Source organism: Limnobacter sp. CACIAM 66H1, from assembly GCF_001601825.1.
Lineage (GTDB): Bacteria > Pseudomonadota > Gammaproteobacteria > Burkholderiales > Burkholderiaceae_B > Limnobacter.
This window is the reverse complement of record NZ_LUJK01000001.1, coordinates 57,088-114,758: the sequence shown is the minus strand read 5'-3', so window position 1 is coordinate 114,758 and position 57,671 is coordinate 57,088. Positions and strand designations below refer to the sequence as shown.

Below are 57,671 nucleotides of genomic sequence, written 5' to 3'. Positions count from 1 at the left end.
GAAAACCCGCCAAAGGCGACGCATGAATCACCGGAATCGGGACCCAGCGCGAACTGTGGCTTGACTCCACGAGAAGTGGACGTGGTGCGCCTGCTGGTCGAAGGCCACACCATTGAACAGGTGGCAACCAGCTTGGGAATCAGTGGCAAAACAGTCAGTAACAACCTGTCACAGATTCGTCAAAAGCTGGGGGTTCAAACAGATTTCGAGTTGGCTTTCTGGGCGTGGAGCCAGGGTTTTGGAAGAAAACCTCCCGGTTTCGGCGAGTAAAGATACTCACGTTTTCCTCATTCGTATTTTCCCGTATTTTGCCCAAAAACAAGCCGCTTTGCCTTGCAACCTGTGGCGTTCTCGGGGATATTCAACCCACAACCAAAATACGACAACACTTTCTCAGGAGGATTTACGCATGATGCTACGCAAAGCGAAAACGGCCATTCTGGCCGCAGCGATTACCAGCCTTGCCCTTGCCGCCACACCCGCCAAAGCCGAATTCATCAACATTCTGACCGGCGGTACGTCTGGTATTTATTACCCGATTGGTGTTGCCCTGTCCAAGGTGTATGGCGACAACATTAAAGGGGCACGTACCCAGGTGCAAGCCACCAAGGCCTCTGTTGAAAACCTCAACCTGTTGCAGCAAGGCCGTGGTGAATTGGGTATTTCACTGGGCGACTCCGTAAAACTGGCTTGGGAAGGTGACGCAGATGCTGGTTTCAAGGCACCGCTGAACAAGCTGCGCGGCATTGCGGCCATTTATCCCAACTATGTGCAAATCGTGGCCTCCAAGTCCTCGGGCATCACCTCTCTGGACCAGCTCAAAGGCAAAGGCCTGTCGGTGGGTGCTGCCAAATCAGGCACGGAATTGAATGCCCGCGCCATCTTGGGCGCTGCTGGCATGACCTACAAAGACCTTGGCAAAACTGAATACCTGCCTTACGCAGAATCGGTTGAATTGATGAAAAACCGACAACTGGACGCCACCCTGCAGTCGGCTGGCCTGGGTGTTGCCTCGCTGAAAGACCTGTCTGCCTCCATGGAAGTGAACATGGTTGCAGTGCCTCCTGAAGTGGTTAAAAAGCTGGGCGCGCCTTACGTGCCCGGTACCATTCCAGCAGGTACTTATCAGGGTCAAACCAAAGATGTTCCCACTGCAGCGATTGTGAACTTCTTGATCACGCATTCTGAAGTGTCTGACGAAACGGCCTATCAAATGACCAAACTTCTGTGGGAGAACCTGGCAGCCCTGCGGTCCGCCCACAAAGCGGCAGAAGCCATCAAGTTTGAAAACGCCCTGCAAGGCATGCCAGTACCACTGCACCCAGGTGCAGAGAAGTATTACCGCGAAAAAGGTTTGATCAAGTAAACCTGCAAAGCGTTTAGCAAGTAGCGCCTGCCACACCCCGCCGGGGTGTGGCTTTCAACCTCAGTTACCTTGTGGGCCCGTTCAGGGCTTTTCGTCTATGTCCAATACACCCGATTCAGCCCCAGCCATCGAAGCCAGTTCCGGTTTTCACGATCCAACCTCAGCAGGGTTCACTCGATCATTTGAAGGTCGCCTGCTGTTCTGGATCGCTGTATTTTTCTCGATCTTTCAAATTGCGACAGCCGCCCATTTGATTGATTTTCCAAGCCAGGTGCAACGTGCATTCCACGTGGGCTTTTTGCTCTTGCTCGCTTTCCCCTTGATTGCACTTCAGAAAAGTGCGCCCTACAAAATAATCGCATGGGTTCTCGCACTGTCTGCGTTCTTGATAGCGTGCTACCAATTGATTGAATACGAGCCTTTACTGCTCCGTGCTGGCGACCCAACTGAGTTGGATATCTACCTAGGCATCGTTGCATTGGTCACAGTTTTCGTGGCCACCTGGCAACTGATGGGCCCAGCCCTGCCGATTATCTGCGGTACATTTTTCGCCTACTGCCTGTTTGGCCAATTCCTGCCAGCCCCATTTGATCACCGAGGTTATGATTTCCACCAGGTCATCGAGCACATGGCCTACGGCACAGAAGGTATTTATGGCATTCCAACCTATGTGTCAGCGTCTTATATTTTCCTGTTTATTTTGTTTGGTGCCTTTCTTGAAAAGGCTGGCATGATCAAACTTTTCACTGATTTTGCGCTGGGCCTTGTTGGCCATGCGCAGGGCGGTGCCGCCAAAGTGGCGGTGGTGTCCTCCGCTCTCATGGGTACAATTTCCGGTTCAGGCGTAGCCAACGTGGTTACAACGGGTCAATTTACAATTCCCCTGATGAAACGCTTCGGCTACAAAGCCGCGTTTGCTGGCGGTGTGGAAGCAACCGCATCCATGGGTGGGCAATTAATGCCGCCGGTTATGGGTGCTGTGGCGTTCATCATGGCTGAAACGCTGGGTGTTCCGTATTCTGAAATTGTGAAAGCCGCCATCATCCCGGCTATTTTGTACTTCTTCGGCGCGTTCTGGATGGTGCACCTGGAAGCTGGCAAACGTGGCTTGAAAGGCATGGAGAAGAGGGACTTGCCCAATCCCTGGAAAGCCGTCAAGGACCAATGGTACCTGGTGCTTCCATTGATTGCCTTGGTTTGGCTTTTGGTGGGTGGCTACACACCCTTATTCGCAGGCACAGTAGGCTTGGCATTCACTGTGGTGCTCATCTTGGGCGCATCCATTGCAATTGGTTTGCCTAACATGGCGATCCGCGTGCTGTTTTGGATGGGCTTGGGCGTGGTGTGTGCAGCATTTCTACAATTTGGCATCTGGGTGATTGCAAGCGCCATTCTGGCCTTGATTGCAATTAACGCATTTCGAAAAGGCGGACGGGAAACGTTGGGAGTTTGCCGTGACTCACTGGCCGACGGCGCAAAATCCGCCTTGCCTGTGGGTGTAGCTTGTGCCATGGTGGGTGTGATCATCGGTACCATGACTCTGACTGGCGCAGCCAACACTTTCGGCCAGTTTGTAGTCAGCGTCGGCGAGAACAGTTTGTTCCTGTCACTGGTGCTGACCATGCTCACCTGCATTGTGTTGGGCATGGGCATTCCAACCATTCCCAACTACATCATCACCTCCAGTATTGCTGGCCCGGCACTGGAGCAACTGGGTGTACCTTTGATCGTCAGCCACATGTTTGTGTTCTATTTCGGAATTCTGGCCGACCTGACGCCACCAGTCGCTTTGGCCTGTTTTGCAGCAGCCCCGATTGCCAAGGAACGCGGCCTGACCATCTCGATGGAGGCGGTTAAAATCGCGGCAGCAGGATTTGTTATTCCTTTTATGGCGGTTTACACCCCCTCACTGATGCTGCAAGATGGCGGCCCGCTGGCCAGTGAAATTGGCTACATTCCGGCTGTTATCTACATCGTGATAAAAACGGTGCTGGCGATCAGCCTTTGGGGTGCTGCGGTGATTGGTTATCTGGGTGCGAAATTACCCGTGTGGTTGCGTGTGCTGGCCATGGCGACATCATTCACGCTCATTGCAGCGTTGCCCATCACCGATGAAATCGGCTTTGCCCTGTCATTGGTGTTTGGCTTCATGGCCTGGCGCAATGCCAAAACTTTAAAAGGCAAATTGCAAACCGCATGAGCCTGTGTGTGGTCATCGCCGGGAAATCAGCAGCCTGCCTCGCAGGTTTGCTGTTTTCCCTGAGCTGGACTCACTCGGTGGAAAAAACCGAGTGGGTTGAACACTGGCAGCTGAAAGATGAACAACTGGTATTGAAAGAAACATTTGTCAAAGGCAGCGGTGCTGGAATTGACCCCGCACCCAACGCAGTGCTTGAGAACGGCTGGTATCGCTGGGTACCTGAATCGCCGTTGACTGTACCTGCCATTTCACTGGCCAATTCGGAATTGACGCCCGACAACTGGATGCTTTGTGTGTTGAATTCAGTGACTCATGAAACAGGCGAGTGCATTGACTTTGCGAAGTTCGAAGATCGAGGCGTTGAGTTGTTTACCATCCAGGCGGGCAGGTAACCGATTGCGTAGCGTACTCAGGCGCATACCTGTTGACTAGCCTGCTCATGTGCATACCTGTTTGCCTGGCTTGCTCAGGTGCATACCCGTTTGTCAAGCTTGCTCAGCAGCATACCCGTTGACTAGCTTGCTCAGTTGCATACCCTCTCGCGCCGGAGACTAGCGGTGCGCGGTATGCAATGTGGTCGGGTGAGGCTTGGGTGCGGTAACGGCTGGCCGGCTTTGCAAGGCTTCCCGGCGGCTTCACAGCGCGGGGCGACCTGAAAGGTCGATGCGAAGACGCTTAAGCGTTTCGCATGCCCCAAGCCAGAAGCATCAAGCCGGAATCAGAAGCCTTGCTTAGGCCAATCGGTACTGCACCCAAGCCTCACCAATCACCAATCAACAATCAACAATCACCAACCGCCAGCCTCAGCCCCCACCCCGCAGTGTATGCATCTGAAACTGCCTCGAGAAATGCGCCCTCGCATCGGCAGGCACACCATCAGAAAACGCCAGTGTTACCTCCATGCGTTTTAAACGCACCAAGGCAATCACACGATCGGGCATATCCTTCCACGCGATTCGCGCGGTACCGCCCTGCACTTCAAAATCTGCGTGATCCGCTTGCTCTGAAGTCATTGGAAACAATTCGGCAATCATGTGCACCCAGCGACGCAATTCGCGCTCGGTGCAGGACATGTCCAATGCTTTGTCGGTGTTGAAAATCGCCATGCGCAACTAACCGCCCGCAATGGGTGGCCAAATGGCCAACACATCATCGGGTGTTAATACTTTACTGGCTCGATCGGCAGGGTCCACATACACACCATTCACTAGCACCAGGTGGGTAAGTTTCTCCGGAAGATGAAACTGGTCAATAATTTGCTGCACGGTACTGCCATCTTTAATCTGAAGACGAACCGCGTTGTCCACACGGTTCGTCGGCAAATAGTCGGTCAGTGTTGCAAAGAGCTTGAAGGTAATTTCCATGTACTTTGTGACTGAGCGCAAGCCAGGTAGGCTTCCATTAATCGGGTTGGATCTTCGAGCAAATGATCTTTCCATTCGCCCAAATGGATTTTGCCCTGAATCAGACCCCGCATAACGCCAACATGGTTCGTTAGCCCCAAACTGGTTGCACCAATCAGCACATCGCCAAGAAATTCCAAACGCAGGTAGGTGAATTCGTCCTTGTTTTGCAATTCAACGCTTTGCCCACCTTCAGCGCCCCACCACTGCCCAAAAGAGGCAGCAATCAAGCCCAGCGTGTCCAGCACGTTCATGGCCAGACTGCCTTGTGTGGTAGTGCCTTGCCCCATCATGTTTTGCGCAGCAATTCGGGCATCATCGGCGGCAGCAGGTTGAATCATGTTCACGGTTTTCTCACCGGTGGAGAAATCGCGCACCTGGGCTACATCGCCTGCGGCATACACATCTTTGATGTTGGTTTGCATGTGATCGTCCACCAACAAACCCTGATCCATTTGCAAGCCGCTGCCTTCCAGAAAGTCCAGATTGGGCTTCACGCCAGTGGCAGAAATCACCAGATCAACTTCAAGCGTTTCACCGTTGGACAACTTCACCCGCAAGGGCGCACCGTCTTTGGCAGCCACTGCGGTGCCAAACCCGATGGCAGAACCGATCTTTGCAATCAAGCTCTGCTGCTCGGCCTGGCTGCCCACTTCAATGGCCTCCACTCGGGTGGAACAATGCACGTCCACACCTTTCTTGATGCACCAGTCACGAATCATGGAACCTGCACCTTCGGTCATCATGCGGGGCACCATGCGATTGCCCATTTCAACCACAGTCAGCTTGACACCGCGCAGGGCCAGCGCTTCCATGATGATGCAACCGATAAAACCCGCACCCATTTGCAACACGCGCGATCCGGGCTTGGCCAGCTCGATAATCTGCCGTGCATTCTCAAGTGTCCAGCAAGGGTGTACGCCGGGCAAATTCACACCGGGAATGGGTGGTGAAATTGGGCGTGCGCCAGTTGCAATCAGCAACTTGTCGTATTCCAGTACATCGCCATTGTCCAGGTGAACTTTCTTGCCTGCCGTGTCCAGCTTGGTGGCGCGGGCGCGTATTTCCTGAATATCCTGCTTCTTGAAATGGTCGGGGTCTTTGCGAAGGTAAGTGCCCTTCTCGCCCACTTTGCCAATCAGCAAGTAAGGAATAGCCATGCGGGAGTATGGTGGTTCCGGTTCGGCACCCACCATCACGATCGAATCGCGAGGCCGCTGCTTGCGAATTTGCTCGGCAGCGACCACCCCCGCAGGCCCGTTACCCAAGATAACGTGCCGTGTTGGAGTGGTTACAGTCATAGCCCCAAGCGCTCCAGTGTTGCAGCCGTTGGGCGACCCTCGGTGTCCCAGCCACGCAGCTCGAAGTACTCAGGCAGCATTTTGTCGATGCCGTTGACCAAGCCTTTGGCGGGCCCCACTTTCGCGGCGTCTTTCTTCAAACGTGCGGGGAGATCGTCATCGGCTTTGGTGAAACCGGCTTCCAGGTTGAACTGGCGCTCCATGTTCCAGATGCGCTCACCCATGGTTTCAAGATTGGCCATGTCGAACTCGTCCCCACAGGCAGCAGCCACCTGAGGCTGCACGTCAGCCAGTGTCCAGGCAAAGCTGGTGAACACGCAAATACCGGCTGAGTCAAACACAGCGGTAGCATCCTGAAACGCCTTGACCAAAGCGGGCTTGCCGTCGGTGGTCAATGGGTCGGTTTTAACCGGAATACCCAGCACTTCCGATGCTACGGTGTAACCACGCAAGTGGCAGGCACCGCGGTTGGAAGTGGCATACGCCAAACCCATACCCTGAATACCGCGAGAGTCGTAGGCCGGGAATTCCTGACCCTTTACGCTCATCGACAATTCGGGGTGGCCATATTTGGCAGTCAGGCGCTTGGAGCCCTGGCCAATTTCCACGCCGAAACCAACGCCGTTGCAGGTGTCTTCACTCAATTTCACCAGCGCCTCGGCTGAACCAAACGGGGCCTTGCAACCCAGTTGCGCTTCGGTCAACACACCCATTTCATACAATTCCATCACGGCTGACACTGTGGCACCCAAAGAAATTGGATCAATGCCGTGTTCGTTGCACAGGAAGTTCACGTAAGTGAGCGCTTCCAGGTCGTTCACGCCGTTTGATGATCCCAAGGCCCATGCAGCTTCGTATTCCAGACCGCCGGACGCACCATGGTACTGCGGCTTGTTTTCCACGGTGAAGTGGGTTTCATCAATTTTGGAGATGCGACCGCAAGCAATCGTGCAACCAAAACAGGCCTGGTTGGTCACCAGGTTGGCCTTGCCGTCTGTTTTGCGGGGTTCATGCATTTTTTCGCCGGAAATATCCTTGGCGCCATCGAACTGAACATCGCGGTGGTTGTTGGTGGGCATGGCACCCATTTCATTGATCACGTTCATCAACACCTGGGTGCCATAGGTGGGCAGGCCAGTACCAGTCACGGCATTCTCGGCGAGAATCTTTTTCTTCTCGTAGGTGACCTTCATGAACTCCTTGGGGTTGGAAATGTTGCCAACGCCTTTGGTACCACGCACTGCAATCGCTTTGACGTTTTTGGAACCCATGACGGCACCCACGCCTGAGCGACCAGCTGCACGGTGCAAGTCGTTCACAATGGCGGCGTACAACACCTGGTTTTCACCAGCCTTGCCGATTGAACACACACGCATCAGCGGGTCTTGGTGCTTTGTTTTGATGGCAGGCTCGGTGTCCCACACGCTCTTGCCCCACAGGTCTGAAGCGTCCATCAACTTGGCATTTTCGTTTTCGATCAGCAGGTACACCGGCTTGGGTGACTTGCCTTCCATGATCACCATATCCCAGCCAGCGCTCTTCAATTCATTGCCAAAGTAGCCGCCTGAGTTCGAGCAGGCGATTGCACCTGTCAATGGGCCTTTGGTAATCACTGAATAGCGGCCGCCAGTGGAGGCCATGGTGCCTGTCAGCGGGCCAGTTGCATAAATAATCTTGTTCTCAGGTGAAAGTGGATCCACTTTCGCATTCACTTCTTCCACGAAGTACTTGGTAGCCAAACCACGCTGGCCAAGGTAGCTTTTCGCCCAATCCATTCTCAAGTCTTCGGTCGTGCAGGTGCCTGCAGTCAGGTTCACGCGCAGTACTTTACCGGTCCATGCCATTTGTATTACTCCCTTCTCTCTGTTCTATTCAATGGTCAACGAGTTACGCGTGAGCCTGGTTGCTCAGCTTCTCGGCCCACTGCTTCATCTTGTCCAAACCAGTCCAGTTGGCATCCACATAAGTGATTGCGCCAGTTGGGCAGGCAGTTGCACAAGCGGGGTCTCCGCCGCACAGGTCGCACTTTTGTACCTTGCCAGTTTCCTGAACGTAATTGACCGTACCAAACGGACACGCAATGGTGCACACCTTGCAACCCACGCAGGTGTCCTCAGACACCACTTTCACACCGTTGGTTTTGTCCATGGTGATTGCTTCTACCGGGCAAGCGTGCATACACCAGGCCTCATCGCACTGTGTACAGGTGTAGGGCACTTTTTTGCCGGTGTGATGGAAATCGAATACCTTGATTCGCGACAGTGAGGTGTTGAACACCTGGTAATTTTCATAGCTACATGCCATTTCACACTGAAGGCAGCCTGTACATTTGTCAGGCGTGATGTGAAGAGATTTTTGCATCCCGTTGTTCCTCGCTTCTTTGGTTATTTGTTTTAGGCACTACATACTCATCGTGTTATGCAATAAGCCTGCCAACTTAAAAACAGAATTTCGACCGATCCCGGCAACAGTTTCCCGACTTTCGGAGGTCGGGGTTTTCCCGATGCAACACAGCTGTTTCAAAATGGAACAACTGTCCCATGAAAAAAAGCCCCGCAGAATTGCAGGGCCTTCACAGCTTGTCAGGCCTCAACACCGAGTCATGGCCTCATGTACTTCACGCCATAGTTCGCGAAAATCTTCTCCAGCTCACCACTCTCCTTCAGCTCATTCATGGCCACAGTCAGTTTTTCAGCCAATTCCTTGTTGCTTTTCTTGGTGGCCATGCCCACAGCCCAACCTTTGGGTGGCAGAGAATTGTGCGGAACTTTGGATACGAAATAATCTGCCTTCTTGTCTGGATGCTGGTGCAAGGCCCACTCCAGCTCGGCTTTGGTCGCCATGACAGCCACCAGTTCGCCATTGACCATGGCATCCACGGCCTCTTTCGGGGTTTTGAAGTTCACAAGGTTGTCCGCATAAGCGGCACCATCCGCCCCTGCCAACATAATGCTGGGCAGGGCTGCCGCTTCGGCGCCTATCTTGTTACCGGCCTCTGAAAAAGGTTTCAGGCTGTCCAGCGTGGGCAACTTCTTGATGTTACGCGCCACGAAAATATCGTCCCGGGTATAGGGAGAGAAGAACAGCGCCTGATCTTCTTTCTGCATGATGTACGCATCCACTGGCGCGTGCATCAAAACATCTGCCGGCGCTCCGGCCAGGTAGTGGCCACGGGTCACCATATTTCGGATGTCATCCGAAAACTCTTCATCTTCCGTAAATGGACGCACCCGCAAACCCAGGCCCAACTTGGCCGCCAGGGCTTTGGCGATATCCACGTCAATCCCCTTGCCTTCGTGAGAATAGGGTGCCAAATAATTGTAAACGGCGACAGTCAGCACGCCTGAGGCCTGTACTTTGGCCCAATCGCTAAGTTCTTGGGCAGCCGCGCCGAACTGAATTGAAAAGCCCAGCGCAACTGCACCCAACCATTTAATCAACGGGGATTTGCACTTCGAATTGAAAGCATTCATAAGGTCTCCTGATGGTAGTGCCTTGGATGCACTTTTATTCTGAATAGATATTTGATAAGGCAGAGGGGGCGGCATCTCAGTTCGCCGACCCACCCTGTAGAGCCGCGCCAGTGATTACTCGTACTTGCGGGTTTCGACGTAGGCCTTGATCGCCCAAATGGCCTCTTGGCTCAAAATGCCGGCGAAAGCTGGCATGTAAACCCTGTCACCACGCACCTTGCCACCCAGCACCGAGTTGCGGTAATAAGTATCAATTTCCACCTTGCATTGTTCTTTGGCTTTTTTGCCCGCGAAGGAATCGCATTCGGTGTTCATTTTGCGAAGGTCGGGAGAAATGCCTCCACTGACTGCCTCAAGGCCATGACAGCGCGCACAGTTCTGGTTGTATGCAGAGCTACCCACGCGAATTGCTTCCTTGTCGCCGGTGTAGGGATTGGTTTCCAGCATGTCATCGCCCAGCGGCTTGAGGGTGGACACATCCACAACCTGCGGGGTTACGTCACCATGGGCCATCGCCACCGAGGCAGCAATTGAAAAAATGGTTGCCACTAGGGCTTTACGAACTAACATCACAACTCCTGTATTTCTAAGAATGATCAACACGCGATAGTCGTTGCAATCCCCATGCCACCCTATCCGTTCGGATTTGTGAATTAGTTTTACCAATTGTGACATATGGCGAACTCTATGGCTTCAGCGTTCGATCTGTGCTACTTTTCATCAAAAGGTGTTTCATTCTGAAACACATTGAATTGAGTTGGCACAGTGCTTGCATTGAGGAACATGGCAGCTGAATCACCAATAGAAACAAAAATATTCAGCGCTTCAAGTTGCACCCAAAAACATACCTATAAAACGCAGCACCACTAGAAGCAGGAGACATGGATGGCATTCTTATCCGAGCGGGATGGCGGCAGCCTCGCATCCAACGCCCAAGTGATTGAACTGATCGACCCAGGTACAGAGGGACACCTGGAATTTATCCGACGTGCACACCAGCGCTCCACAGCAGCAGGCTTGGACACCACTTCCAAGGTAGACATGGCCCCGCCGCCCAGCAGCGCGCTGAAAGAGTTAATCGAGAAAAACAACCGGTTGAAGTCGTGTGCCCTGCCCTTCATGGAAACCCTGTACGAGCAGGTGGTCAATACACACAGCATGGTGCTGCTGACCGATGCCAGCGGAACCATTATTGAATCGCTCGGCGATGACGACTTTTTGGTCAAAGCACAGAAAGTCGCCCTTGCTCCTGGAGTTACCTGGAGTGAAGAACACAAGGGCACCAATGCGATTGGTACTGCGCTGATTGAAGAGCTGCCCACTGTGGTTCATGGCCAGGACCACTTTCTGGATGTGAATCGGTTCCTGACTTGTTCGGCGGCGCCAATCTTTGATCCGAACGGTGTGGCCATCGGCGTGCTGGATGTAACCGGCGACTACCGCAGCTACCACCGCCACACCATGGGCTTGGTGCGAATGTCGGCGCAGATGATTGAAAACCATCTGTTCAACAGCTCGTTTCAGGACGCGATTATTGTTCAGTTTCACCAGCGCGGAGAGTTTCTGGGATCTGTGGTGGAAGGTGCAGCAGCCTTCTCGCCTGCGGGCAAATTCCTTGCGGCCAACCGTGCAGCCATGGTGCAATTCGGCATGTCCGCCAATGCACTGAAAAGCCATACATTCAGTTCGCTGTTCGGCATGCCTTTGTCGGCGCTGATTGACCACTATCGCACCTGCAATCCGATCCCGTTGATTTTGTGCTTGCACAACGGCAATCAGGTCACTGCGCGAGCCAGTCTGGGCAGCGTGGGGCGTGGTCGCATTTTCGACTCGGTGGGTCTGGTCAAAAACCATGTGGAGCCCAGCGTCAGTCAACAGCCAAACCAGGTATCTCTGAAGTCAAACACCACTTGCCAAAAAAGTCGCCACCTCTCCAGCCTGAAGTATCTGAATACAGGCGACCCCCAAGTGGCAAAAATCATCGAAAAAGTGGGCAAAGTCATCGACAAGGACATTCCCATCCTGATTCTTGGCGAGACCGGCACAGGCAAAGAAATTCTGGCACAGGCCATCCACAACGATTCACCACGCGCGGACAAGCCCTTTGTGGCTGTGAATTGTGCATCAATACCGGAAACCCTGATTGAGTCCGAGCTTTTCGGATACGAGGATGGCGCCTTCACTGGAGCGAAGAAGAAAGGATCACAAGGTCGAATTCTCCAGGCGAATGGCGGAACCCTGTTCCTCGATGAAATCGGAGACATGCCAATTTCGCTGCAAGCCCGATTGTTGAGGGTTTTGCAGGAAAGAGTGGTGACGCCGCTGGGTAGCCAAAAAAGCATTCCAGTGAACTTGCAAGTCATTTGCGCCACACACCGCAATCTGCGCGATCAAATTGCAACAGGACACTTCCGCGAAGACTTGTATTACCGTTTGCATGGTTTGGTGGTACGAATCCCGGCCTTGCGTGAGCGAACCGACTTGCAGAAAATCATTCATCGAATTCTGGAGAATGAATCGCACAATCCACGCATACGAGTATCACCTGAGGTGATGAAGGCATTCACGACTCACGCATGGCCAGGCAATATTCGCCAGCTGACGAATATTTTGCGCACAGCCAGCGTAATGACGGATGAAGCAGAGACCATTGAGTGGGATCACCTGCCCGATGACTTCCTCGACGAATGGCACGCTTTGCGACTGGACAACAAAACCAGACAAGCGGATCAGGCGCCGGCTCAACCCGAAGAAAATCTTCACACCGCACCTGCTAGCGCACCAGTGGCCAGTACGCGCCCTCAATTCAGTGTTCGCAGCAATTTCTCAATGCAAACCAAAATTGCGGCTCCGCCTCGCAACAACGCACCCGCTTTTCCCTCAAAAAGCCGAGCCAGCGCATTTGAAGTGCAGGTTCATCATCGGCCAGGGGCAACACCCAAGGGCAGCGGCCTGGATCAAACCTTCAGCAAATTCAGGGAAGGTCGATTTGACAGCTGGACGCACAGCCAGAAGCTCGCCAATCGTGAAGAACTGGCGGAGACGCTGCCACAGGCGCCACGCTTCAGGGAAGACAGCTACGACACACGGGCCTATGATGCCCGTGCCCAAGGTTATCTGGGCTCACGCCAAGCCACTGCGAGGGCCCCAGTGGACAACCCGATTAACCTGGACGATTTGGAATCGCGAGCAATTCAGGACGCCTTGGAAACCTGCAGAGGCAACGTGAGTGCTGCTGCGAGAATGCTGGGAATTTCCCGGAATACCATTTATAGACGCTTGAATTCGAAGTAGCCAATAATACATAGCACCAAGCTGCACATTGCAACTAAAAACCACCCGATTATCGGGTGGTTTTTTTTGGCACAAAACACCTGAACAGTTGTCACAAAACTGTCATCCACCTGCTCCAGCCACACACAATCCTGTTTCAAAGCGCACCGCCTGGCGCAAAGCAACTGCACTGCCTCATCCTGTCATCAAAAGCCCTACATTTATATTTATTTCCATAAAATCAATAACTTAAATACTGGCATGTCTTTTGCCCTAGTCCCCTCAAGCCAGCGCTACTCTGCGGTGTGTTGGCGAGCTTTAGAAGACAAACAAGCAACAACCTTTAAAAACTAAAACTGGAGGGTTGATCTTATGATCAGCAAAAAATTAGTAGCAGCTTCCATCTTGGCAGCAATGGGGACCTCGGCACACGCGATCGGCTTCAAGGCCGGCGAGTGGGAAATGGACATTTCCGGCTCGGTAAACGCTTACTACAACACGACGAGTTGCGACAATGCCGGTGCAGCAGCTGACGGCGCTTTGGGCGTTTGCGGCGGCACTGCAACTGGACAAGACCGCACTTCAATCCAAAACGGTCTGCTGCCCGGCTTTATTATTTTCTCAGCATCGACCAAACAGGCCGGCTACGACTTGAAGGCCGTGATTTCTATCGATCCAGGCACAACTTTCACTGGCGCGGGTACTGGCACGTCCGGCCAGTTGGTTGGTGACCAACGCCGTGTGTTCTTGCAGTTCGGCAATGAGAGCATGGGTACAATCAAGGCCGGTCGTGACATTGGTCTATTCGGTCAAAACGCAATTTTGAATGATATGTCATTGCTGGCTGTTGGTGGCGGCTCTGGCTTTAATGGTGCCTTGAACACCACATTGGGTTCTATTGGCGCGGGCTACATCTATACTGAGTTCCAGCCTCAGATTACTTACACCACCCCAGCCATCGGCAACCTTAGCTTGTCTGCCGGTGTATTCCAGCCTAAAACCCCACGTGGCGAAGCAGACTCACCTGGATTGCAAGCCTTGGCAACATACAGCTTGGGTGACGCAGGCAAGGTATGGGGCGCTTTGATTAATCAAAGCCGCGACTCATTGCCAGACGATCCCGCTGTCACAGGTAACAATGCCCAGAGCGACATCGCCGGGTATGAAGTTGGCGCGGCGCTGAACTTTGGTAACCTGGGTTTAGTGGGCAATTACTTCACTGGTGAAGGCTTGGGTACCACTTTGATTGGATTTGGTGGCGCGGACCTCCAAGGCCAAGAGCGTGATTCTGACGGCTACTTGGTGCAAGCCACATACAAAGTGGGCAACACCAAATTTGGTATTAACTACGGCGCATCCACTCTGGACGCTACAAGCAATGATGCAGCAATCATGCTGGACGAGACAAGCCAGTTGGTTCTCGGCGTGTATCACAACCTGACACCAAGTCTGACCATCGCTGGTGAATACATCACCCGCGAAGAGCAGTATCGCTTTGCACCCGCTGGTACACCAAAGGGTGAAGAGAACACAATCGCAGTCGGCGCGATCTTGTTCTTCTGATCGTTAACCACCCTCCGTTAACGATTGTCCTAAGGCGCGAACTCAAAAGGTTCGCGCCTTTTTGCTGGGTGTTTCAAACTGCAACAGTTTGAACAACTGAAACATCAACTCCAGCGCACATTTTCCACATTACAAAAATGCCGACAGACGGCCCCCTAAGGCACGGGAATTGCTATTCACACTCTGAGGACGAACAAAACGGCGCAAGCCAAGTTCTTCACCCTAGCCGTGAGCCAAGGTGCATTTCAATAAAGCAAAAGGAGGATTTTTCATGCAGTGGACTACACCATCATTCGTTGACATGCGTTTCGGTTTCGAAATCACCATGTACATCGCCAACCGTTAATTTGACGGTTCGCACAGCCCCGGATAGCCTTTCGGCTGGCGGGGCTTTTTTTACCCCTGAAAAAAAGCAACTATGAAAATCAAAGTTCTGGGTTCCGCAGCAGGCGGAGGGTTCCCACAATGGAACTGTAACTGCAACAACTGCCAAGCTGTCAGGGCCAGAGCGCCTGGATACACTGCGCGCACCCAGTCGTCGATTGCCATATCGGACGGGTCGGCCAACTGGATTCTCGTGAACGCGTCGCCCGATATTCTTGCGCAAATCAAAAATACCCCAGAGTTACAACCCAATAGAGGACCACGCGACACCGGTATTTCTGCCGTCATTTTGATGGACGCGCAATTTGACCACACCACTGGCCTGTTGATGATGCGTGAAGGCAAAATACCCATGCGCCTTTACACCACTCCCGCAGTGTGGGAAGACCTCACCAATGGTTTGCCCTTGGTACCCACTTTGGGATTTTATTGCGGCGTGAAATGGACACCTTTGTGTACCGAATGCGACGACCCCCTCACCATCAGCCCGATGGACAGCATCAAGATCAAATCAATTCCATTGATCAGCAAAGCGCCGCCCTATTCGCCGAACCGATATGCGCAACGCCGTGGCGACAACATTGGCTTGCTGATCGAAGACATCAACACGGGCAAGAAGGTTTTTTATGCGCCGGGCCTCGGAGAAATTACGCCCGATATTCTGCCCTACATGCAACAAGCTGACGTGTTGATGGTGGACGGCACGTTCTGGACCGAAGACGAAATGGTCACACAGGGTTTCTCAACAAAAATGGCAGCCGATATGGGCCACCTGCCGCAAACCGACAAACCAGGCAAGCGTGGTTCAGGCATGATCAGTCAGCTTCGCCAATTCGAGCACCAGCGCAAAATCCTGATTCACATCAACAACACCAACCCGATTTTGTACGAGCATGGCGACGAACGCGCCATTCTGGCCGACAATGGAATTGAAGTGTCTTATGACGGCATGGAGATTCTTGCATGAGCAGCAACAAGGCGTGGAGTAAAAAAGAGTTCGAAGAACGTCTGCGTGCCAAAGGCGACCGCTACCACATACACCACCCTTTCAATGTGGCCATGCGTGAAGGCAAATTAAGCCGTGAACAATTGCGTGGTTGGGTGGCCAACCGCTTTTATTACCAGGTTTGCATTCCGCAAAAAGACGCCGCTGTGATGGCCAACTGCGACGACCGTGAAACCCGCCGCCGTTGGGTACAACGTATTCTTGACCACGATGGTTGGGAGGGCAATGCCGGTGGTATAGAGGCATGGAGCCGCCTGGGCGAAGCGGTGGGCATTGAGAGGGATGTACTGTGGAGCCAGCAACTGGTGTTGCCAGGTGTCCGTTTTGCGGTGGACGCCTACGTGAATTTCGCGCGCCGTGCGCCATGGCAAGAGGCGGTGTGCTCGTCGCTGACCGAGATGTTCGCCCCTGAAATTCACAAACAGCGCCTGAGCAATTGGCCCAAAGATTACAAATGGGTTGCCGCCGAAGGACTGAATTATTTTCGCTCACGAATCAGCCTGGCGCAACGCGACGTCGAACATGGACTGGAAGTGACTTTGAATTATTTCAAGACCCGTGCGCAACAAGAGCGCGCGCTTGAAATTCTTCAATTTAAACTGGATGTGCTGTGGAGCATGTCAGATGCAATAGCACTGGCTTATCCGAACGAGCCAGCAAAAACAAAACGAAAAAAACAATGAACACAGAGACAAACCCAACGCTACCGGAGCGCCCAAAGCTGAACCGCCTGTTTCGCCTGCAATACGAAGAGGCGCAGAAAACCCATGTGTTACTTTACCCAGAGGGCATGGTGAAGCTGAACCAATCCGCCAGTGAAATTTTGCTGCTGTGTGACGGTACGCGCACCGTGAGCGATATTGTCGCTGCGCTTGAAGCGAAATTCAACGCAAGCGGACTGGAAGCGGATGTGCGAAGCATGCTGCAAGAGGCCACTCGACGAAACTGGCTGGAAGCATGACAGGCGTGAGTTCAACCAACACTCGCCCCGCTGGCCCACTTTGGCTATTGGCTGAACTGACTTACCGCTGCCCGCTGCATTGTGTGTTCTGCTACAACCCGGTTGATTACAAGACCAACACGCATGAATTGAGCACTGCCGAGTGGAAAGACACCATGAAGCAGGCCCGTGCGCTGGGTGCAGTTCAATTGGGTTTTTCCGGTGGTGAGCCTTTGCTTCGAGACGACCTCGAAGAGTTGGTGGCCTATGGCCATGAACTGGGCTACTACACCAACTTGATCACCTCAGGCATCGGCCTGAAACCCGCACGGCTTGATGCCCTGAAAGCCGCTGGCCTCGACCACATCCAGGTGAGTTTTCAAGATGCAACCCAGGCCGCAAATGATGCACTGAGTGATACAAAAACATTTGCCAAGAAACTGGAAATTGCAAGCGCTGTGAAAGCGGCCGGTTGGCCCATGGTGTTGAACGTGGTACTCCATCGTTTGAATCTCGACCACATTGATTCAATTATTGAGTTGGCTGTCAAACTGGGCGTTGAATACCTGGAGCTGGCGAATACCCAGTATTACGGCTGGGCATTTAAAAACAAGGCTGCCCTGATTCCGACCCATGAACAGTTAAAACACGCCGAAGAACGCGTAGCCGTGTGGCGCGAGAAGTTGGGCAACCGCATGAAATTGTTGTTCGTGGTGCCCGATTATTTCGAGAAAACCCCCAAGCCCTGCATGAGCGGATGGGGCAATGTATTTCTCAGCATCAGCCCCGACGGCACCGCTTTGCCCTGCCAGGCCGCACGCATGCTGCCCGGCTTTGAATTTCCAAATGTAAAAACCAGCACGGTTGAACACATTTGGTACGAGAGCGATGGATTCACCCGTTACCGTGGCGATGCGTGGATGAAGGACCCCTGCAGAACCTGCCCCGACAAGGCCAAAGATTACGGCGGTTGCAGGTGCCAGGCCTACCTGATCACAGGCGACGCCACCAGCGCCGACCCGGTATGCCACAAATCACCTGATCATGACAAAGTAATCGCCTTCGTTGATGCGGCGCAGCGTCGCGACAATCCCAACGATTACCTGAAGGTTCAGAAGCCTGAACAGCAAGCATTGGCCAATACCACCGAGGTGCCCGTGGTATGGTATCGCAGCGATCACAACAGCTTGCACCTCAGCAAAAACGGCACTTGAACACCACCAACACCGCAATCGACACCACCATCCGCCTGCACGCACAGGGCTTGTGCTTCTCTTGGGGAGAACGGCGGGCACTGAGCAATGTCAGCCTTGATTTGAATTCAGGCGAAATGTTCGGCCTGCTCGGGCCCAATGGTGCCGGTAAAACCACGCTCATCAGCCTGATCGCAGGCCTGATCACTCCCGACCAGGGCGAGCTCTCGGTGCTGGGTTACAGCACCCGCAGGGCCGCCGACCTGGCCCGCAAAAACCTGGGCTTTGTCTTTCAATCGGTATCACTGGACCGCTTCATGACCGTGGAGGAAAACCTGCTGTTTGCAGCGGGCCTGCAAGGTTTGAACAAAACGCAGGCCAAAGCAAACCTGGCACACTTGTACAGCATTTTCCCGATCCAGCCCTGGTTACACCGCACGGTGGGAAGTTTGTCTGGCGGGCAAAAAAGGCTGGTGGATATTGCACGCGCCATGGTGCACAAACCCGGCGTTCTTATTCTCGACGAACCCACCACTGCGCTGGACGTGCCGTCCAAAAACAGCGTGTGGCAAACCTTGAAGACCCTGCAGGCGATTGACGGACTGACTATTTTCATTGCGACGCATTTGATGGACGAAGCCAACAGTTGCGACCGGGTCGGTTTTCTTCACCAAGGTGAATTGAATTGGCTGGGCACACCTGCACAAGCGCTGGATGAATTGCCCGACCAAAGCGTCACCAGCGTGCGCACAGCCACCCTGGCGGACTGGTTTGTCTGGAAAATGAACGGTGGAGCCCACTGAGATGTTGATGCATTTTTACTGGGCTGTAATACGCCGCGAAAGCCAAAAGCTGTTGAAGCAACGAGATCGCCTTGCAGCAGCCATGGTGCGCCCTGTGCTGTGGTTGTGGATCATCGGTGGCGGCATGCAAGCTTTGGCCGGCGGTGACTACACCGCACGTTTGCTACCCGGCATTGTGGGCATGACACTGCTGTTTGGCGGCATGGTGGGTGGCCTGAGCATTGCGCTGGACAAAGACGCCGGCACCATGCGCCTGCTGGTGACCGCCCCTGTCAAAACACACCACATCCTGATTGCAAAAACCCTCGGGGCCGCAATAGGTGCGCTGGTTCAAATGGGCTTGCTGATCACCTTGCTACTCGCGCTTGAAGGCCTGTACACCCTTCTGTTTCCCTTGGGCTTTGATTTACAAGACGTACTGCCATGGGTTGGTCGTACCTTGTGGCCTGAGTTACATGTACTGCTGCCTGGCGCCGCCTTGGCAGCTTTGGCGTGCGCGGCCTTGGGTGTACTGTGTGGCACCTTTGCCAAGAGTATTGACGGCTTTGCCGTCATGATGAACTTCGTGATTTTCCCGGTGTTCTTTTTCAGCGGTGCCTTATACCCCATCGAACCCATGCCGGCCCTGGCACGTTGGGTAGCCTTGCTCAATCCATTTTCTTACTGTGTCGACTTGCTGCGACATGCGTTCAGCAGCCACGCAGAATTTGGCTTGATGTTTGCCACTTTGGTGCTCATTGGCGCAACCGTGATCATGCTCAGTGTGGCCACCTGGAAGTTTTCGCAAAGCGGCGCGGCAGTACCCCTAAACCAGTAAAATACTAATTATACCTAGGATTTATAGAGTAAAACTCTACAGTGCATTAGCACGGTCGTTCGTATTTTTACTTACAATGTCCTCGAAAATTCCATTCTCAAAAACGGACTTACGAGGACGACATGAAACAATCCCCTTTCCAAATCAAAAGCATTGGTGCCGCAATCGCCACCTTGAGCCTTGCAGGCACTGCACAAGCAGCAGGTTTTGCCCTGCTCGAGCAAAACGCAAGTGGTGCCGGTGTGGCCTATGCGGGCAAAGCCGCCATTGGCGAAGACGCCAGCGCAGCTTGGTTCAACCCAGCCAGCATGAGCCGCTTGAAAGAACGTCAAGTGGTGCTGGGTGGGCACTACATCGACTTGAATAGCGAATTCAACAACGAAGGGTCTACTTCTCCTGCTGCAATGCCTGCGAACCCTGGTCGCAATGTGGGTGATTTCGGTTCAGAAGGTTACATCCCTAACTTTCATCTGGTTGTGCCCTTTAATGACAAGATCAATTTCGGTTTTTCTGTGGCCACTCCGTTTGGTTTGAAAACTGATTATCAAGCCGACTGGATTGGTCGCTTTCAGGGCATCACCTCTGACATCAAATCATTGAACATCAACCCGTCGCTGTCCTACAAGTTCAATGAACAGTGGTCTGCAGGCGTCGGCGTGTCAGCTCAAAAACTGGATGCCAAGCTCAGTTCTTCCACTGTATTGGGGCTGAATACTGAGTCGCTGACCACTATTGCTGGCGACGGTTGGGGTTATGGCTTTAACCTGGGTGTGATGGGTCAAGTCACACCAGCAACACGCGTAGGTATCGCCTATCGCTCAGCAATCGAACAGGATCTCGAAGGCAATGTCACATTCAGTGGCCCGGCCGCGGCCACGCAGAATAGTGACTTGAGCAGCAAGATCCGCCTGCCCTCTTCACTGAGCATTTCCAGCGTCACCGAGTTGAATCCCAAGTGGCAACTGTTGGCAGACGCCACATGGACCGAATGGACAACCATTCAGAAACTGCAGTTTGACCGTGTCAATGCAGGTGGAGGCGCTGCGCCCATTCCAGTGCAAGACTACGAATGGAAAAACAGCTGGCGCTTTGCGGTGGGTGGTATTTACAAGTACAGCGACACCATCAACCTGAAAGCCGGTTTGGCTTATGACATTACCCCAGTGCCCGACGAGCGTCGCAAAGTTCGCTTGCCGGATGAAAACCGAATTACTTTTGCCGTGGGATCACAGTACCAGTTCGACAAAGCCACCACCTTCGATGTGGCCTTTCAGTATGTGATGCCCGACAAGGCAAAAATTGACAGCACTGAAGGCGCTGGTGGAGCTCAAAGCCGCATTCTTGGCACAGCCGAGGGCGATGCATTCATCCTCTCAGGCCAAGTGTCCTACAAGTTCTAAAACCTTCAGGCGAAAAAATGCCCGGCTCAAGGCCGGGCTGAAAAGACGCATTCGTTTAGGAGACTCTCAAACCGCCACAACTTTTTCCGGCTCCCAATCAATGCTGGAAAAAGGTCCCAAGGAGCAATTTGATTAAACCGTTTGCGTCAATAAGTTCCCTGCGGAGCAGGCAGAAAACTTGGGGGTGAAAATGACAACACTTCTAAAACGCTCTACTACTTCACTACTCACCAAACCACCCCACACGGGGCGGTTTGATGTACTTCACAAACCGATTACTTCATCAGCTTGAATACCCACACGGAGCCACCTTGTTCAAGGTAGTTCACCTTGCTGGCTACGTCACCGCCCCACAGGGGAACAGCGCCGCCCCAACCAGACACAACAGCCACGTACTGCTGACCGTCTTTGCCTTTCCAGGTCACGGGAGGTGCAACCACGCCGGAGCCAGTCTGGAACTTCCATACTTCCTTACCGGTCTTGGCATCAGCCGCCTTCAGGAAGCCTTCTGGAGTACCCCAGAACACCAGGTTACCGCCAGTGGTCAGAACACCACCCCACAGAGGCGCATTGTTGGTGATTTCCCATTCGATCTTGCCAGTCTTGGGGTTCATCGCACGCAGGGCGCCGATGTAGTCAAAGCCAGGCAATGTCTTGATGGTGAAACCAGCGCCCAGGTAAGCAGCACCTTTCTTGTAAGTGATTGGCTCGTTCCAGATTTCCATGCCCCACTCGTTGGCAGGAACATAGAACAGACCTGTGTCAGGGCTGTAAGCCATGGGTTGCTGGTTCTTGCCACCCAGGAAAGATGGTGCAGAGAATACAACCTCACCCTTCTTGCCATCTTTGGCAGTAGGATCGCCAGGACGGTTGGCTGGATCGAAAATCGGACGACCTGTCTTCATGTCGATGCCCTTGGCCCATGTGATCTTCTTCACGAATGGGAAGGCGTTTTCCAGCTTGCCGGTTGCAGCGTCATTGATGTACATGAAGCCGTTGCGGTCAGCCTTGGCGCCAACACGCTTGCCATTCATGTCGAAGGTCACGAACTCGTTCACACCGTCGTAGTCCCAACCGTCGTTCGGTGTGGACTGGTAGTGCCACTTGATCTGGCCGGTTTTTACATCGATTGCCACTGTGGATGTGGAATACAGGTTGTCGCCGGGGCGCAGGTGGCTGTTCCAGGGAGCTGGGTTACCAGTACCGAAGTAGGCCAAGCCAGTCTTGCTGTCGTATGTACCGCCCAGCCAGGTTGCTGCACCACCGGTTTTCCACATGTCGCCTTTCCAGGTGGCATTCGTGGTACCGGAAATACCAGCTTCCTTCTTGTTACCGTCTTTGTCCCACACGTAACCCATGTGACCTTCAACGGTTGGACGCAGCCATACCATTTCACCGGTCTTGGCATTGCGGGCCTCAACGCGGCCTACCACACCAAATTCACCACCAGATACGCCTGTCAACACCAAACCATTGGCGATGATGGGTGCAGCAGTGTTGGAATAACCAGCGGCGTAGTCGTCAATCTTGTCCTTCCAAACCACCTTACCGGTGTTCTGGTCCAGAGCGATCAACTGGGCATCCAGTGTCGAGAAAATAACCAGGTTGTCATACAAGGCGGCACCGCGGTTCACCACGTCGCAGCAAGGCATAATGCCTTCTGGCAGACGGTGTTCGTACTTCCACAGCTTTTCACCTGTGGCAGCGTCCAGTGCGTAAATGCGTGAATAGGAACCGGTGACAAACATCTTGCCGTTGTGAATCAGCGGCTGGCTTTCCTGACCACGCTGCTTTTCACCGCCGAACGAGAATGACCAGGCTGGAACCAGCTTGCCAATGTTCGATACGTTGATGTCTTTCAATGGGCTGTAACGCTGACCCTCTGTACCAATACCCCAGGACAACACGTCGCCTGTGGATTTGGCATCGTTTTGAATCATTGCGTCTGTCACAGCGGCCGAAGCCACTGCGGGAATCGCCAGTGCGGTTGCTACCATCGCGCTAAGCAGAGTTTTGCGCATTATTTGTTTCTCCTCTCTTCATCCGTTACTTTGAGGTTCTCGCCCCTCGTTTGCAGAGTCGGGGCTACCCAGTGACAACCTAGCGCAAGCTTCATGCCAAGTAGAATAATTCATCTAAATAAATTTTTTATTCAATAAAATCAGTACTTTAAGAAAACACCCTCATTTGAGTGATTTCCTTCACCGCGATCAACAAAAAAAGAGACAGTTTTGTGACATTGCAACAGCGCACCTGTTCAGCAACACACAAACTGTCCCTTTTTGACACACTTGGTACAGCGTTAACCCTGATGATTTTTCTCAGAATCCGCCCAAAGCCTGCTTCTCATATAGAGGATACAAATTGGTCACATTGCGATAAAACTCGGCCGGGTAAGCGGCAAAGTTCCGGAATCGCTCGGGAGCACCTTTCCTCATTACATCATTGATTTCCTCGCCCATATTGGCTGCATCAGTGAGTCGTTTGTCCAGCCAGGTCAGGTAATCCAGCGTTTGGTCAATCGCTTCACTACCCCAACTCACAGGACCATGACTGGGCACCACCACTTTGGGTTTCATGGCTTGCAGTTTTTTGAGGCTTTCAATCCAGGGTTTCAACTGGGCATGCGGCGTGGTCACAATGCGCTTGTAAAACACCAGGCCCCCTGCCCACATCACCCTGCTTTCCGGATCAAACACCACCAAATCCGAATCAGTGTGGCCTTTTAACTCCAGGGTTTCGATGGATTTGTCCCCGAAGGTCTTCAACCTGCCCGGCACAATGGTCTGCACGGGAAATACGCTTTCCGTGCCCTTCATCCAGTCGCCACACAAGCGGTACAAGTTGGTTTCATACAATTCGGCTTCCGCCTTGATGCCCTGGATGGTCAGCTTCGTCGCGGCCAGTGATTCCTGGGGGTAAGCCTGGTTGCCCAGAAAATAATCCGGGTGAAGATTCAGTGCCACCACCTGCTTGACCGGCTTGCTCTTGCTGACTGAATCAATCAAGGCACGCTGCTGCTCGCCATAAATACGCGAGGTTCCGGTGTTGATGACGTACACCCCGGCCTCATCCACATAAAAGCCGGTGTTGATGATGTTGCAGCCATTGGCCTGGGAAAAATCATCATTCGCACCTGCAATGACATACCAGCCTCCCGCCAGTCTGGTGGCTTTCAAGCCGTAATCAAGGGTCGATTTATTGGGTGTTGGTTTGGCAACATTGGGCAGTTCGGCCAACGCAGGGGCAGCAAGAACATTGAACATGGACACGGCAACTATTGCGCGCACAGCTTTGCACAAACTCATTGGGTAACCTTTGCATCAATCCGGTTGCCATTGTTGTCGCGCCCTACCAAACTGATCGGGCCCACCGGTTTTTTGTCAAAATCAAACGAGAACAAAGGGTTCTCCGATACGGGTTCAAATGGGTATAGCTTGGCCAGCACTTGTTTGTTCTTGTCCTGCAGAATCATCTCTTCGATGTAAAAAGCGGGTACACCAGCCACCAAACCTGTGTCCATCGGGTGCGACACCTGCACACGCAGACGTGCGTCATCGCGCAACTGGTTGGCATCAAACATTTTCCCAGCCACTTTGTTCAAGGTTTGGGGCCAACTGCCATCGGCCCGCGTTGCGCCAGGCACAGTACACCCGCCGCCAGCCGCTTCAATAAACGCATAGCCCACATGCCACACGCCGTCTTCAGTCAGGGCTGCAACGCGAATGGGGCTGGCTTGCTCCAGCTTGAACCGGAAATTCAAGGCAGGTTTGGCTTTCTCGGGAATGAACTCCAGCACTTTTCGAATCGGGTTTCTGTCCACCAGCACCACGATTTTTTTTACCTTGCCCAAGGCAGAAGCATCAAATGACACGGGCACATTCATGGCATCTTCGGCAAACAAGGGCACTGTGACCTTGATGCGGGAATCAAACACGGTTTTTGCGTCCGCATCGAAGAACTGACCTTTCATGTCGGGCCACTGCATGGAACCCAGTGGATCACCGCCGGTCAAATCGCCTTTGACTGCGCCAAGCTCGGCGGGTGCTGAAAGAACCGGGCTGGCGAAGAAATTGCTCACCAGCAAGACACTGCCCAAGAAAACCCCGAGCGGGGACTTTTTACCAATCGATTGTTTTGTACTGCTGAACATCATGATTACCTGTCTCCTGCATTTTGTAATCTGTCAGAATGCAAGCAATCGACATGCCTGTATCCGTAAATGCTAAATCTAAAAATATCCGCCCGCTGGAAAAAAGACGATGGTCAGTTTGTTGAACTGGACCAGCGCATGTTGAACACCCTTAAAACCATTGACTCGGAAGGCTCCATTTCGCTGGCCTGTAAGGCGCTGGGCATCTCATACCGTACCCTATGGTCGCAAATCCAGCAATACAACCAACTACTGGGCGAAGAACTGGTAGCCACACACGGCAGGGCTGGTGCCTGCCTGACCCGGTTTGGGCACAAGTTGATCTGGATGGTGGAACAGGGCAATGTGCGCGTGGCCCCCGACCTGGGTACCGTGGGCGAGCAACTGAACGCCGAATGGCTGGATGTCGATCAAAACAAGCCTTGGATCAGCCTGGCATTGAGCGACGACCTGGTGCTGCAAAACCTGTTTCAAAACACCGCACTGTACAAAAAACTGCAACTGTCGCTACGCTGGTCGGGCAGTATCGCGGCACTCTCGGCCCTGCACCGCGGTGAAGTGCGCGTTGCTGGTTGCCACTTGCCGGTTGGCCTTGAGGAACACTCCCATGTTCATCACATCATGCGGCGCTGGTTGCGCGGTTCCAACCTCAGTGTGATTGAACTGTTCGAGCGCGACATCGGCTGGATGAGCCGCCCAGCCGCCAAGCCCCCAACTTTGGAGGATGTGGCCCAAAAGCGTGCTCTGCTGGTGAACCGCAACTCGGCTTCATCCACCCACCACCAGCTGGATGCCTTGATCACCAAGGCCTGCCTGAAGGCAGAAGACTTGCCGGGATTTTTTCACGAAGAGAACTCCCATTTGGCAGTGGCCTGTACCATTGCAGCAGGACACGGTGATTTGGGCTTGGGCATTCGAGCTGCAGCTGACCATTACGCCCTGCAATTTCGTCCAGTGTCGAAAGAACGATATTTTTTGGTATTGCACAACAGCGATTTGCAATACCCAGCAATGAATATTTTGCTGCCTTGGTTGCGCAGTGCGGAAGTATTGGACCATGTCAAGAATGCGGCGGGCTACAATCCGTCGAACTTGGGAAGAACACAGGCACTGGAATTGTTTCTCAACGAAATTCAAGCCAACTAACCCCCCCTTTTTGGTGTGTCAAAACTGTGCATCGCAACAAAATTATGCAATTAATTGCATAATAAATTAAAACCCCTCTGCCACCTTTGCTCCAAGTCTGGCAAGTTTATTCCTGATTGGTTTTCAAGCCAGATCGACTTTCGGAAAAGAACTTCCGGATATTGTTGGCAATCTACGCTGGCATGCCCATTGCGCAAAGTGCCCTACCACCATCAACACTACAAAGGAGTTAGGGACATGAATATGGTTGACGAATTAAACCTGGGCGTGGCGTTTCCGTTCAAAGCGAAATACGACAACTTCATCGGCGGCAAATGGGTCGCTCCAAAAAGTGGCCAGTATTTCGACAACGTTACACCGGTAACCGGCCAGGTGCTGTGCAAGGTAGCCCGATCGCAAGCAGAGGACATTGAACTGGCACTGGACGCTGCGCATGCAGCGAAAGACGCTTGGGGCAAACGCTCCCCCACTGAGCGCTCCATGATTCTGAATCGCATTGCAGATCGAATGGAAGAAAACCTGCGCCTGATCGCGGTGGCAGAAACCCTGGACAACGGCAAACCCCTGCGCGAAACCATGGCTGCGGACATTCCCCTTGCGATCGATCATTTCCGTTATTTCGCAGCCTGTATTCGCGGTGAAGAAGGCAGTATTTGCGAGATCGACCACCAAACCTACGCTTACCACTTCAATGAACCTCTGGGTGTTGTAGGGCAAATCATTCCCTGGAATTTTCCAATTCTGATGGCGGCGTGGAAGCTGGCACCTGCACTGGCTGCTGGCAATTGTGTGGTGTTAAAGCCTGCAGAACAAACACCAGCGTCTCTGCTGGTGGTCATGGATTTGATTGCTGACTTACTGCCGCCCGGCGTGCTGAACATCGTGAATGGATTTGGACTGGAAGCTGGCAAACCATTGGCGAGCAACCCGCGAATTGCAAAAATTGCATTCACCGGTGAAACATCCACAGGTCGATTGATCATGCAGTACGCTGCCCAAAACCTGATTCCAGTCACTTTGGAACTGGGCGGAAAATCACCCAATATTTTCTTCTCTGACATCATGGACGCCGACGATGCCTTCTTCGACAAAACCCTGGAAGGTTTTGCCATGTTTGCTTTGAACCAAGGTGAAGTGTGTACCTGCCCCTCACGCGCCCTGATTCAGGAAGACATCTACGACGCTTTCATTGAACGTGCCATTGAGCGCGTGAGCAAAATCAAACAGGGCAACCCGCTGGATGAGAGCACCATGATTGGCGCACAAGCTTCTTCAGAACAACTGGAGAAAATCCTGAGCTACATCGACTTGGGCAAACAGGAAGGCGCCAAGTGCCTGATTGGGGGCGAACAAAACAAACAAAGCGGCGACTTGGCTGGTGGCTACTATGTAAAACCAACCGTATTCAAAGGCCACAACAAAATGCGTATTTTTCAGGAAGAAATTTTCGGCCCCGTGTTGTCGGTAACTACCTTTAAAGACGAAGCCGAAGCCCTGCAAATTGCCAACGACACGCTGTACGGATTGGGTGCAGGGGTCTGGAGTCGAGATGGCGCACGAGCCTTCCGCATGGGCCGTGCCATTCAGGCTGGCCGCGTGTGGACCAACTGCTACCACCTGTATCCGGCTCATGCCGCATTTGGTGGCTACAAGCAATCGGGTATTGGCCGCGAAAACCACAAAATGATGCTGCACCATTACCAGCAAACCAAAAACCTGCTGGTGAGCTACAACCCCAACGCATTGGGCTTTTTCTGAGCGCGTGAATTGAGGTAGCTTGAACCGCTCAATTCCACAGGGGTTGGGCGGTTCTTCCATTGATGTGGAGAAAATGATGGCAAACCGAGTTAGCGCAAGCGCGCAAGCACTGGAATTGATCGCAACATTGAAAGCGAAACATGGCGACGTGATTTTTCACCAAAGCGGCGGCTGTTGCGACGGCAGCGCCCCCATGCTGTTTCCGCGCTCCGATTTCCCCCTGGGCGGCGCAGATGTAAAACTGGGAGAAATTGGCGGTGTGCCGTTCTACATGAGCAAATCGCAATTCACGTACTGGGAACACACTCACCTGACGATTGACGTGGTGAAAGGCAATGGCGGCATGTTCAGCCTCGAACGCCCCAGCGGCCTACGATTCCTGACCCGTTCGCGTTTGTATTCCGATGAGGAATTTGCGGCACTGCCACCGGTGGAAGCCGTGAAATAACAGGAAATCTTGAGTGTGTAGCAAGGGTCATCCACAATTGACCCGAAATTCAGTAATGAAATAATTGCTGCTACTCCAAGCCACACCCGTCAACATGAATCAATTCAATGTGCTCTCGGAAATTCTGGGAGTCACCGCCCCTGTGTTTGCCATGGTATTCATGGGTCTGGTGCTGCGCAAAATCAATCTGATCAATGACTCCTTTATTCAGACCGCGTCAACGCTGACTTACAAAGCCACCATGCCAACGCTGTTCTTCCTGTCCATTTGGCAGGCCGATCTGCAAAGCGCATTCAATGCCGAGCTGGTACTTTTTTTGTGTGCGGCCACGGTGCTTGGTTTTCTGGCCAGTTGGTGGTGGGCCACCCGATTCATTCCCTATGACCAACGCGGCGTGTTTGTTCAAGGGGCATTCAGGGGCAACTGTGGAGTAGTCAGCTTTGCGCTGGTGGCCAGTTACTATGGCGAGTATGGCCTGTCGGTAGGCGGCGTGTTGGTTGGCTTTACCATTTTGCTGTTCAATGTGCTGTCGGTGTTGATCCTCTCCATTTACAGCCCCACCCTGAAATTCAGCCCAGGCGCAGTGAGCAAGGAACTGATCAAAAACCCGCTGATTATTGCGGTAGTGCTGGGTATGCTGGCCAGTGCAACACAGCTTTACATACCGCAGTGGCTGTTGAAGTCGGGCGAGTATTTTGCTGGGCTCACCCTGCCACTGGCGTTGATCTGTGTGGGTGGAACACTGTCACTGGCCGGGGTCAAAGCCTCGGGCTTGTCTGCCATGCAATCAAGCGCCATTAAAATTGCCATACTACCCATACTCGCCTGCGCGGCTGCATGGACCGTTGGCATTGAGGGGCGAGACCTCATCATTCTCTGGATGTTTTTCGCCAGCCCCACTGCCGCAGCCAGTTTTGCCATGGCCGTGGCCGCAGGCGGTGATGGCAAGCTGGCTGCCAACATCATTGCGCTCACCACGCTGGTGTCCATACTTTCCATGACGATCGGCATTTATGCGCTCACCGCCTTGGGGCATTAGTGTGGCGCGTTACACTCAAGGTCATATCTCAAAAAAATCCATCCACAGGTAGCAGTACATGAATAGCCCCACAGCATGCCAAGTGAAGATGACGCCCCAGCGCGAGTGGGCCCTGCTGCTGATTCTTGCCGGCATACAGTTCACCCACATTCTCGACTTCATGATCATGATGCCGCTGGGGCCTCAGCTTACGGCGGCGTTCAGCATTTCAGATGCAAAGTTCGGCCTGCTGGTGTCCGCCTACACTTTCGCGGCTGGTGCGTCGGGTTTGTTGGCCTCGTTGTACATCGACAGGTTCGAGCGACGCAGGCTGTTGCTTATTCTTTATGTGCTGTTTGCCGCAGCCACCCTGGCCTGCGGCCTCGCGCCCACCTATGAAACGCTGATGAGCGCCAGAATTGCAGCCGGGCTTTTTGGCGGCATACTGTCGGCCATGATTCAGACCATTGTGGCAGACGTAGTGCCGTTTGCCCGCAGAGGGAAGGCCATGGGTGTCATCATGACATCATTCTCTGTGTCCACGGTGATGGGAGTACCTCTGGGTCTCTATGTAGCTGCCAATTCAGACTGGCACACCCCCTTCTTCGGAATTGCCGGCATCAGCTTTGTGTTGGCGGTGGCCGGCTGGTACGTCATTCCAACACTTCAAGGCCATTTACACGCACGTGGCGAAACCGGCCCGCTTCAGGGCATTGCACAGGTCCTTCGCGATTCGAATCACCTGCGTGCGTTCCTGTTTTCGTTTTGCATGATCTTCGCCGGGTTTTCAATCATTCCGTACATCACGATTTACATGCAAATCAATGCAGGGCTGACACCTTCAGACATTCCAGTGATTTATCTCGCTGGCGGCGCGGCCACCTTGTTCAGTGCGCAAATCATCGGCAAGCTCAGCGATCGAATTGGCAAATTGAAAATGCTGCAAATCATCGCAGGTACGGCAATTTTGCCCATGGCATTGATTACGGTGACTGCGGGCCTGAGCATGACAGTCATTCTGGTGATCACCACGTTCTTCTTTGTGTTTGTCAGCGGAAGAATGATTCCAGGCATGGCTTTGGTCAGCGCAGCAGGCAACCCGAAAAACAGGGGCACATTCATGACCCTGAACTCGTCCATGCAGTCTGCTGCCATGGGCCTTGCCGCCTTGGTAGGTGGCATGGTGATCTCGCGCAATGCAGAGGGTCTGATCGAAAACTTCTGGATATGCAGCGTGATCGCGATCTCGTTTAACTTGACCGCACTGTTGATTGCAAAGCGTCTGAAGGTCTATCAATAAACGGCTTAATCGTGGCTTAGCTGGCCATACGGCGAATAATCGACGACACCACCAAGCGCAAACCTTTGATCTCTTTGACTTCCAGTGGGCGCTTTTCTTTCAGGTCTTTGTCTTTGCTCAATTCTTCGAGCTTGTGTTCGATTTCTTTCAACAGCTCAAGTTGTTGCTTCATGATCATTTACCAATAGAATCGGGTACGCGAAATATACACGCAAGCGGCTGCGCATTGGATGACAGTTTTGTGACAGACCATCTGCCCCACATTGCAACAGTCGCTGTGGATTGATCCTTGCTTGTCTCTCCAGACAATTCCAATTAAGAGCCGACCACCATGACGCTGCATCAAGCCTTCGCCGCCGCTTTCTCACTAGTTGTTTGCACCGCCACGTTTGCCAGCTCAGACACAGAATGGCCATTATTTGGAGGCAACTGGGATCATCAGCGGCACACGCTGTCCAAGCAAATTACGCCTGACAATATCCGACAGCTTGACTTGGCCTGGGAATTCGACACGGGTGTGTCATCCAGCTTTCAAGCCACACCTATCGTGGTGAACGGCATCATGTTTGTATCGCTGCCTTTTAACCATGTGGTGGCCTTGAAAGCCGACACCGGAAAATTGGTGTGGCGTTACACGCACGACAGGATCAAAGATCGCCCCATGTGCTGCGGCCCCGCCAACCGGGGCGTTGCTGTGAGTGATGGCAAGGTATTCATGGGCACAGTCGATTCACGCCTGCTGGCACTGGATGCACGCACGGGCCAAAAGCTGTGGGACATTGATGTCACCAAGGGCGAGCAAGGCGTGCAGGAAGATGCCGCCACACTGGGGACGCAACTGGACACGCAGGGCGGAAAACTGGAGGTGTCGGGTGCGTCAGGTGCTGGCATCAACATGGCACCCATGGTGTTCGATGGCAAGGTCATTGTGGGCATTACCGGTGTGGGCTATGGCTTGCACCTGGATTCTCCCGACCCCGATGCGCCACTCGGTGCAGTGGTGGGTATTGCAGGCAACTACGGACGCCGTGGTTTCATGGCTGCATATGACGCCAACACCGGCACACTGGCGTGGAAATTCGACACAGTCCCTGAGCAAGGCTGGGAGGGTGAATTCAGGCAAACGACTCCCGACGGTGTGACACTGCCCCGAAACATTGAACAGGAAAAAGCCGCTGCAGCCCAATACCCGGATGCCTGGAAATTCGGCGGCGGATCAGCCTGGAGTACCCCCGCCATTGATCGCAAGAATGGCATTCTGTATTTCGGCACGGGCAACCCTTCACCACAAATGGAAGGCTCGTCACGTCCAGGCGACAACTTGTACACCGCCTCCCTGGTGGCGCTGGATGTGCGCACCGGCAAGCTGAAATGGCACTACCAGCAAGTGCCGCATGACATGTGGGGGTACGACGTTGCAAGCCCACCCGTGTTGTTCACCAGTCACCACCAAGGCCAAGCGATTGAAGCCGTTGGGCAAGCCGGCAAAACTGGTTGGTTTTATGTACACAATCGCATCACAGGGGAATTGTTGTTCAAGAGCGAGGCCTTCGTACCGCAGCACAATATGTTTACCTTGCCCACTGAACAAGGCAATGTGATTTACCCCGGTGTCATTGGCGGCGCCAACTGGTCGCCGGTGTCGGTCGATGAGCGACGCCGCATGGCGTTTATCGCCGGCATTCACTGGCCGGTGAAGTATCAATTGCACGAGCTGAAAGCGAAGGGCAACAAGCCTGCGTTGAAGTATTCGTCGATGTCACCCATTGAAAACGGCGAAAAATACGGTTTGTTATCAGCCATCCACTTGGACACCGGCAAACTGATGTGGCAACACAGGGTGAATGCGCCCTTGATTGGTGGTGTCCTCAGCACACAAACAGGTTTGGTTTTTTCAGGTGAAGGCAGTGGTGAGTTTTTTGCACTCGATTCAAACACGGGCAAACGTGTGTGGCAACACAACAATTCAGCGGGCGTGAATGCACCACCCATTGCCTACGAAGTGGATAAAAAACAGTTTTTGGCCGTGGCTGTCGGTGGCAACAAACTGTTTGGTTTCAAGCAGGGACAAACCATCAAGGCTTGGGCACTGCGGGCTAAATAAGCAGCCAGTGATTATCCAGCTCCAATGGCTTGCTGAACTCAACAGCCGAGCTTCCAAGCCACACCTGCTCTCCGTCGGCAGCCAGTGCACATGCGGCATTCGCAGCCTGTGAATGCAACAAATTGCCTTGCACATCGAATTGCGCGGCAGAATTGTTTTTGGTGCAGCTGATCACAAAGCCCTGTGGGGTGGCAACAATGTCGCCGGCATAACCCTTCACACCCGCCGATTCGCCCACCGTGCGCAGTCCGTTTGCATCAAGCAAAGCCAGTACCGGCGCAGCATCCCGAAGTGCAGCGGTGCTATGGTGTGCCTGCATGGCAATGCCCACCACACCACTGGTGTGTGCCGCCATGTGTCTCAAACTGAGTCGCGTATCGCTCAAGGCCCATTGATTGAACACCTTGCCTGTTCGCGGGTTCATGGCCACGATGGAAGAATCCATGGGCAGTTGATTCAACTGGGTTCTGCCCATGTCCGCATGCGTAGGTATTCCGCCGTTGGCCACCAACAAAAAAGGTTCATCAATGCCCAACCCACCCCTGGGCAGGACCAGCATTTCATGGGGATCTTTGCCCAGTGTGGACCACACATCCAGCAACTCGAAGGTATGGCGGTCTCGAACCGCCAAGGCACCCGTACCGTTGAGCACATCCGTTTCTGTGGTGTAAAGCCAATCGCCATACACGGCGCTGTGGCCGTTCAAATGCCGGTCTTCGTCTTGCCAAACTCGCGAGGTTTCGCCGCTGCGAATATTCAAGCGCAACAACCAGTCGCCAGGGCGGCGAGCAATGAGCAAATACTCATCGCCGTGCAGGTGCATTAAACCGTGCGGACGTGTGGGCAAATCGAATACCATGGTGACGACGTAAGTTAGCGAAGAACCTTGCCCGGCTGCGGTAAGCACACCCACCTGATAGCCCCCATTAGGAAGTTGCCAGGCTGCCAGTAAACGGACCTGACGAGTAGGAGTTGCCGATTCGACGGGCAGGGGCAAGGCCATACTCAAGGCCAACGCGCTGCTTTGAACCAGAAATTGCCGACGCGAATTGAACACTGAATCAATCACCATCAGAAGATGAAAACTGAATAGACACTTTCAAACCCTTGGCCACCTCGCTTTCCAAAAACCCCTTGAGCACCTTGAGTGCTTTCACTGACTGCTCAACACTGGCTGGCTTTGTGATGTCGTTGGACCGCATGGCCACAGCCACAGCACTGCTGTACGTCACCAAGGTGTCGGCCAGTTCAATTTTCCCCAAGCCGCGCAAATAAGCCTCCAGTGGTATCACCTGCGTATCGGCCTGCGGCACCGTTTGGCCAGTCACCATCAACAAATGTTCGATGCCTTGCCACTGTGCAGCCCAGGCTTTTTCGGTCAGTTGAAATTCTGAAAATGGCCAATGTCCTGCATTTGCACCGGCTGCATCCTTGTTTTTCAAGAGCGGCTTTTCCATGCGCTCCCAGGCCAGGTTGTGCGTGGCTCCAACCAACTGGTTGAAATACAATTGCATGCCTGCACTCAGCGCCTTCGCGTCGTCTTCATTGGCTTGCGTTGGATTGGTTTGCCAACTTAAACCGGCCACAGTGCGCGCAATGTCGAGCACTACCTCGTGCGCGTAGTTGCACTGAGGGGTGCCCCCTTGAAAATCGTTTTGCGTCAACAAATACTCCAGGGCAGGAAAACCTTTGGCCGGGCTGCCGATCAAGACCATGCCTTGCGCACCTTGCGGCTGTTTTTTAATTGCACGCTCAAGCAAGTTCAGGCGCAAAGGTCGAAAATCGATTTGGCGCACCGTGTTGTTGTCCAGCATGGGCCCCATCACCACCGCCGACAGTTCCAGCCAGGCCAGGTAGGCCTTGGCATATTGCGCCTGCAACTGTTGCATGTTGGCAGGCTGCGTTTTCCCATCCGTTTTGCAATATTGCGCCGTGGCCACACTCAACGCCTCGAGTTGATCAGTTAACGCGGCGGTGTCTTTGGCATGGTGGTGTGTCGCCACACTGTTCAGTACCTCAGCCACCTCGTAGTAAGGAAACAGCATGTTGCTTCTGTCCACGGGTTTTGCAGCCACGGCAGAATTGGCAAAATTCAGCACCAACAACAACACGAAGGCCAACACCACCCAGACCAGTCCGCGCAACAAGCCAGTTTTCAATTCATGCTGATGTTGGGGATTCATTACAAAGACTCCACAAAACGAATCAGTGCTGCACGATCTTCAGCCGAAAAATTCATGAAGCGTTTCTTGCTTTGCTCGGCTTCAACGCCGTGCCAGAGAATGGCTTCTTCAACGCCATCGGCGCGGCCATCGTGCAACAAACGCATGTGGTTGTTCACATCAGGAATCAGCCCGATACCCCACAGCGGCGGTGTTTTCCACTGACGGCCATTGGCTTTGAAATCGGGACGGTTATCCGCAAGGCCTTCGCCCATGTCATGCAACAACAAATCGGTGTAGGGCCAAATTTCCTGTCCTTCCAACGCTTTGCTGCTCAAAGCCGGGAAAGGCACTTTGCCTGTGGTGTAGGAAGGGCGATGGCACACAGCACACTGCGCTTGCTCAAACAACTTCTGACCCTTTAACACCTGTGCATCATTCACATTGCGACGAGCGGGTGGTGCCAACACGGCTTGATAAAACACAATCTCGTTGAACAGTTTGTCGCTGAGTTCAGGCTCGCCGTTCTCGGAACCGTTGGGTGCCTGCACACAGTCTTTCTGGGCCGGTGTGCAATTCTCGGCAGGAAACAAACTGCTGGTGATGCCAATGTCGCCCAGAAAAGCGCCGCCGGTTTGGTGCGCCAGCGTAGCCACATTGGCCTTCCAGCCAAAGCGGCCCAACATGTCCTTTTGTGCATACGCATCCCAAACCCGGTTGGGCACACCCTTGATTGGGCCGGGCTGTGCCGCCTGCCGCTTGGCATTGTTCAACACATCCTTTTCTTCGATCGCTTCCAGCAAGCCCAAGCCAATGACCTGTGGCGCAATTCGCGGGCTCACCATCACCTGGGGGTGCATGGGGCCATAACCCAAATCAGAGAAAGAATAGCTCGGCTTTTTCAACACATAGGGTGTGCCATCCGGGTACTTTCCATGTAACTCTGTCATTTGAATATGCACCTTGCCTTCTGGCTTCACGCCCGCAATGGCAGCGTTGTTGAACTGATCGCCATACACAGGGTCGGGCACAACACCGTGTTTGGAATCGGTGCCGGGGACGGACAGGCGGAACAAAAGGTCCACCGGTTGTTCAGTGCTTAAGCGATCCAGAATTTCGGGCGGCTTTCCTCGGCCGTCCTGCACATGGCAACCACCGCAGGACCGGGCAATAAAATGCGGGCCCAGTCCGTCACGCGCAGTGGTCGATGCCGGGCCCTGCACCCAGTTGCGCTTGAAAAACGAATTGCCAATTGCAAACCGTGTTCGTTCCTCATCGGGCAAATTCGCGGCGGGAAATGAGAATGCATTTCGACCATCGGCAAACACAGTGACATCCCCGGCTGTACGCGCAGTCATTCCCTCAACGGCAGCCCAAGCCACCCCGGCAAACAACAGGGTTCCCCCTGCCAAACAAACAGCTGCTTTCATCAGGGCAAGGTCAGGGTAAGTTGGGTAATGCCAATTGCATTGGCTGATTCAACCAGCAGGGTGCTCTGCTCAACCAGGCTGTCTACGGTGGCTTTCACGCGTTGCGGGCCTGGCGCGTTTACACCACCAATAATTTCCCGGTCAAAGGGTGCTTGAATGGCACTTGCGGCTGCCACTGAGTTCTGGATTTGCTGCGTGGTTTTCTTCGCAACTTCGGGTGCACGGGCCCCCACCAACTCGGCCAGTGAAGGCACCCTCAACATGGCCCCGTCGGCCTGTTTGTAAGTGCCAGTCCACACATTCAAAATACCTTGCGCGTTGGTCACCGCATCGCGATGGGTGTTGTCAGAAAAGCAGGAGTGTTCATCTTCTTGATCCTGGCTGAACAGAGCCACTTCAAGGCGTTCACCGGCCAGCTCTCCGCGCGAGAGTGAACCCAAACCCACCAGGATTTTCCGAATGGATTCCTTGCCATCCTTTTCAAAACTGGCGCGAAAGTTATCTGCCTTCTTCGGATCCCAAGCCGATTGCACTGTTTCGAGATCGTGGATCAACAGGGCCGTAACCTCGCGCAAATAAGCAGCGCGACGTTCTGCATTCTGGCCTTTGCCTTTCACATAATCAGTGTAAGGCCGCTTGCCAGGGCCATTCTCACTCAAATCCTGACCCCACAGCAAAAACTCAATGGCATGCCAACCTGTGGCAATGTTTTCTTCACCACCCCGCTCATTTTCTTCGATCAAGGCATCGCGGGTAATCTTGAATTTTGGATTGTTGATAAAACCACTGCGTGCATTGCCTTGCACATAGTCCACATACGATTCATCCATCGGCCAGGCATTGATTTGCCCTTCAGGCCCGTTTTCATCATCAATCGGGCCACCATAAAAACGGAAAGCCTCAGTTTGCCCGTAAAACTCGCGCGCATTGAGCCATGCTTTTTTGGCCGCTTCCAGGCCAGCCTGGGAAGGTGCTTTCAAAAATGCATCAATGGCGGTCTGCATTTGCCGGGCTGCATTCACCGAATCGGTGTAATTGGCATACACCAATTGCCCATACCCCTTCACCACGTCTTGATCAGTGGGAGCGGCCACGGCCATATTGCAAACTGCCAGCGCCAAGCCAGCAACCATCCCTTTTTTTGTTGCGTCGAACCACGAATACATCATGAGGAGATAAAACCTTTGGATCAATCTTGAACAGCCTGTATGTTAATAGTAATGAGAATGATTTGCAATTAATAAGAACATCCATTACACTTCGACACATCAAATACAGGCAATTCAACATATCCAGAGCCACCATGAACACCCAAGCAACGCTGAAAACCGGCACCGTGCCCGCAAGCCAGACTGAGCCGGCAGCCGCAACACCTTTGAACACCAAAACCTTGTTTCCTTTGGGTAGTCGAGAAAGGACGATTGTTCATGACAACACCGAGTATCGTTTGCGAATTACCGCCCAAGGCAAACTGATTTTGACCAAATAAATTTCTCTCACCCTCAATCGCAAGCCAGCAAAACGAGTAGCCAGCCAGCGTTTTTTTCATCCAGTATCATGAACCCGAAAAAAATTCTGCCTTGCGCCATCAGCGCAATTGCCCTTTGTTGGCCCCAACTTTCAAACGCCCAAGACGCCGTCACCCTGCCCGCTGTCAAAGTAGAGGGGCAGGTACAAGCCGAACCAAGCCCTTCAGCGCCAGTGGACGGGTACAAAGCCAACAGCACATTTTCTGCGACCAAGACCGGCACTCCCATTGTTGAAACCCAGCAATCCATTTCGGTGATTACACGCGACCGCATTGAAGATCAGGGTGCACTGACCCTGCAAGACGCGCTCGGCTACACCGCAGGCGTAAGTGCTGGCTCTTATGGCTTTGACAATCGCGGCGACTGGGCTTTTATCCGCGGTACTTCGTTTGTGCAGTACCAGGATGGTTTGAAACAGCTTTTTGGTTTTTACAACAATGTACGCCCCGACCCGTTTACCCTGGAACGTGTTGAAGTGGTGAAAGGCCCTTCATCGGTGTTGTATGGCCAGGGTGGTTTTGGCGGCCTGGTGAATATGGTCAGCAAGCGCCCACAACGCGAACAGGCTGGTGAAGTGGGGGTGCAGCTTGGCGAATACGGGCGCAAACAACTGGCACTCGACTTGACCGGCCCACTGAATGAGGACGGCACCCTGCTGTACCGCATGATCGCACTGACTCGCGACAGCGACTCCCAAGTGAACTTTGTGCCAGATGATCGAGACCTGTTCGCACCCGCCATTACCTGGAGGCCCAACGCCGACACCAGCCTGACCGCATATTTGAATGTGCAGCGGGATGTATCGGGTTCCTCAGTGGGCTTTTTCCCGATCATCGGCACACGGTTCGAAGGGCCAAACGGTCGAATTCCGACCAACACTTTCATCAGCGAGCCAGGCTTCGACCTGTACCTGGCCAAGCAAACCTCATATGGACTCGAATTTGATCATCGCCTGAACGATGTATTCACCTTCAGCCAGAAAGTGAAACAAAGCGACAGCGCGGTGTCGTACAACTCGATTTACTCCTCATTCAACAGGGGCACAGTTGGTCGCCCAACCATCAACTCAGATGGGCGTACGATCAATCGCGTCGCCATTTCCCAATACAACGTGGCGGACAGCTTTACAAGCGACTCGCAACTGCAAGCGAACTGGACAAATGGCGCATTTGAAAACACCACGATTGTTGGTGTCGATTTTCAGCGAGTGGCTCTTGGCGGGGCGGACAGTGTTGGAGGAAGTGCCCAACCCATCGATTACCTGAACCCACAATACGGAAACTTCGTCGCTCCAACCCAACGTGATTTGGCAGGTACCCTTCAAAGACAAACTGGTATTTACGCGCAACATCAGCTGAAGTACGACAAACGTTGGCTAGGTACGATGGGCATCCGACGTGACTGGGCCAAATCACAGACAGACAATCGGGCTGCGACAACCGACGACCGGGAGACATCTTACAAAGCCAGCATTGGATACATCACCAATGTCGGTGCAATGCCGTATCTAAGTTATTCAGAATCGTTCCTCCCGATTACAACACTGGACTTTTTTGGTCGTCCATTCAAACCGCAACAAGCGGAGCAGCTCGAAGCAGGCGTGAAGTATGAAACACCCGATGGGCGCTCATTGTTCACAGCCGCGGTATTCGAGATCACCGAAAACAATCGCCGTGTCGCCGACCCCGCTGTAGCCAACAATCAAATCCAGGTGGGTGAGGCTGAAAGCAAAGGTGTTGAACTGGAGGCCAACCACCGTTTAAGCCCTACTGTGGATGTCTTGGCGGCATATAGCTACACCAGTGCCAAGGTAACCGCAGACTCCAACGCCAACAACGTTGGCAAGCGCCTGGCGACAGTACCCAAACAGTTGCTGAGTGTGTGGGGACGCCAGAAGTTTTCCATGCTCGGCTTACCCGGCTGGCAATGGGGCGCAGGCTTGCGGTTCATTGACGAATCCTGGGACGGCATCGACAACGTGCGTACACCCAGCGTGACGCTGCTGGACGCCATGCTCTCGTATGAAACTGGCGATTGGCGCTACGCAGTGAATGCGACCAATCTGGCCAATCGGGAGTATGTCTCCACTTGCCTGTCTCGTGGCGACTGTTTCTATGGTGTCGAACGCAATGTGGTGTTCAGTGCAAACTACCGTTTCTAAAACACACTGGCTAAAAATCAGCAGTCGGCAAATTGTTTGCCTGCTGCTGGCTTTTCCCGCAGGGTTGGCCTTGGCGAATCTGTTTGCAGCGGCCTTGGCCATTTTGCTGTTCAAAGCTGGCATGGAACAAAGCGAAGCCATGACCCTGAGCCTGCTGCTGGCCTACCTTGCCATGCCCTGCTGGGTGCTGTGGATATACTGCACAGCCAGCCTGGCCTGGCTAAGTGCCAAAGGGCTGCTGTTTGGTTTGCTGTGTGCAATCGTGATTTATTTTCCTTGGTAAACCCTGGCCGTGAGTAAGCAGAAAGCACCTTCCGTTCGTCAACACATGGCCTGGTTTCACACCTGGTTTGGGCTGTTCATCGGCTTTCTGCTGTTTGCGGTGTTCTGGATGGGTACCCTCACCGTGTTCGACAAAGAGTTTGACCGGTGGATGCACCCGGAAAGCCGCAGCATTGCCGGTGAATGTTGCACACTGAGCCCAGAGCAACTTGAAACGGTGTTGCTGAAGGCCCATGAGTTGGCGCCCGGATCCAACAACATTCGATTGCGCTTGCCCACCGAGAGAACGCCCATGACGCTGATTCGGATCGTGGAACCCGACCGAACCTTGAAAGCGTATTTCATGGATCCAGACACAGGCAAAGTGGTCTCCAATGAACACACTTTGGGTGGCAGCGGTTTCTTTTTTCCCTTTCACTACAAATTCAATATTGCCTGGAATAACGTAGGTTATTTTCTGCTGGGCATTGCCGGACTGGCCATGATGGCGCTGCTGATCAGCGGCATTGTCATTCACCGAAAACTGCTGGCTGAGTTCTTTTTGTTTCGCCCCAAAAAGCACACCGTGCGCAGTATGCTCGACTTGCACAATCTGAGCAGCGTGGTGGCATTGCCCTTTCACTTCCTCATCACTTTCACCGGTTTGCTCATCTTTTTTTCCATCTATTTTCCCTGGGCCACACTGGCCGCATTTGATGGTGACAAAGCCGCCTCGCAGAAACGCCATGAGTGGTTTTTTGAACATGCCCCCAGTGGTTTTGTTGAAGACGCCGAGCAACAACTCGCTGCACTGAAAAGCGTGCCGGCTTTGGTTCAAGCGCGGGAAATTGCCTGGAGCCAGGCTCTGGGTGAAACCGCGCGTGCTGATTCAATCAATATTCGAAACTTGGGCGACAGCAACGCCACACTTGAAATTCGCCGTGTGTTTCCTGAACGCAGTATCAGCATGAGCACACATGCTGACACCATGCTGTTGCATACCGGGGAACTGCTGCATGCACACGAGCCCAAACCCATCAAGGGCTTCACGCACTGGATCAATGGCCTGCACTTCATCCAGTTTGACCACACTGCACTTCGAGTGCTGTATGTGGTGGGGGGCTTGCTGGGTTGCATCATGATTCACACTGGTTTTTTGTTTTGGCTCGAGTCTCGCCGTGTTCAACATCACAAGAAAAAATTGCCAGGCTTCACTGTGGTTCAGGCCCTGACTGTGGGAGGTACCCTAGGCATGATGATTGCCACCGCCGCCTATCTGGTTGCAAACCAGCTTTTGCCGAATCACCTCGAGAACAGGGCCACTGCCGAGACCTGGGTATTTTATGGCGTGTGGGTACTCAGTATCGTTTGGGCCTTTGTCAGTGCCTTCCGATACAAATACCTGCAAAACCAAGCCGAAGCGCACCGTAGCAGCCAATGGCTGCCACCCACGGTCGTATTTACCGCCCTGTGTGCATTGGCCTGGTTGCTCAACCAGATCAACACAGGTGGGCTGGTTCAAGCCATGGCTCAAGGGGATATGAATTCACTGGCCATCGACATCGGTTTAATGCTGATGGTTGCAAGCGGTGTCTTCACCGCCCACAAACTGTCAGTCAGCGCGACAGCGAAGTATGCTGAGCCCAGCGAGGTTGGACAATGCCACTAACGGTACAACTTGCGCTGGCTTTTTCGCTGCTTTTTTTTGGGTTGCTATTGATCGCGCTTTCACAGCAGGCACATTGCCATCATCACCGCTGGGCCGGGCGTTGCAATGCAGTGGGCCTCAAGTCTGTTGGCGCAAGGCGCACAACCGGCATTGTGGCGTTGCTGCTCAGCGCAACTGCACTGGCTGCCATTGAGGGACTTGCTTTCGGGCTTGTGCTTTGGGTCATGGCAGCGGCCATGCTGGCCGTGGTCTTGGCCTGGGTGCTTGCCCCATCGAGATAAACGCTCACTTGTATTGTGGGTGTATAATTGCTTCACATTCAATATGAGCAGTTGTCATGATCACCCGTGTTGTCACCTCCGCCCTCATGCTGTTGTGCACGCTTACAGCGAACGCACAAAGCAGTACACCACCCCTCCCAGCCGACATGGCCAATCGCGTTCAAGCCTGTGTGGCTTGCCATGGCGCTGAAGGACGTGCCAGTGCAGAAGGGTACTACCCACGTATTGCGGGCAAACCGGAAGGTTATCTGTACAACCAGCTGATTGCCTTTCGGGAGGGAAGCCGTCAACACGCTGCCATGAATGGCATTGTGCAACATCTGTCGAATGATTATTTACAGCAAATGGCGAGGTACTTTGCTGCGCAAAATCCACCCTACCCTGCGCCCGCAAAGAGCACCGCCTCTGCTTCAGAAATTGAGCAAGGCAAACGCCTGGTTTTCGACGGCGTTGCATCCAAAAAAATTCCTGCATGCGCAGCCTGCCACGGGCAAGCATTGACTGGTGTTGAACCCTACACACCCGGGTTGCTGGGTTTACCGCGCGATTACCTGAACGCGCAACTTGGCAAATGGCGCAACGGTCAGCGCCAGGCCGCCGACCCAGATTGCATGCATGCGCTGGTGAAAGCTCTCAGCCCTGAGCAATTGAATACAGCCACTGCATACCTTGCAGCACAGCCCGTGCCCGAAAACCCCAAGGCAGCACCCAGCAATAGCATTCAATTTCCGCTGAAGTGCGGCACACACACCACCACAGCAGTGCCGGGCAGCAACAATGTCTCGCCCGAGCCGATTGCGTTGAATGTGTTGTCCGAACAAGAGAAACGTGGCGCATATTTGGCACGCCTGGGCAATTGCGCCGCTTGCCACACCGTCGACCCCAAAAAAACCCTATGCCGGCGGGCGTGCAATCGAAACACCCTTCGGAAAAATTTACAGCACCAACCTGACACCGAACGCCGAACACGGACTGGGCAAGTGGACTGCCGACGATTTTTACAAGGCCATGCACAGTGGCATCTCAAAGAACGGGGATTATCTATACCCTGCATTTCCCTACACCGACTACACCAAAATGAGCCGTGCAGAGGTGGATGACTTGTTCGCCTATCTAAAACGCCTGCCCGCCATTGCCCAAAAAACACCGCAGCCTGAGTTGCAATTTCCTTTCAATCAACGCCCACTGCTGGCAGTTTGGCGGGCTTTGTATTTCACCGAAGGCGAGTACAAACCCGATACAACGCAAACTGCGCAGTGGAACCGCGGAGCCTACTTGGTCAACGGCCTGGGCCATTGTGCTGCGTGCCACACACCACGCAATACCTTGGGTGGACTGAAAGACAAATTGAACTTAAGCGGCGCCACAATTCCAGTACTGAACTGGTTTGCACCGGCCTTGAATAATCACCCCCTGCACGGGCTGGGAAAATGGACTGAAGACGACATTGCCCAATATTTGCAAACCGGCATGAACCGCCACGCAGCGACTTATGGCCCAATGAGCGAGGTGATTGCGCACAGCCTGCAATTTGCCTCGACTGCCGACACCAAAGCCATGGCGGTTTACCTGAAAAGCCTGCCTGCGCAAGCCCCTTCAGAAAAAGAATCAACCGGTCTCGGCCAGCGTACCTTGCAACCCCTGATGGTGCGCGGCGCAAACATTTACACCAACACCTGCGCAGAATGTCATGGCAAACAGGGCGAAGGCAAAGCGAATCAGTTCCCGGCATTGGCTGGCAATGTGAATGTGATTGCCCCCAACCCGGTCAACGCAATACGAATGGTGCTTAATGGCGGTTTTTCACCCAGTACACAAGGTGCCCCCTACCCACATGGCATGCCACCTTATCGTGTAGAACTGAGCAACAACGACATTGCAGCAGTGGTCACTTACATTCGGCGAAGCTGGGGCAACAATGCCAGCGGCGTTGCCTCAATTGAAGTGGACAAGCAACGCGGCAAACAATAAAAAAAGCGGGTGATGAATTCCTTCACCACCCGCTTTTCACCATGGTGTTCGTCGATTAAAAATCAACTTGCATTTCAACCAGCAACATACGTCCAGGTGCAGGCACCCGGCCGATGGTACTCACATCCACACCACGGAAGAAGTATTGCTCATCAAACAGGTTGTTGATGCCAAAACCAAGGTTCATGTTTTTGCCCTGACCAATCGGAAAATCACGACCCACTCGCATGTTCACCAGGGTGTAGGCAGGCAACTCGCCGGCGCTGCCGTTGGCAGTTTCAGCCTGTGTGTTCGCTGAATCACTGAAACTTTCAGAAACATACAAGGCATTCGCATTGGCAGTCCACTTGCCAAACTTGTGTACAGCGTCAACACCAATGTGGTGAGTTGGCGCATTGCGAAGTTTCTTGCCTTGATCCGCGCCCGATAGTTGTTCCGTATCCAGATAGGTGTAGCTCATGCCGAGTTCAGTTTGACTGTCAAGGTTCCAGCGACCTTCCAGTTCAACACCTTCCTGGCGTGTTTCACCCAGGTTGCGGAACGCGCCCGTGTCGAAGACGATTTGGTCTTTGTAATCCACTCGGAACAAGGTTGCCGCGATATTGGCATGTGGGTTAATTTGCCAGCGTGAACCAATTTCATAGTTTTCAGCGGTTTCATTGCCCACATCACCACCGCGGGTAACCTGCGCAGTTTGCACCGGCACCAAAGAGCGCTGCGCATTGGCAAATACAAACACATCTTTCGTGGCCTGATAACCCACAGTCAAGCCGGGCAACCATTCATCCGGGTTGTTCTGAAACTGTGCGCCCGTGTTCAAATCCCTGTAGTTGGTTTCCACGTCCTCATAGCGAATACCCGGTGTTACTTTCAGGCGATCGTCCATCAAGGCAATCGTGTCGCTGACGTAATACGCCATCGCCTTGGTGCTGAAGTCCCAGCGGCGGAAAGGGTTCACTGCACCTGTTGCAAGCGTTGTGCGGCTTACGTCGAAACGCACATCTTCTTCCACAAAACGTGCACCAGCGATCAGGGTGTGGTTGTCGATCTGCTTGGTAAAGCGAGGCTCTGTGCCATGTACGCTGAATACACGTGGGGAATCGAGAACAAACGCGGGCGTTTGTGCAGGGTCATCCGAGAAAGTGGCTGACTGACTAAAGAAGAACGTGCGGTTGGCTTGGTGGGCAAAATTGCGCCATGTCAGTTTGAAATCGTCTGAGAAAGAATGATTCCAGGTGAAAGTGGCCCGCCACATATCTGCATCATACGCATCAAAGGGTTTTTGCGACTGGTTGGGGTTTTGATCATAAGCGGCAGGGCTTAGAGCACCCGGCAGCTCGGCCTTTACCTCGTAATACTGCAACTGCGCCTTGAAATCGTTGTTGGAATTCAGGTAGTACTCACCATCCACAATGAAGTTGCGTACTTCGGTGTCTGAACGATCACGCTGCCCCTTGCCATCCACAATGTTGGCCTGAAATTGCAAGCCGAGGTCTTCACGCACAAAACCACCAATGCGGTAGTAGGTGTCGGTCAGCATATTGCCGGTTTCTTCGGAAATTTGAAGACGCTCGCGGAATGTTTGACTGGTTTTGGCGGGAATAGGCTTGGTTACCAGGTTCAATACACCACCCACATTGTTCGGGCCGTAATGAACGGCTGCACCGCCACGCACCAAATCCACAGCCTCAAGACTGGGCAATGTAACCGGGAAAAGTGATAAACCCACATTGGTGTAAGGTCCAATTGCAATTGGGTAACCATCCACCAGAATTTGTAAACGTTCACTGCGCAAAGGATTCAAGCCACGTACACCGATATTGGGCAAAATCCCGGTGCCGGTTTCATCCAGCACTTGAACGCCAGGCACTCGGCGCAAGGCATCTTCCAGGTTCAATGCACCACGCTCTTCAAGGTCTTCTTTCTCAAGCACTGTGCGCGCACCCGTGTAGGTTTTCACACTTTCTTCAGTGGGTGGGCCTAACCAATCCGATTGCACCGTGACTGGGGCGAGGTTCTGTGCAATTGAAGCTCCGCTAAAGGAGAGGCAGGCAAGAGTGACCGCACTCGCGAAAAAGTCAATCGGAATCCGTTTGAGATGGTTGGAACAGGTGCTGCGACAAAAATTTGACATGATTATTTTTTATTTATTGATAATTGTTTCTATTATTATTTATTTTGAAATGAAAAAATAAATCTATCGTCAAAATGTATTAATTATTGAACCCTCACACCCGCCAAAGTCACACAAGCAATTCAACTGCGCTCAATCACAACATGGAAGCATCATCCTTATCGCCCCTTACATCCTGTTCGCTCTGTCATTCACCTGATCGATCTCAAAATCTAGCAGTGTCCACACGGGTTACAGCCACCCTCGAAAATGCACTCCCCGGCGTCAACGCGAGTAAACTGGTTCATGCCCTCGACACCCTGCTAGGCGGGCGCAATAACTACACCGTGGTGGGCAGCACTTGCATGCACCTTCATGCACTGGAACACCCCAACGCCACATGCAAACTGCCACTTCCCCATGATCTTGATGTCGTTGTCAATGACACTGCAATTCGCCGAGTAGAACTGGCCAATCCAGAAACACTGGGCAAACTGAATTTGAAACGCGACGCAAATTTCGCCCATGTGTTGCACATGACACGCGAGAATGCACCCGACCTGAAAATAGACATCGTGCACTCCAATACGCCGGGTTTTTTAAAATACCAAATCAACCCGCGTTTCATTGACGGCTTGCAGGCGGGAATGCTTGCTGATTGCCTGGCGGATTACAAAGCCAGGCGTACCGATCAGGAATTCGTAGAACAATGTGGAGGCCAAACCCAAGCGAATTCAAAGGTTCAACCGTGGCTGGATTATTTCGACCAGTTTCGCAACGAAGCAGGCACTGTGTTGCCGCGGCAAGCCGCGAAAAGACGATTTACAGAATCAGGGAATTCAAGCCCCGAACAAGCCTTGGGTGAACCCAGCCATGCCAGGGCAGCCGCGAGAATTTTGAAATTTGGAAGCTAAGGCGGGAAATAAAGGCAAGCGATTGAGCTGGAAAATCAAACCGCTTGCTGGCTCATTTCGCTGACTTGAATCAGCGTGTTGTGCGCGTCGATTTCACTTTGACAGTGCATGCGACACTGGCCGCAGCCCGAACATGCACCTGTTTTCATGGTGATGTCGTCTACTGAACCACAACCGCTGCGCACGGCTTCAGAAATGGTACGGTCGCTAACGTTGGCACAAATGCAGACGATCACGGGTGACCTCAAATTGCGTTGAACTTGAAAGTAATAATAATGATTCGCATTACTACAATCAAGCATTTTTTCAACACAATTCGAAAATCGTTGGAAAATTTACTCTGAAACACCCATCATGGATTGCTCATAATTCTGCAAACCCACCCTGTCAATCAGGCTCAGCTGGGTTTCCAGCCAATCGATGTGTTCTTCGGTGTCTTCCAGAATTTCTTTCAGAATGTCGCGAGAAACATAATCGCGCTCGTCTTCCGACGCCTTGATGCCATCCTTAATCGTCACTTGGGCTGCGCTTTCCATTTTCAGGTCGCTTTCCAGAATCTCGCGTGTATTTTCGCCAATCATCAACTTGCCCAGGTCTTGCAGATTGGGCAGACCATCCAGCATCAGCACGCGTTCAATCAGCAAATCAGCGTGCTTCATTTCACCGATGGATTCCTCATATTCTTTCTTCTTCAATACATCCAGGCCCCAATTGCCGAAAATGCGCGAATGCAGGAAATACTGGTTAATCGCAGTCAATTCATTCTTCAATTGCGCATTCAGTGCCGCAATCACCTTGCTTGAACCTTTCATTGTTCTTCTCCCTTGCATTCAAAAATCAACTCAATCCACAGTGTACAACGCGGGCCAAGGGGGCCGAAACCCTTTTCTGGTGCGCTTCTTAAAAAAGTACTTGCCAAAATCGAAAAGCCAAATAATAATGAGAACACTTCTCGTTTCTATCTTTCCGAGTGAGATTGCCGTGGGCCTACCGATCAATCTCCTTCTTCGCAACAGTTGGCATCCTCACCGGTAGGCCTTCCTCGCTCAGAAAGACCCTCCCGCACCAGCCAGCCGCCGCAAGCCAGTGCATCTTTTATTTCAAAGGTTTGCTGTCATGAAAAAACGCGCGCTGGCCGTGGCGATTGGCGCAGCTGTAGGTTGTCACCCGGCTGCATGGTCACAAAGTACTCAACAAAATGAGGCGGCTACACTTCAAGAAGTACAGGTCACCGGGTTTGAGCGGGTTTACAAAGAACCGACCACCAACACAGCCTTGGGCTTCGAAGCGGACCCGATGAGCACACCGCTGACCACCATCAGCATTCCCATCGACATTCTGGAAGACCAGCAAGTTAACAACGTTGAAGATGCATTGCGCAACGTGGCTGGTGTCACCAAATTCAAACAGGGCAATGGTGGCGAGGAAAAATTCTCGATTCGGGGTTTCGATGCATCCCAGTCGCTTTACAAAGACGGTGCACGCATCAACAACGTGTTCAATGCCACCAACATTGCCACCACTGAAACCGCCAATATTGAGCGCTACGACATTTTGAAAGGCCCTGCGTCAATTTTGTATGGTCAGGGCGAACCAGGCGGTGTCATCAACTATGTCACCAAAAAACCAAAGTTCACCGAGTACAGGGCGGCCGAGGTGATTGCCGGCAGCGACGACTATTATCGCGTCGAAGCTGATTTCACCGGACCGCTGAGCGATACGTTTGCATACCGATTGATTCTGTCGTCTGAGGACAGTGGTAGTCACCGTGACTTCACCTTCCGGGATCGTCAGCTCGTGGCGCCCTCGTTGACCTGGAAGCTGAGTCCTCAAACACTGGTCACTGCGCAATACGAATACATCACCGACACCTACACCCAAGACCGTGGTCAGGTGCTCGATGGCAACAATGCCACCGGCTATTCCTACAGCGGTCGCCTGAACGGCACCCAGTTCTACGGCATTCCCGGCTGGAACGAAAACACCGAAAGCGACTACAATCGATTCGCCTTGCTGGCCGAACACTTCTTTGACAATGGCTCGTCGGTCACTGCCAACTATTCACGCACCCGCGTCGACAAAACCCTGTTTGACTCCAGCCCGAGAGCACTTGGCCCCAATATGCAAGTGGTTGCAGACAATGGCGATGTGGCCATTCGTGCCTCGCAACAGGGTGGCCAAGGCGAAAGCGACAGCATGGTGCTGAAGTATCAGTGGCAACTCGATGGCGGCACATTGTTTGGGCAAAACATCGGTCACAAGTTCCTGTTACAAGGTGACTATGAACGCATTGTGAACAACACGATTTCTGCGTCGGGCACCCAAATCACATACAACGTCAATACCGGGCAATACAGCGGCATTCCTCCCGGCGGAGTGGTGGTGGGTCCGTTTACCCAAGGCGGAAGCAGCGCGCGCCAGCAAGGCCTTGTGATTCAAGACCTGATCTCAATCGGAGAAAAATGGAATGTGCTGGCGGGTTTGCGCAGCACCCAATTTGAAGATCGCCAAGCCGGTGTGGACAGCGATGACATTTCACCCCGACTTGGCCTGGTGTACAAGGCTACCGACACCTTGTCGTATTACGGCAGTTGGGCCAAAGGTTTTACCCCCACTACCGCCACCGGCTTTAACCCTGCAACAGGCAACGGTATCGGCGGTGCACCGCTGGACCCGGAACGCACTGAGCAGTATGAACTGGGTATCAAAAAACAGTTGTTGAACAAGCAACTGGACATCACCGCTGCAATTTTTGATTTGCGCAAGTCCGATGTGGCGGTCACTGACCCGGCCTCATCTGGTTTGCCAGCAGGGGAACAATGGTCCACCAACCTGGGCGAAACCCAAACCCTGGGCTTCGACATTCAAGCCATTGGCAAAGTGAATGACTCTTTCCGCGTGGTGGCTGGCTATGCCTATCTGGACAATCAACTTCTTGCAGTAGACCCTTCACTGGCGGGTCAGGAAGGCAATGTCCTGCCGGGTATTCCTGAACATTCTGGTAATTTGTTTGGCGTTTATGAAGTGCAACGTGGCCAGTACAAGGGATTGGGCCTGGGACTTGGCGTGTTTGCTCAAACTGGCTCGTTTGTGTCTACAGAGAACCGTGCCAAATACGATGGCTGGGCGCAACTGGATGCCTTGGCCTATTACAAGGCAGATGGTTGGAAAGTGCAATTGAATCTGAAAAACATCACCGATGAAGAATACAACTACGCGCAAGCAGGCACTACCACCGATTCATTCGGTGCAGTGCGTGTGGGTACCAGCACGCCGAGAACCGTCAATGTGAGCTTGTCGGTCGAATTCTAATCGCCAAGATCTGCTACACTCTTTTTGATATTAATTCTCATTCACAAATTGGAGTGCATGAAAATTGCTTGCTGATTGAATAGTCAGCAAGCAAGATCGAAGCAATTGACTCAATGAACACAACGTTGAACACCATGTCCGTTCCAATGAGTGCTCTACAGGGCAACAACACTCAAACAATCAGCAATGCCGTCACCTTCGCCGGTGTGGTGTTGTTGCACGTGCTGGGTTTGGTTTGGGCCGCGCAACAACTCAGCGTCAGTGAGCCTGTTGTTACGCCACCCAGCGTAGTGGGTGTATTGGTAGCGCCTGAACCTGAACCCGCCCCGCCACCGCCCAAGCCAGTGCCGCCGCCCAAGCCGGAACCAAAACCCGTACCCACACCAAAGCCTGTGGCCAAACCGACGCCCAAGCCAACACCAAAGCCCGAGCCTGTGCGTGAAGTGGCGCAGGAACCGGTACAGCAAGCGGCCCCAACTCCACCTGCGCCGCCATCTGCGCCTGTTCAACAGGCCACGCCAGCACCCGAGGCGCCAGCACCTGTAACGCCGCCACGCACGGACGCCGCGCACCTGAACAACCCGGCGCCGCAATACCCGGCACTGTCACGCCGATTGGGCGAGCAAGGGCGGGTGATGCTGGATGTGTACATTCTCCCTGACGGTAGTGTGGGTGAAATCAAGCTGAACCGGTCAAGCGGATTTCCGCGACTGGACAATGCAGCCCTTCAGGCTGTGAAAACCTGGAAGTACGTGCCCGCGAAACGAGGCGACAAGCCAATTCCGTTTTGGTATGTGCAACCGGTTTCTTTTGTATTGAATAACTGAGAACATTGAATTTAAGCGAGGTTTATTGAAATGGAAAACAACCCTTACGGTATGGCCGCCATGTGGGCCCAAGGTGACTGGGTCATCAAAAGCGTGGCACTGCTGCTGTTGATCATGTCGATTGCGTCCTGGTACGTCATCATCACCCGCAGCATTCGCCTGTATCGCCTGCGTAAAAATGTTGGCGCAGTCGACAAGTTCTGGCACACCCACAGCTTCGCAGAAGGTCTTCAGGTGCTGGGCAAAGACACCGGCAACCCGTTTCACCACATGGCGATCGAGGGCCAGGCGGCTGTGAACCATCACAGCACGAACAAAGACGACCTGCACGGGCAAATCAGCCTGGCCGACTGGCTCAGCGAAGCGCTGCGCGGCGCCATGGATGAAGCCGCTGAAAAGCTGCAGTCTGGTCTGTCCATTTTGGCTTCAGTGGGTTCTACAGCCCCGTTTGTTGGCCTGTTCGGTACGGTGTGGGGCATTTACCATGCGCTGGTGGGCATTGGTGTTTCAGGCCAGGCCAGTATCGACAAAGTCGCAGGCCCGGTGGGCGAGGCCCTGATCATGACTGCATTCGGCCTTGCCGTGGCCATTCCAGCGGTGCTGGGCTACAACGCACTGACCCGGGCCAACAAAGGCTTGCTGAGCAAGTTGAACCGATTTGCGCGCCAGTTGCACGCCTACTTCCTGACCGGGTCCCCCATGCAAAAAGACTCTGCCGTACGCACCATGCCCTTGAAAAAGGAGGCGTAAGCCATGTCGTTCAATTCTTACGACGATCAGCAGGAAATGAGTGAAATCAACATGACGCCGCTGGTGGACGTGATGTTGGTGCTGCTGATTATTTTCATCATCACCGTGCCGGTGATTACGCATTCGGTGAAAGTTGATTTGCCGCAGGCCAGCCAGCAACCCACAGAGGTCAAACCCGACGTGGTTACACTCACCGTGCAACGGGATGGCAGCCTGATGTGGAACGATGAAACACTGACCTTTGAAAACCTGGAGCTTCGCCTGCAGGCTGTGGCACAACAAGACAAGCAACCAGAGTTGCGCATTCAGGGCGACAAAGCGGTGGAATACGAAAAAGTGATACAGGTGATGGCCGCAGCACAACGTGCAGGCGTCGAGAAACTGGGCTTCATGACTGAACCCCAAAACACACCCTGATTCAAATTTGTGGGCAGAGTAAACACACTTTCTTGAAGTCATGCGAAACTGGGCGTTGAAGCGATTATTCAACGCCTTTTTTTATTGCCATATTCATGAACACATCCGCTTTCAATCCTGGTTTTCTCTCCCGCAGTGTCGGGCCTGTTCACATCAATCTGGATCGACAGCTTTACAACGCCAGCCATGTGTTGAACTTTGAAAGAACGCAGGCACATCAGCATTTGTCCACCTTCCTTCGCCGCATGTTCAGTGGCGAGGTGGTCAACGGTACTGAAAACCGGCCTGCAGGCCATTGGGCCTTGCGTGCAGCCTGCAACATGCAGGCCTATCATTCACCAATTTCTTTGGTGGTGAATGGTCGAGACGAGTTGGCGCTGACCAGGCAAGTACAACAACACATGGAAAGCTTTGTCGACCAGGTGCGCTCAGGCCGTTACACCACGCCCGACGGTGAACGCTACGACAGCGTGTTGCATCTGGGCATTGGTGGCTCGGACCTCGGCCCCCGGCTGTTGAATGACGTGTTCAGCAAACTGGATCTGGGTGAAGCACCCGCAATGAACATTCGGTTTGCCGCGAATGTGGACTTTCATGAAATGAAAGCCGCGCTGGCCTCATTGAACCCGAAAACCACTTTGGTCGTGATTGCCAGCAAATCGTTTTCAACCCGTGAAACCTTGCACAACGCACAGCATATTTTCAAGTGGCTGGATGCTGCGGGGCCAGCGTACCGCCCCAAGGCGCTGGTGGCTGCAACCTGCAAACCCAACAAAGCCATCGAGTTGGGCGTGGCAGCGGACCGGGTGTTTGAATTCAGTGAAACTGTGGGCGGTAGATATTCACTGTGGGGACCCGTATCCATTGGTGTGCGCATGGTGCACGGCAACCCGGTGTTCAATGAACTGCTTGAAGGCGCCGCCTTGATGGACGGCCACGTATTGCAAAACAAAGCCAGCCAGTGTATTCCCACACTTCTTGCGTTAAGCGACCTGTACAACCTGGAACACGGTGCCGCCTCGCTGATGTTAAGCCCTTACGATTCCCGCTTGAGCCAGCTGGTGCCCTACCTGCAACAACTTTGGATGGAATCGCTGGGCAAAGGTGTGAACAACCAAGGCGAGTTGCTCGGCAAACCCGCCTGCCCGATTTTGTGGGGCGATGTGGGCACCAATGGGCAACATGCTTTTTTCCAGATGCTGCACCAAAGCAAAATTGCCAGTTCGGTTGAATTGATCGCCGTGGTGCAACCCGATCATGATGAAATCCAGTCGCACCAAGTGTTGCTCTCGCATGCCTTGGCGCAGTCTGAAGCGTTCTCGGTGGGCCGCTTGAACTCACCCGAGGAGCTCAACAACACCGCCACCAATTTCAAATCCTGCCCAGGACACCGTCCAGTTCAAATGGTGTTTCTCGATTCGCTAACCCCCTACTCACTTGGCGCAATGTTGTGTATGTGGGAACACCGCACCGCAGCGCTGGCTGCCATGCAGAACATCAATCCATTTGATCAATGGGGGGTTGAATTGGGCAAAGGCATTGCAGAGCAACTGGAACAGAGCGTACCACCTGGCCACGCCCCTGCAGAGAACCCGGTGACAGCGCACCTGATCAACCATTTCCTGAAGAATTCAGCGCAATGATGGATTGGCAAGCCTTGCCACTGCCTGCCTGCAGCCTGGCCGAAAGCCCTCGGTATGCGCATGGTGGCTGGACTTGGGTAGACATCAACACGCGTACCCTGTACCGCTTGAATCAAAGCGATGTGCTGAACACAGCGCTGGACAACACCGCGTTACTCAGTACCTTGCAACTGCCCGACGAAATAGGCTGCGTATTGCCCACTGCGAATAAGAACATTTGGGTTGGACTGGGCAGACAAGGCGGCTGGCTGATCGAGGGCGACAGCTGCACCCTGAAATTGGATGCTCCTTTCGATTCAAGCAAACATCGTTTCAACGACGGCCGCGCCGACCACGCGGGCCGAATCTGGATATCCACACTGGTGGATGCCCGCAGCCCCGCCACTGCCGTCCTGTATTGCATTGAGGCAGGACAAGCCCAACCAAAGATAAACGATTTGATCGTGGGCAATGGCCTTGCCTTTTCGCCCCAAGGGGACTCGGTTTTCCTGAGCGACACACGGCACAAATGCATATGGCGATTTGATTATGCAGTCGAGACCGGAGAGTTGAGCAATCGGCAATTGATCAGGCAATACACAGAGGGCACTGCTCGACCGGATGGCGCTTGCTTTTCTGCCGATGGCAGCTACTGGGCTGCCATTCTGGAGGGTTACCGGCTGGACCGCTTTAGCGAGCGTGGCGAATACATTGAGAGCATCGAACTGCCCTTGGCCAAGCCCACCATGCCCTGCTTTGGCGGCGCACAGGGTAACGTGTTGCTGGTGTGCTCAGCCCAGGCTGATGAGAAGTTTCCGAACCTGCCGGGTTTCGAAAACACCAGCCTGATTGCCTGTGAAACAGGCTTTAAAGCCTTGCCAGAAAATTTCGCCAATCCGGCCTATTTGGTGTAACGGCTGTCGATCAGGTTTTTCTTCAAGCGAGCCATGTTCTTTTGCACTGAATCGCCCAGTTGCAAGGCCACTTGCGTGGCCAACACATCCACCACACACAGGTGCAACAAACGCGACACCATGGGACTGTACTGCTCATAATACTCGCCGTGATCGGCTGGAATATGCACCTGTACCGCCTGTGCCAGTGGCGAACCCGACGCTGTGATGGCAATGGTGCTTGCACCCGCGGCACGTGCAATTTGTGTCGCATCCAGCAAATCCTGACTGCGGCCTGAATTGGAAATGATGATGAGACAATCGGCTTTGTTTAACATAGACGCTGCCATAATCTGTAAATGCCCATCCGAGTAGGCATGTGCCGTGCAGCCCATCCTGAAAAACTTGTGCTCGGCATCCATCGCCACAAAACCTGAATTTCCCACACCGTAAAAAACCAGCCGACCCTTTCTTGCAATCGTTTTGGCAAGAAGCTGCGTGGCTTTGTCAATCGGTTTGACCGGAACGGTATTGCGAAAGGTATTCAGGGTGTGTATGGCGTTGTCGAGTACCTTTTGAATCAAGGTTTCGCCGTTGTCACCGGCCTGCACGGATTGGTGGATGAAGGGCACGCCTGCATTCAGACTGGCAGCGAGTTTCAATTTGAAGTCACTTAGACCCTCATAACCCAGGGAACGACAAAACCGAACCACCGATGGGCTGCTGACACCCGCGCGTTTGGCCAACTCGGTCACTGGCATTTTTTGAAAACCACTGGGATCTTTCAACACCAACTGCGCTACTGCCTGTTCAGCAGCAGAGAATTGGCCCAATTCCATTCGGATTCGGTCAAGTAAATTCATGCACAAGCGGGGCAAACCCGAAGTAATAAAATTACATTGTACTAGCGAATCAAACCACGCGCCTTGAAGTATTGAACCAGCACGTTGGGCTCAAAAGGCTTGGAGTAAAAAGCATCAATACCAGCCGCCATGGCGCGTGCATATTCAGCCAAACGCGAACCTGCAGTCACTGCCACAATCGGAATTTTTACGTATTCAACCATGTCCCGAATGTGGCGTGTTGCGCTGAAACCATCCATCACCGGCATGTGCAAGTCCATCAGTATCGCGGCAATTTCGACGTTTTTGTCTTGAAGCATTTCCACGGCCACCTGACCATTGCCTGCCACCACCACCTGGGCACCCAGTTTGCGAAGTCGAATGGCATTGATTTTCGCCACAGTGGGATCATCTTCCACCAGCAAAAGCCGCAGCTTGCTCAAAGGCAAATCATCACCGACCTGTTCGGCCGACAAGGCCTGCGCAGCGGCTCGCCCCATTAAATGAAGCGGCAATTCAAAACTGCTGACGGTGCCTTCACCCTGACGGCTTTTCAATGAAAACTGCCCACCCATCAACTCCAGATATTTGTGGGTCAGATAAAACCCCACTCCCATACCGCCACCGCCACGGGTACGGCGCACCGCCTGATTGGCAAACGGCTGACCTATCGATTGAATCAGTGAATCGGCCATACCAATTCCATCATCGCTGATCTCAAAGAACAGTTGAGCCTGGGGCTCCGCTTTGAAGGCAATATGCACTTTGATCTGATGTGCATCGGAAAACTTCATGGCGTTGTCGATCAGGCCGTGCATCATTCGCCCAATGCGCACTTTGTCGCCCAACACCACAGGATCAAATTCGAATTCCTCACGGATTTGCAGCAAGTGAATTTGCCCCGGGTGCGCGCGTTGCACCAGTCGCAAGCGATCAAGCCACAGGGCACGCAGGTCAAACTCTTCCTCTTCCAGTTGCAGCTCACCCAGCATGCTGTCGGCATAATCCATCAACATTTTTACACTGCGCGTGACATCAATATTGGCTTTGTCCAGGTCTTGAAACAATTCAGCCTGATCCTCATCCAATTGCGTGGCCGACAGCTGGTTCAACATCTCCAGCGAGTTATTCAAAGGCGTACGCAACTCGTGGCTGACCACGTTCAAAAAATGGTTCTGTTGCCTCACCACTTGCATCAATTCTTTGGTTTTGTGACGAAGGCGTTCATTGCCATGCTTGAGTTCATTCAATAACCTGGCTTTGTCAGTCACATCCACAATAGCCAGAATTACAACTGGCCTTACCCCTTCCCTGTTGACATTCAGACCAATTTGAACGGAAATTTCATGGCCCGCTTTGTGGTGGGCAGGGAAGTATTTTTGCCCGGTACCCTGCCCCATCATGCGGCCTCTTGAGGACTGCATGAATTCCTGAAACAGCCCGGCGTGGCCCGGCCTCAACTCGGGCG

The 57,671-nt window shown here is 53.2% G+C and carries 54 protein-coding genes (2 of these 54 only partly in view); 34 read left to right on the top strand and 20 right to left on the bottom strand.

The window, feature by feature from the left end:
• The 4 genes from A0129_RS00560 to A0129_RS00545 all read left to right on the top strand — a co-directional run.
• Positions 1-270: the 3' end of a response regulator transcription factor gene (locus A0129_RS00560; protein ID WP_291711416.1), read on the top strand. It extends 441 nt beyond the left edge of the window; 270 of the gene's 711 nt are visible here — the last part of the coding sequence; the start codon falls outside the window, past its left edge; it ends in the stop codon at positions 268-270.
• 139 nt (positions 271-409) lie between these two features.
• On the top strand, positions 410-1,366 hold the full coding sequence (locus A0129_RS00555) for a TAXI family TRAP transporter solute-binding subunit (RefSeq protein ID WP_291711414.1): 957 nt from the start codon (positions 410-412) through the stop codon (positions 1,364-1,366).
• A gap of 97 nt (positions 1,367-1,463) precedes the next feature.
• Positions 1,464-3,566: a TRAP transporter permease gene (locus A0129_RS00550; protein ID WP_291711412.1), complete on the top strand. Its 2,103-nt coding sequence runs from the start codon at positions 1,464-1,466 to the stop codon at positions 3,564-3,566.
• Complete coding sequence (locus A0129_RS00545) at positions 3,563-3,958, top strand: DUF1850 domain-containing protein (protein ID WP_291711410.1); 396 nt, start codon at positions 3,563-3,565, stop codon at positions 3,956-3,958. The genes A0129_RS00550 and A0129_RS00545 overlap by 4 nt, the downstream gene beginning before the upstream one ends.
• Positions 3,959-4,369: 411 nt before the next feature.
• On the opposite strand, the gene A0129_RS00540 is transcribed toward A0129_RS00545, so the two are convergent.
• From A0129_RS00540 to pedF, 7 genes are all read right to left on the bottom strand, one after another.
• Entirely contained in the window at positions 4,370-4,672 is a 303-nt protein-coding gene (locus A0129_RS00540) for a hypothetical protein (protein ID WP_291711408.1), read from the bottom strand.
• A gap of 6 nt (positions 4,673-4,678) precedes the next feature.
• Positions 4,679-4,930 (bottom strand): MoaD/ThiS family protein, encoded by a 252-nt coding sequence (locus A0129_RS00535; RefSeq protein ID WP_291711407.1) that lies wholly within the window; start codon positions 4,928-4,930, stop codon positions 4,679-4,681.
• Positions 4,897-6,270 carry an FAD-dependent oxidoreductase gene (locus A0129_RS00530; RefSeq protein WP_291711405.1) on the bottom strand — a complete coding sequence of 458 codons (1,374 nt, stop codon included), beginning with the start codon at positions 6,268-6,270 and terminating at the stop codon, positions 4,897-4,899. The genes A0129_RS00535 and A0129_RS00530 overlap by 34 nt, the downstream gene beginning before the upstream one ends.
• Positions 6,267-8,114 (bottom strand): aldehyde ferredoxin oxidoreductase family protein, encoded by a 1,848-nt coding sequence (locus A0129_RS00525; RefSeq protein ID WP_291711404.1) that lies wholly within the window; start codon positions 8,112-8,114, stop codon positions 6,267-6,269. Before A0129_RS00525 ends, A0129_RS00530 begins: the two co-directional genes overlap by 4 nt.
• Positions 8,115-8,157: 43 nt before the next feature.
• Positions 8,158-8,631, bottom strand: coding sequence for a 4Fe-4S dicluster domain-containing protein (locus A0129_RS00520; RefSeq protein ID WP_291711402.1), 474 nt, complete (start codon positions 8,629-8,631; stop codon positions 8,158-8,160).
• A gap of 239 nt (positions 8,632-8,870) precedes the next feature.
• Positions 8,871-9,743: an ABC transporter substrate-binding protein gene (locus tag A0129_RS00515; RefSeq protein ID WP_291711399.1), complete on the bottom strand. Its 873-nt coding sequence runs from the start codon at positions 9,741-9,743 to the stop codon at positions 8,871-8,873.
• Positions 9,744-9,857: 114 nt separating this feature from the next.
• Complete coding sequence (pedF, locus tag A0129_RS00510; RefSeq protein WP_291711397.1) at positions 9,858-10,313, bottom strand: cytochrome c-550 PedF; 456 nt, start codon at positions 10,311-10,313, stop codon at positions 9,858-9,860.
• A gap of 471 nt (positions 10,314-10,784) precedes the next feature.
• Here pedF and A0129_RS00505 point away from each other — a divergent pair, with 471 nt between their 5' ends.
• The 10 genes from A0129_RS00505 to A0129_RS00455 all read left to right on the top strand — a co-directional run bounded on the left by A0129_RS00505 (position 10,785) and on the right by A0129_RS00455 (position 21,122).
• Positions 10,785-13,037 (top strand): sigma 54-interacting transcriptional regulator, encoded by a 2,253-nt coding sequence (locus tag A0129_RS00505; RefSeq protein WP_367189642.1) that lies wholly within the window; start codon positions 10,785-10,787, stop codon positions 13,035-13,037.
• A 351-nt stretch (positions 13,038-13,388) separates the two neighbouring features.
• Positions 13,389-14,579: a porin gene (locus A0129_RS00495; RefSeq protein ID WP_291711396.1), complete on the top strand. Its 1,191-nt coding sequence runs from the start codon at positions 13,389-13,391 to the stop codon at positions 14,577-14,579.
• Positions 14,580-14,850: 271 nt separating this feature from the next.
• Positions 14,851-14,925, top strand: coding sequence for a pyrroloquinoline quinone precursor peptide PqqA (gene pqqA / locus A0129_RS00490; RefSeq protein WP_083797182.1), 75 nt, complete (start codon positions 14,851-14,853; stop codon positions 14,923-14,925).
• A 72-nt stretch (positions 14,926-14,997) separates the two neighbouring features.
• On the top strand, positions 14,998-15,930 hold the full coding sequence (gene pqqB / locus A0129_RS00485) for a pyrroloquinoline quinone biosynthesis protein PqqB (RefSeq protein ID WP_291711394.1): 933 nt from the start codon (positions 14,998-15,000) through the stop codon (positions 15,928-15,930).
• On the top strand, positions 15,927-16,652 hold the full coding sequence (pqqC, locus tag A0129_RS00480; protein WP_291711391.1) for a pyrroloquinoline-quinone synthase PqqC: 726 nt from the start codon (positions 15,927-15,929) through the stop codon (positions 16,650-16,652). The genes pqqB and pqqC overlap by 4 nt, the downstream gene beginning before the upstream one ends.
• Positions 16,649-16,930: a pyrroloquinoline quinone biosynthesis peptide chaperone PqqD gene (gene pqqD, locus A0129_RS00475; RefSeq protein ID WP_291711389.1), complete on the top strand. Its 282-nt coding sequence runs from the start codon at positions 16,649-16,651 to the stop codon at positions 16,928-16,930. The genes pqqC and pqqD overlap by 4 nt, the downstream gene beginning before the upstream one ends.
• Positions 16,927-18,123: a pyrroloquinoline quinone biosynthesis protein PqqE gene (gene pqqE, locus A0129_RS00470; RefSeq protein WP_291711387.1), complete on the top strand. Its 1,197-nt coding sequence runs from the start codon at positions 16,927-16,929 to the stop codon at positions 18,121-18,123. Before pqqD ends, pqqE begins: the two co-directional genes overlap by 4 nt.
• Positions 18,120-18,905 (top strand): ABC transporter ATP-binding protein, encoded by a 786-nt coding sequence (locus tag A0129_RS00465; protein WP_291711385.1) that lies wholly within the window; start codon positions 18,120-18,122, stop codon positions 18,903-18,905. Before pqqE ends, A0129_RS00465 begins: the two co-directional genes overlap by 4 nt.
• A 1-nt stretch (position 18,906) precedes the next feature.
• On the top strand, positions 18,907-19,722 hold the full coding sequence (locus A0129_RS00460) for an ABC transporter permease (protein ID WP_291711383.1): 816 nt from the start codon (positions 18,907-18,909) through the stop codon (positions 19,720-19,722).
• A gap of 122 nt (positions 19,723-19,844) precedes the next feature.
• The gene (locus tag A0129_RS00455; protein ID WP_291711381.1) at positions 19,845-21,122 is read left to right on the top strand and encodes an OmpP1/FadL family transporter; all 1,278 of its coding nucleotides are present in this window, start codon (positions 19,845-19,847) and stop codon (positions 21,120-21,122) included.
• 275 nt (positions 21,123-21,397) lie between these two features.
• Here A0129_RS00455 and A0129_RS00450 read toward each other — a convergent pair whose 3' ends face one another.
• The 3 genes from A0129_RS00450 to A0129_RS00440 all read right to left on the bottom strand — a co-directional run bounded on the left by A0129_RS00450 (position 21,398) and on the right by A0129_RS00440 (position 25,278).
• On the bottom strand, positions 21,398-23,143 hold the full coding sequence (locus A0129_RS00450) for a PQQ-dependent methanol/ethanol family dehydrogenase (RefSeq protein ID WP_291711379.1): 1,746 nt from the start codon (positions 23,141-23,143) through the stop codon (positions 21,398-21,400).
• 300 nt (positions 23,144-23,443) lie between these two features.
• Positions 23,444-24,430, bottom strand: coding sequence for a quinoprotein relay system zinc metallohydrolase 1 (locus A0129_RS00445; protein ID WP_291711377.1), 987 nt, complete (start codon positions 24,428-24,430; stop codon positions 23,444-23,446).
• A complete protein-coding gene (locus tag A0129_RS00440; RefSeq protein ID WP_291711375.1) occupies positions 24,427-25,278 on the bottom strand; it encodes a quinoprotein dehydrogenase-associated SoxYZ-like carrier in 852 nt (283 codons plus the stop codon). Before A0129_RS00440 ends, A0129_RS00445 begins: the two co-directional genes overlap by 4 nt.
• A gap of 66 nt (positions 25,279-25,344) precedes the next feature.
• Here A0129_RS00440 and A0129_RS00435 point away from each other — a divergent pair, with 66 nt between their 5' ends.
• From A0129_RS00435 to A0129_RS00415, 5 genes are all read left to right on the top strand, one after another.
• Positions 25,345-26,421: a substrate-binding domain-containing protein gene (locus A0129_RS00435; RefSeq protein ID WP_291711374.1), complete on the top strand. Its 1,077-nt coding sequence runs from the start codon at positions 25,345-25,347 to the stop codon at positions 26,419-26,421.
• A 237-nt stretch (positions 26,422-26,658) separates the two neighbouring features.
• Positions 26,659-28,179, top strand: a complete 1,521-nt coding sequence (gene adh / locus A0129_RS00430; RefSeq protein ID WP_291711372.1) for an aldehyde dehydrogenase — start codon at positions 26,659-26,661, stop codon at positions 28,177-28,179.
• Positions 28,180-28,255: 76 nt separating this feature from the next.
• On the top strand, positions 28,256-28,627 hold the full coding sequence (locus A0129_RS00425) for a DUF779 domain-containing protein (protein ID WP_291711454.1): 372 nt from the start codon (positions 28,256-28,258) through the stop codon (positions 28,625-28,627).
• 94 nt (positions 28,628-28,721) lie between these two features.
• Positions 28,722-29,666 carry an AEC family transporter gene (locus A0129_RS00420; protein WP_291711369.1) on the top strand — a complete coding sequence of 315 codons (945 nt, stop codon included), beginning with the start codon at positions 28,722-28,724 and terminating at the stop codon, positions 29,664-29,666.
• A gap of 58 nt (positions 29,667-29,724) precedes the next feature.
• A complete protein-coding gene (locus A0129_RS00415; protein WP_291711367.1) occupies positions 29,725-30,945 on the top strand; it encodes an MFS transporter in 1,221 nt (406 codons plus the stop codon).
• Between the two features lie 16 nt (positions 30,946-30,961).
• Here A0129_RS00415 and A0129_RS00410 read toward each other — a convergent pair whose 3' ends face one another.
• Positions 30,962-31,117: a hypothetical protein gene (locus tag A0129_RS00410; protein ID WP_168426918.1), complete on the bottom strand. Its 156-nt coding sequence runs from the start codon at positions 31,115-31,117 to the stop codon at positions 30,962-30,964.
• Positions 31,118-31,276: 159 nt separating this feature from the next.
• On the opposite strand from A0129_RS00410, the gene A0129_RS00405 reads away from it, so the two are divergent.
• Positions 31,277-33,049 (top strand): PQQ-binding-like beta-propeller repeat protein, encoded by a 1,773-nt coding sequence (locus A0129_RS00405; RefSeq protein WP_291711364.1) that lies wholly within the window; start codon positions 31,277-31,279, stop codon positions 33,047-33,049.
• On the opposite strand, the gene A0129_RS00400 is transcribed toward A0129_RS00405, so the two are convergent.
• Genes A0129_RS00400 through A0129_RS00385 form a run of 4 tightly spaced genes read right to left on the bottom strand, consistent with a single transcriptional unit; the run spans position 33,042 to position 37,810 of the window.
• Complete coding sequence (locus A0129_RS00400; RefSeq protein ID WP_291711362.1) at positions 33,042-34,106, bottom strand: DUF1513 domain-containing protein; 1,065 nt, start codon at positions 34,104-34,106, stop codon at positions 33,042-33,044. The genes A0129_RS00405 and A0129_RS00400 overlap by 8 nt on opposite strands.
• A 4-nt stretch (positions 34,107-34,110) precedes the next feature.
• Positions 34,111-35,232, bottom strand: a complete 1,122-nt coding sequence (locus A0129_RS00395) for an imelysin family protein (RefSeq protein WP_291711360.1) — start codon at positions 35,230-35,232, stop codon at positions 34,111-34,113.
• Positions 35,232-36,641, bottom strand: coding sequence for a di-heme oxidoredictase family protein (locus A0129_RS00390; RefSeq protein WP_291711358.1), 1,410 nt, complete (start codon positions 36,639-36,641; stop codon positions 35,232-35,234). The genes A0129_RS00395 and A0129_RS00390 overlap by 1 nt, the downstream gene beginning before the upstream one ends.
• Complete coding sequence (locus A0129_RS00385) at positions 36,641-37,810, bottom strand: imelysin family protein (RefSeq protein ID WP_291711356.1); 1,170 nt, start codon at positions 37,808-37,810, stop codon at positions 36,641-36,643. Before A0129_RS00385 ends, A0129_RS00390 begins: the two co-directional genes overlap by 1 nt.
• 134 nt (positions 37,811-37,944) lie before the next feature.
• Here A0129_RS00385 and hemP point away from each other — a divergent pair, with 134 nt between their 5' ends.
• The 7 genes from hemP (at position 37,945) to A0129_RS00350 (ending at position 44,513) form a co-directional block, all read left to right on the top strand.
• Positions 37,945-38,130: a hemin uptake protein HemP gene (gene hemP / locus A0129_RS00380; protein WP_291711354.1), complete on the top strand. Its 186-nt coding sequence runs from the start codon at positions 37,945-37,947 to the stop codon at positions 38,128-38,130.
• Between the two features lie 68 nt (positions 38,131-38,198).
• Complete coding sequence (locus A0129_RS00375; protein ID WP_291711352.1) at positions 38,199-40,331, top strand: TonB-dependent siderophore receptor; 2,133 nt, start codon at positions 38,199-38,201, stop codon at positions 40,329-40,331.
• Positions 40,312-40,614 (top strand): hypothetical protein, encoded by a 303-nt coding sequence (locus A0129_RS00370; protein ID WP_105028480.1) that lies wholly within the window; start codon positions 40,312-40,314, stop codon positions 40,612-40,614. The genes A0129_RS00375 and A0129_RS00370 overlap by 20 nt, the downstream gene beginning before the upstream one ends.
• 9 nt (positions 40,615-40,623) lie before the next feature.
• The gene (locus A0129_RS00365) at positions 40,624-42,261 is read left to right on the top strand and encodes a PepSY domain-containing protein (RefSeq protein ID WP_291711349.1); all 1,638 of its coding nucleotides are present in this window, start codon (positions 40,624-40,626) and stop codon (positions 42,259-42,261) included.
• The gene (locus A0129_RS00360; RefSeq protein ID WP_291711348.1) at positions 42,252-42,542 is read left to right on the top strand and encodes a hypothetical protein; all 291 of its coding nucleotides are present in this window, start codon (positions 42,252-42,254) and stop codon (positions 42,540-42,542) included. The genes A0129_RS00365 and A0129_RS00360 overlap by 10 nt, the downstream gene beginning before the upstream one ends.
• A gap of 56 nt (positions 42,543-42,598) precedes the next feature.
• On the top strand, positions 42,599-43,642 hold the full coding sequence (locus A0129_RS00355; protein ID WP_291711346.1) for a cytochrome c: 1,044 nt from the start codon (positions 42,599-42,601) through the stop codon (positions 43,640-43,642).
• Positions 43,620-44,513, top strand: a complete 894-nt coding sequence (locus tag A0129_RS00350) for a cytochrome c (RefSeq protein ID WP_291711344.1) — start codon at positions 43,620-43,622, stop codon at positions 44,511-44,513. Before A0129_RS00355 ends, A0129_RS00350 begins: the two co-directional genes overlap by 23 nt.
• A gap of 55 nt (positions 44,514-44,568) precedes the next feature.
• On the opposite strand, the gene A0129_RS00345 is transcribed toward A0129_RS00350, so the two are convergent.
• Positions 44,569-46,473 carry a TonB-dependent siderophore receptor gene (locus tag A0129_RS00345; protein WP_291711342.1) on the bottom strand — a complete coding sequence of 635 codons (1,905 nt, stop codon included), beginning with the start codon at positions 46,471-46,473 and terminating at the stop codon, positions 44,569-44,571.
• A 392-nt stretch (positions 46,474-46,865) separates the two neighbouring features.
• Between A0129_RS00345 and A0129_RS00340 the strand changes: the two genes are divergently transcribed.
• Positions 46,866-47,540 carry a hypothetical protein gene (locus A0129_RS00340; RefSeq protein WP_291711340.1) on the top strand — a complete coding sequence of 225 codons (675 nt, stop codon included), beginning with the start codon at positions 46,866-46,868 and terminating at the stop codon, positions 47,538-47,540.
• A 35-nt stretch (positions 47,541-47,575) separates the two neighbouring features.
• Here the strand turns inward: A0129_RS00340 and A0129_RS00335 are convergent, their stop codons facing one another.
• On the bottom strand, positions 47,576-47,776 hold the full coding sequence (locus tag A0129_RS00335) for a bacterioferritin-associated ferredoxin (RefSeq protein WP_291711338.1): 201 nt from the start codon (positions 47,774-47,776) through the stop codon (positions 47,576-47,578).
• 99 nt (positions 47,777-47,875) lie between these two features.
• Positions 47,876-48,352, bottom strand: a complete 477-nt coding sequence (gene bfr, locus A0129_RS00330; RefSeq protein WP_105028468.1) for a bacterioferritin — start codon at positions 48,350-48,352, stop codon at positions 47,876-47,878.
• A 304-nt stretch (positions 48,353-48,656) separates the two neighbouring features.
• On the opposite strand from bfr, the gene A0129_RS00325 reads away from it, so the two are divergent.
• The 6 genes from A0129_RS00325 (at position 48,657) to A0129_RS00300 (ending at position 55,382) form a co-directional block, all read left to right on the top strand.
• A complete protein-coding gene (locus tag A0129_RS00325) occupies positions 48,657-50,852 on the top strand; it encodes a TonB-dependent receptor (protein ID WP_291711336.1) in 2,196 nt (731 codons plus the stop codon).
• A gap of 113 nt (positions 50,853-50,965) precedes the next feature.
• Positions 50,966-51,679 (top strand): energy transducer TonB, encoded by a 714-nt coding sequence (locus tag A0129_RS00320; protein ID WP_291711334.1) that lies wholly within the window; start codon positions 50,966-50,968, stop codon positions 51,677-51,679.
• Between the two features lie 30 nt (positions 51,680-51,709).
• Positions 51,710-52,429 carry a MotA/TolQ/ExbB proton channel family protein gene (locus tag A0129_RS00315; protein WP_138517671.1) on the top strand — a complete coding sequence of 240 codons (720 nt, stop codon included), beginning with the start codon at positions 51,710-51,712 and terminating at the stop codon, positions 52,427-52,429.
• Between the two features lie 3 nt (positions 52,430-52,432).
• Positions 52,433-52,846, top strand: coding sequence for a biopolymer transporter ExbD (locus A0129_RS00310; RefSeq protein WP_291711333.1), 414 nt, complete (start codon positions 52,433-52,435; stop codon positions 52,844-52,846).
• 95 nt (positions 52,847-52,941) lie between these two features.
• On the top strand, positions 52,942-54,489 hold the full coding sequence (locus tag A0129_RS00305; protein ID WP_291711331.1) for a hypothetical protein: 1,548 nt from the start codon (positions 52,942-52,944) through the stop codon (positions 54,487-54,489).
• On the top strand, positions 54,486-55,382 hold the full coding sequence (locus A0129_RS00300; RefSeq protein ID WP_291711329.1) for an SMP-30/gluconolactonase/LRE family protein: 897 nt from the start codon (positions 54,486-54,488) through the stop codon (positions 55,380-55,382). Before A0129_RS00305 ends, A0129_RS00300 begins: the two co-directional genes overlap by 4 nt.
• On the opposite strand, the gene A0129_RS00295 is transcribed toward A0129_RS00300, so the two are convergent.
• Both A0129_RS00295 and A0129_RS00290 read right to left on the bottom strand, forming a co-directional pair.
• Positions 55,370-56,224: a MurR/RpiR family transcriptional regulator gene (locus tag A0129_RS00295; protein WP_275269908.1), complete on the bottom strand. Its 855-nt coding sequence runs from the start codon at positions 56,222-56,224 to the stop codon at positions 55,370-55,372. The two genes, A0129_RS00300 and A0129_RS00295, sit on opposite strands and share 13 nt — an antisense overlap.
• A 41-nt stretch (positions 56,225-56,265) precedes the next feature.
• A protein-coding gene (locus tag A0129_RS00290) for an ATP-binding protein (protein ID WP_291711327.1) crosses the window boundary here: on the bottom strand, positions 56,266-57,671 show its 3' portion. 163 nt of this gene lie beyond the right edge of the window; only the last 1,406 of its 1,569 coding nucleotides appear in the window; the start codon falls outside the window, past its right edge; it ends in the stop codon at positions 56,266-56,268.

Excerpts from the sequence above, each read along its gene's own strand:
- A0129_RS00555 (WP_291711414.1), top strand. The coding sequence starts at position 410 with ATGATGCTACGCAAAGCGAAAACGGCCATTCTGGCCGCAGCGATTACC.
- A0129_RS00550 (WP_291711412.1), top strand. The coding sequence starts at position 1,464 with ATGTCCAATACACCCGATTCAGCCCCAGCCATCGAAGCCAGTTCCGGT.
- A0129_RS00545 (WP_291711410.1), top strand. The coding sequence starts at position 3,563 with ATGAGCCTGTGTGTGGTCATCGCCGGGAAATCAGCAGCCTGCCTCGCA.
- A0129_RS00540 (WP_291711408.1), bottom strand. The coding sequence starts at position 4,672 with ATGGCGATTTTCAACACCGACAAAGCATTGGACATGTCCTGCACCGAG.
- A0129_RS00535 (WP_291711407.1), bottom strand. The coding sequence starts at position 4,930 with ATGGAAATTACCTTCAAGCTCTTTGCAACACTGACCGACTATTTGCCG.
- A0129_RS00530 (WP_291711405.1), bottom strand. The coding sequence starts at position 6,270 with ATGACTGTAACCACTCCAACACGGCACGTTATCTTGGGTAACGGGCCT.
- A0129_RS00525 (WP_291711404.1), bottom strand. The coding sequence starts at position 8,114 with ATGGCATGGACCGGTAAAGTACTGCGCGTGAACCTGACTGCAGGCACC.
- A0129_RS00520 (WP_291711402.1), bottom strand. The coding sequence starts at position 8,631 with ATGCAAAAATCTCTTCACATCACGCCTGACAAATGTACAGGCTGCCTT.
- A0129_RS00515 (WP_291711399.1), bottom strand. The coding sequence starts at position 9,743 with ATGAATGCTTTCAATTCGAAGTGCAAATCCCCGTTGATTAAATGGTTG.
- pedF (WP_291711397.1), bottom strand. The coding sequence starts at position 10,313 with ATGTTAGTTCGTAAAGCCCTAGTGGCAACCATTTTTTCAATTGCTGCC.
- A0129_RS00505 (WP_367189642.1), top strand. The coding sequence starts at position 10,785 with ATGGCCCCGCCGCCCAGCAGCGCGCTGAAAGAGTTAATCGAGAAAAAC.
- A0129_RS00495 (WP_291711396.1), top strand. The coding sequence starts at position 13,389 with ATGATCAGCAAAAAATTAGTAGCAGCTTCCATCTTGGCAGCAATGGGG.
- pqqB (WP_291711394.1), top strand. The coding sequence starts at position 14,998 with ATGAAAATCAAAGTTCTGGGTTCCGCAGCAGGCGGAGGGTTCCCACAA.
- pqqC (WP_291711391.1), top strand. The coding sequence starts at position 15,927 with ATGAGCAGCAACAAGGCGTGGAGTAAAAAAGAGTTCGAAGAACGTCTG.
- pqqD (WP_291711389.1), top strand. The coding sequence starts at position 16,649 with ATGAACACAGAGACAAACCCAACGCTACCGGAGCGCCCAAAGCTGAAC.
- pqqE (WP_291711387.1), top strand. The coding sequence starts at position 16,927 with ATGACAGGCGTGAGTTCAACCAACACTCGCCCCGCTGGCCCACTTTGG.
- A0129_RS00460 (WP_291711383.1), top strand. The coding sequence starts at position 18,907 with ATGTTGATGCATTTTTACTGGGCTGTAATACGCCGCGAAAGCCAAAAG.
- A0129_RS00455 (WP_291711381.1), top strand. The coding sequence starts at position 19,845 with ATGAAACAATCCCCTTTCCAAATCAAAAGCATTGGTGCCGCAATCGCC.
- A0129_RS00450 (WP_291711379.1), bottom strand. The coding sequence starts at position 23,143 with ATGCGCAAAACTCTGCTTAGCGCGATGGTAGCAACCGCACTGGCGATT.
- A0129_RS00445 (WP_291711377.1), bottom strand. The coding sequence starts at position 24,430 with ATGAGTTTGTGCAAAGCTGTGCGCGCAATAGTTGCCGTGTCCATGTTC.
- A0129_RS00440 (WP_291711375.1), bottom strand. The coding sequence starts at position 25,278 with ATGATGTTCAGCAGTACAAAACAATCGATTGGTAAAAAGTCCCCGCTC.
- A0129_RS00435 (WP_291711374.1), top strand. The coding sequence starts at position 25,345 with ATGCTAAATCTAAAAATATCCGCCCGCTGGAAAAAAGACGATGGTCAG.
- adh (WP_291711372.1), top strand. The coding sequence starts at position 26,659 with ATGAATATGGTTGACGAATTAAACCTGGGCGTGGCGTTTCCGTTCAAA.
- A0129_RS00425 (WP_291711454.1), top strand. The coding sequence starts at position 28,256 with ATGGCAAACCGAGTTAGCGCAAGCGCGCAAGCACTGGAATTGATCGCA.
- A0129_RS00420 (WP_291711369.1), top strand. The coding sequence starts at position 28,722 with ATGAATCAATTCAATGTGCTCTCGGAAATTCTGGGAGTCACCGCCCCT.
- A0129_RS00415 (WP_291711367.1), top strand. The coding sequence starts at position 29,725 with ATGAATAGCCCCACAGCATGCCAAGTGAAGATGACGCCCCAGCGCGAG.
- A0129_RS00410 (WP_168426918.1), bottom strand. The coding sequence starts at position 31,117 with ATGAAGCAACAACTTGAGCTGTTGAAAGAAATCGAACACAAGCTCGAA.
- A0129_RS00405 (WP_291711364.1), top strand. The coding sequence starts at position 31,277 with ATGACGCTGCATCAAGCCTTCGCCGCCGCTTTCTCACTAGTTGTTTGC.
- A0129_RS00395 (WP_291711360.1), bottom strand. The coding sequence starts at position 35,232 with ATGAATCCCCAACATCAGCATGAATTGAAAACTGGCTTGTTGCGCGGA.
- A0129_RS00390 (WP_291711358.1), bottom strand. The coding sequence starts at position 36,641 with ATGAAAGCAGCTGTTTGTTTGGCAGGGGGAACCCTGTTGTTTGCCGGG.
- A0129_RS00385 (WP_291711356.1), bottom strand. The coding sequence starts at position 37,810 with ATGATGTATTCGTGGTTCGACGCAACAAAAAAAGGGATGGTTGCTGGC.
- hemP (WP_291711354.1), top strand. The coding sequence starts at position 37,945 with ATGAACACCCAAGCAACGCTGAAAACCGGCACCGTGCCCGCAAGCCAG.
- A0129_RS00375 (WP_291711352.1), top strand. The coding sequence starts at position 38,199 with ATGAACCCGAAAAAAATTCTGCCTTGCGCCATCAGCGCAATTGCCCTT.
- A0129_RS00360 (WP_291711348.1), top strand. The coding sequence starts at position 42,252 with ATGCCACTAACGGTACAACTTGCGCTGGCTTTTTCGCTGCTTTTTTTT.
- A0129_RS00355 (WP_291711346.1), top strand. The coding sequence starts at position 42,599 with ATGATCACCCGTGTTGTCACCTCCGCCCTCATGCTGTTGTGCACGCTT.
- A0129_RS00350 (WP_291711344.1), top strand. The coding sequence starts at position 43,620 with ATGAGCCGTGCAGAGGTGGATGACTTGTTCGCCTATCTAAAACGCCTG.
- bfr (WP_105028468.1), bottom strand. The coding sequence starts at position 48,352 with ATGAAAGGTTCAAGCAAGGTGATTGCGGCACTGAATGCGCAATTGAAG.
- A0129_RS00325 (WP_291711336.1), top strand. The coding sequence starts at position 48,657 with ATGAAAAAACGCGCGCTGGCCGTGGCGATTGGCGCAGCTGTAGGTTGT.
- A0129_RS00320 (WP_291711334.1), top strand. The coding sequence starts at position 50,966 with ATGAACACAACGTTGAACACCATGTCCGTTCCAATGAGTGCTCTACAG.
- A0129_RS00315 (WP_138517671.1), top strand. The coding sequence starts at position 51,710 with ATGGAAAACAACCCTTACGGTATGGCCGCCATGTGGGCCCAAGGTGAC.
- A0129_RS00310 (WP_291711333.1), top strand. The coding sequence starts at position 52,433 with ATGTCGTTCAATTCTTACGACGATCAGCAGGAAATGAGTGAAATCAAC.
- A0129_RS00305 (WP_291711331.1), top strand. The coding sequence starts at position 52,942 with ATGAACACATCCGCTTTCAATCCTGGTTTTCTCTCCCGCAGTGTCGGG.
- A0129_RS00300 (WP_291711329.1), top strand. The coding sequence starts at position 54,486 with ATGATGGATTGGCAAGCCTTGCCACTGCCTGCCTGCAGCCTGGCCGAA.
- A0129_RS00295 (WP_275269908.1), bottom strand. The coding sequence starts at position 56,224 with ATGAATTTACTTGACCGAATCCGAATGGAATTGGGCCAATTCTCTGCT.